This window comes from Francisella sp. Scap27, assembly GCF_013394105.1.
In the GTDB taxonomy this organism is placed as follows: Bacteria; Pseudomonadota; Gammaproteobacteria; order Francisellales; family Francisellaceae; genus Francisella; species Francisella adeliensis.
Genome location: NZ_CP041326.1, coordinates 807,399 through 865,069 on the forward strand (window position 1 = coordinate 807,399; position 57,671 = coordinate 865,069).

Consider the following 57,671-nt stretch of genomic DNA (forward strand, 5'->3'; position numbering starts at 1 on the left):
TCAAGAGCATTTTCTATTAATGTTAATTTATCATACTGTTCAAGGAGTTTGACCTTATAATCTGATAACTTCTCATCAGATAAGTTTTTTTGTTCATAACTATTTTGAACATAGGTCTCTAATTTTGAGCTGGTTCTCATGACTTCAGCTGTTTGTTTTATATATTGTTGTATAGAGAAGTCACTTGCATAAATTGATGTAAATGAACAAAAAATTACCAAGAAACAAAATAGCAGCTTTATTATATAATTATTTTTTTTCATATCAACTCTAGTTAAAATAAGGTGTTTACAAAATTATCTGCAATAAATATTATACAGAAACACTAATTCTCTAAAGTTGTTATTATAACATTTGTGAAAAATAAATTTGAATGAATCATTTTTTGATTACTTAAGGCCTTTTAGCTAAATATCTTTCTTAATAAATATTCCAAAAAATATAGAAACTAATAGAGTTACTAATGTTTTGATAATTATTAAAGATAATACTAGCTCTAGAACTATACCGTATGGAAACATTCCCACGAAAGCTAAGTGTGTAAAAATGATTGAATCTATAAGTATTCCCATTACCGCAGCAAAAAATATTTGAACGGCTAGATTAAGCTTAGTTTTTTTAAAAAGACTTGTACAAAAGCTTGTTGTGTTTTCACTTAACAAATACGACATAAAAGAAGCTAATGCTATTCTAAGCTCTGTAATGCCAAATACTTCTCTGTAGGCTTCTGTAAGAGAGCTGTTAACCTGTATATTAGAGAGCAAACTTAAAAGAGCTGCTACAATCACAAGTGCAACTAGTGTCACAAGAATCAAGCTACGCATAATTTTATAGCCATATCTTTGTGTAATCACTGAGTTTAATGGGAATGTCGATGCCATAAAAAACACCCCACCTGATGCAGTTATGCCAAATATAACAACTGTTTTAGAGGCCATAACTTGCCCACAAATTGATAGCACTCCATAAAGCATAGCTAAAGTTGCGAGCATTATCATTTTAGAATTAATTTCTGAGTTTTGCATATAAATAAATTAAGTTTTTTAAAAATTAGAGTTTATGTTTATATTACGGCTTTAAGCGAATACCTCTGCTTAACAGATACCAAGCAAGATAATAAAGCATTAGTGTAAAGGTAATAATAGCTCCAAATGCTATATAAGGGTTTACTGTTGAAACTCCAATAAAACCAAACCTAACAAAATCAACTATATAAAAAAGTGGGTTACATGATGATATGAAATGCCAAAAACCTGTTAGATTATTTATATCATAAAAAACTCCACCCAAGTATATGAGTGGTGTCAAAATAAATGTTGGAAATATTGTGGTATCATCAAACTTTTGTGAAAATATAGCATTTATCAAACCACCTAAAGAAAACAACGCTCCACAAAACACAAAACCAAACAATACTAATGGTAAGTCATGTATAGTCGAGAAACCTCCTAAAAAGAAAGCTGCGATACTAACTAAAATACCAACAATAAAGCCTCTAAATATACCTCCAGAGATATATCCTAAAATAATTATATGGTTACTAACTGGAGATACTAAAAGCTCTTCAATAGCCTTACTAAATCGCAATCCAAAAAATGAACTTACAACATTACCATAAGAGTTTTGGATCACCGCCATAATTATCAAACCTGGAGTGATATACTGCATATAAGTAATACCCCCCTCCATCGTACCTATTCTTGAGCCAACTACTTTACCAAATATTAAGAAATACAGTATTATAGTTATAACTGATGGTAGTAGTGTTTGTGCCCATATTCTAAATATTCTTTTACTTTCTCGATTAAAAATCGTGGTATACATTATCCAATTATCTTTAAGACTCATTTTTCCACCTATTTATTTTTAGCTATATCTATAAACAGCTTTTCAAGTTTAGCTGCTTTAGTACGCACATCTAAAACTTCTAAATTATACTTCGAAGTCAGTTCCGCAAAGATATCGTTTAATACAATACCACTTTCGACCTCTATTTCTAGAGTATTCTCATCAATTGCTTTAACTAGCCCTGCATTTAAAATAATTTGCTCTTTAATATTATTTTTAAGATCAAAAATATAGGTATGCTTATCTGATGATTTCAAAAATGATTTCATATCTGTATTTACATGAACTTTACCCTTATGTATAAGGGCTATACGATTACACATAGACTCTGCTTCTTCTAAATAGTGAGTAGTCAATATAACTGTTAAACCATCTTTATGGAAACCTGAAATCATCTCCCAAAGAGAGTTTCTCAACTCAACATCTACACCTGCAGTTGGCTCATCTAATATGAGAAGTTTTGGCTTATGTATAAGTGCTCTTATAACCATTAATCTTCTCTTCATTCCTCCAGATAAAAACCTTACCTGTGTGTTTTTTTTATCGTATAGGTCAACTTTTTTTAACAACTCCTCAGCATAAGGTTTTGATTCTTTTTTAGGTATTCCAAAAAAACCTGCTTGAGTTATTAATATATCCATAGGTGTATCAAATATATTAAGATTAATCTCTTGAGCCATAACACCTAAATGTCTTCTAGCCTGATTGAAATCATTATCAATATTATGATCAAAGATCTTAATCTGACCTGAAGTTTTATTAACAAGAGAAGATATCATCCCCAAAATAGTAGATTTACCAGCACCATTAGGCCCAAGCAAAGCAAAGAAATCGCCTTTATTTACTGTGAAACTAATGTCATCAACGGCTTTAAAACCACCTTTGTAGACCTTATTGAGATTATTTATTTCGAGAGCTTTTTGCACTTGCATATACAATAAACCTTTTTTAGAAAAACTTAGATGATTATACCACTTTAGTTGTAATGGTTAAGGATTATTTCTATATGATATAAACTAAAAATCAACCATATTCCAATCAAATCCAACACCGGGGTCTGTCTTTCTTCCAGGAGCAATATTTTCATGTCCTGTAATGTTTTTTATAGATGGATAGTTTTTCTTAATATCTAAAAGAAGTCTATTTAAACTTTTATATTGCTCTGACTGATAAGAATCCCTATCTGTACCCTGCATTTCAATTCCTACTGAAAAATCATTACATCCTTGTCTACCTTGATACTCACTTACACCAGCATGCCAAGCTCTATCATCAACAGAAACAAACTGAACTACCTCACCGTTTCTTTTTATATAAAAATGTGCTGAAACTCTTACATTCTCCAGACTTTCTAAACTATCATCTATAGAAATATCTAACTTATTTTGAAAGAACTGTTCAACATTATCATTTTCATAATCTCCTTCTGGCAAACTGATACAGTGAATAACTACCAAATCAATACCAGATTCTGTAGGCCTTGAATTATGATTGCAACTTTTAATATGTTTTGCTTTTTGATACCAACCATCTTTAAACATTAATATTTCAAATTTCTTTATGCTAAGATATACTTTAACAGCTAACAAAATATATTTGAATAATAATATGAACTGTATAGATTGCAAGCTTGCTAAAAGAACTATTTTTTATGCTGTTTTAACTCTAGTACTAACAGCTTTGTGCTATAACTTTCTCGACAAGAAAGTCACTGATACTATATACAGCAGCGACCTCTTCGGTACAGGTATAAATACTTTTGCTTCTCTTTTCTCAAACCTGTTCTCACCAAAAATCTGGGCTATTATCACGGTACTAGCTACAATTGCATGTATATACAAATATATAAAGAAACAACAGTCTAAAAACCTATATATATTATCCTTATCTCTAATTGTGACATTCTTTGTAGCAGGAACATTAAAAGTACTATTAGCAAGATCTCGACCAGAACTTTGGCTTTTCGACCAACAATTTGGTTTTCATTTCTTCTCTTTTAAAAGTGTTTATAATTCTATGCCATCAGGGCATACTACTTTTACATTTGCTGGACTTTTAGCAATTGCTAATTTTTTCAAAAATAAACGGATTACTGTGATTGCAATAATTATTGCAGCTATAGTGGGTGTTAGTAGAATACTAATACTTGATCATTTTGCTTCAGATATTTTAATATCTGCATATATTGGTACATTTTGTTATCTTTGGTCAAAAGCTTTTGTTGAGCATAGACTAGCTGACTAATACAAATACTAATCTTATAAAAAATCTTTAAAATAAGTTAATGCTTCTCTATAAACTTCTTGTTTAAAATTCACAACATGATTTATAGGGTACCAATAGTTAACCCAGCGCCAATTATCAAACTCTGGTGAATCAGTAGCTTCTAGATCTATATTTCTTTCTACTGTTTTAAGGCGTAACAAAAACCATTTTTGCTTCTGACCTATACATATAGGTTCTTTATTTCTAACCAAGTTATCTGGAATGTTGTACTTAATCCAATTACGTGTAGAACCAATAACTTCAACATCATGAGGCCTTAAACCAATTTCCTCATGTAATTCTCTATACATTGATTGAAGTGGTGATTCACCCTTTGATACTCCTCCTTGAGGGAATTGCCAAGAAGTTCTATTGCGACGCTTAGCCCAAAAAACCCTGTTTTGTTTATTGATTAGGATTATTGCAACATTAGCTCTATAACCATTTTTATCTATCATTATCAAAGAAAAATTTCTTCTACCTAAAATCTATTGTAAACTAATTTCTCTAAGTTTGATATTAATGCGATTAGATAATTTATAAATTAATTATCTTCATTATAGTGACCGATGGCGGCTTCCTTGCCTCCTCCAACAACAGCACCACTTTCCCCTGGGCAGTTTTCGATTGATTCGCATATAATTGTCACTATAGAGGTCATTAAACTTACTATAAAATGACATTTAAATATTAATTAAAGATTACCAATCAATTTTTTCCTTTGACACCCATTTATTTAACAAGCCTTTATACTTTGCCTCTAAAACTTCTTTTGGTGGAAGTTCAGGAAGCTTTGAATAAAGATCCGCTTTTTGGAAAGTCTTTAATAATGGCAATAACAACCAATCTTTTTCGCCAGCTAACTCTTGATAAGCTAAACCACCATTTTGCGGTGTGTGCCATGGATAAAAAGAATGATACCTAAGCAAATACAACCCCTCATAAGGAATATCACTACCTTGCTCAAAAACTTTATAAACATATTCATCATGCCCAAAACTCATTTGTACATCATCAAAGCCACAGTTTTTTTTATATAAGCCGTGGTGAGTAGCTGTAGAACTGTTATAAGCAATATAGTCACTAGCTTCTTTATAAAAACTGCTATCATAAAAGACATTTGCTTCTGCAAATGGACAAGCAACTGGGTATGTATCTCCTACTGTAGACCATTGAGGTAATTCACCATATTGAGGCAAAGTCATAATCTTACCTAAATCATGAATAAAGCCCACTAATGGCAACCATGACCAATCTTTTATATGCGAGTATAGATTAGCCAGAGTTTCTTTCTCTGTATAAAACTTCTGCCACTCTGTTGGAATACTTTGCCATTCATGTTCTCTAAATAAAGTTCTAATCATCGCATTATCTCTAATCTCTGTATCACTTTTTAGAAATTTATTCTGGCAAGCTTCTGCAGTTTGGTAAGCATGCTCTATCTGAGGTAAGTCATTATCTGGATCACTCTCATCATGTACATCTTCTAAAAGCTTAAAAACATCATAGACATCCATATTACCAAGCTCTAGCTTAAAGTACTTTTCTTTCATACTTTTCACATACTCTAAAGACTGATTTATATGCATTTCTCTATAAGTTCTTTCGACTCTGTCTTGAAACTTACTATCTGTATAGTTACGAAATTCTCCAAATGAATTTTCTGCTGATTGAGACATAATTTTACTCCTTTAAATACTTTTCACAATTTGATAATCTTCTACACCCAGGTGCCTAGTTGATACACCTCTATTGAGGTTATTTTCAATAGTTTCAAGATGTACACCCTTTGTTTCTGGCACAAAAAAGTATGTAATAACAAAAGCTAGTGTGGCTACACATGCATATATTCCAAATGTGAATGAAACACCTAGGGTTGTCAATATACTTAAGAAAGTTGCTGCTACTACAAAATTTGCTAACCACTGAATAGATGCTACAAAACTCATAGCAGATCCGCGAACATTTAATGGGAATATCTCTGAAATTATCAACCAGAATAATGAACCCACACTTACGCAGTAACCAATAATATAAACTAACAGACAAATCAAAGCTAAAACTGCTGTAGAACCATTTGAAGTATCTTTTAGTAGATAAATCATAGAAAATAAGCTTATAGCAGCCATTGCTGAACCAATTAATAAGAACCTTCTTCTACCAAGCTTATCTATAAACATAATAGTTACAATAGTTGCCACAAAATTTACAAGTCCTAGAGATAAAGTCATAAGCATGTTCGTCTCATCACCCTCAAAACCAATACTAGACATAATATGAGGGCCATAGTACATAACTGTATTAATACCAAAAAACTGCTGAAATATACCCAAAGCTAAACCAATATAAAGTACAGGTCGTACTTTTTTATTAAAAATAGCAGAAAATTTTGCTTTAGTTGATTTCTCCAAGTTATCTTGAATAGCATTTAACTCTTCTGATACATCTTGCTCTGTTTCACGAATCTTTGTTAATGTCTCACGAGCCTCTACTTTCCTACCTTTAGAAAATAACCATTTAGGTGAATAAGGCATAAAACACATACCTACAAATAACATTACAGCAGGCACAAGACCTGTAGCAATCATCATTCGCCAATCACCACTTGCTGTAAGTGAATAGTTAACTCCAAATGCTATAACCTGCCCCCCAGTAAGGAATGCACCATTCCACAACACTAAAGAACCTCTTTTACTCGCTGGAGCTACTTCTGCTATAAATAACGGTACAGCATAAGATGCTACACCAATTGCAGATCCAAGTAAAAACCTACCAAATGCTAGTATTTCTATATTTGGTGCAAATGCTGCAACTAAGGTACCAACAATAAAAAGCAGACTTGTAGCTATCATTACACGCTTTCTACCGAATCTATCTGTAAAAAATCCGCTTAAAATAGCACCAAAGAACGCTCCTAACACACAGAAACTCACAACCATTTCAATCTGCCAGTTTTGTGCCGTAAACTCTTTTTGGATAAACGGTGTTGCACCAGCTATGATAGATGTATCAAAACCAAACAATAATCCTCCAATTGCAGCAACAGCTACAATCACCAAAACATATAGTTTAGTAGACTTTTTAGTTTGCATTTTTTGTCTCCACCAATCTATCAAAATTAAAAACCTTAATATTTTGTGTATAAGTCAAATCATAAGCTACTTCAAATGCATCTGTTTTTGATAATCTACCTGCTAAAACCATCTCAGCTAAATAAGTAGCATCTACACGACGAGCTATGTCATGCCTTACTGGTATAGAAAGTAATGCCCTAGTATCATCAATAAATCCAGAGCAGTTATAAAAACCTGCAACCTCTGTCACAGCATAACGAAATCTTTTCATACCTTCAGGAGAGTCATTAAACCACCATGGTGGACCTAGAAACACACTAGGATAATGCCCTGCAAGTGGTGCTAACTCACGGGTATACACAGTTTCATCCATTGTAAATAAAACCACTTTAAAATTGCGATTATTACCTACTTTTGTAAGAAGTGGATGTAAACCATTTACATAGTCACATTTCACAGGAATATCACATCCTTTATCATTACCAAACTTACGCTGTATTGACTGATTATGGTTCCTAAACACACCTGCATGAATTTGCATTACAAGACCATCATTTGTTGCCATTTTTGCCATTTCAGTAAGCATTTGACCACTAAAAATTCTTTTCTCAGTATCAGTAGCTGTATTTGAAATTATTTTCTTAAACAAATCTTTACATTCCGATTTATTAAGATCATAAGTCTCTGGCACAGTTACTCCATGATCTGAAGCTGTTGCACCATTTGCTTTAAAGAACTCTCTTCGTTCTGCTAATATTTTTAGAAAATCACTATAAGTATCTATCTTAGTATTTAGTTTTTTTGCTAGTTTTTTTATGTTCTTATGAACTGGGTGTAGCTCAGGATTAGTAACACTATCAGGTCTAAATGTTGGTACAATTTTACAATCAAAATTAGATTTTGCGATATTTTTATGATGCTGTAAATCATCACCAACATCATCTGTTGTAGCAATTGCTTTTATATTAAATTTTTTACAGATCTCTCTAGGCAAAAATTCTTTCTGTTTTAAACAATTATCTATGTGATCATATAACTCATCAGCTGTTACTGGAGTAAATGATTTATCAAAACCAAATACATCTTTTAGTTGGGCATCAAACCATAAGCCAACTTGAGTACCTCGAAACAAATACCAGTTTTCTGCGACTTTTTGCCATATTTTTCTTGGATCAGTTTCTACTTGCTTACCATCTTTGCGATCTATACCGAAATCCTCTAGTCGTAACCCTTGAGAATAAAACATTCTAAAAATATAATGATCAGGCTTAATCAAAAGCTCTACAGGATTTTCAAAAGGCTTATTTTCATCAAACCACGCTGGATCTGTATGTCCATGTGGGCTAATGATTGGCAACTCTTTAATATGATTATATATTTCTAAAGCTAAACCTCTTGTTTGCTTATCTGTAGGCATTAAAACATTTTCATCTAACATTACTCACTCCCTTTAGATTAGTGATGAACTTCCGATTGCTATAATATTCTTTTGATCTAAATATTCTTGTTGGTTAGAAGCAGTAATACCTCCTGTAGCACAAAATTTGATATCAGAAAATACACTGCTATAGTTTTTAAGCAACTTAACACCTCCCATAGCCTCGGCTGGGAAAAATTTAATTATCTTAAAGCGGTACTGTATTGCTGTCATAATTTCAAATGGTGTAACTGCTCCAGGAAGGTAGTCAAGATTATGCTCTCTTGCAAACTCTAAAAGCTCGACATTTGACCCTGGAGATACATAAAAATCAACTTCTAAAAATCTTGCCTTACGAAACTGCTCTATAGTCACAATAGTTCCAATTCCTATTACAAAATCTCTATTTTCTTTTTTAATTTGCTCTATCACATCAAAAGCATTTGGAGTTCGTAATGTGAATTCGACTATTTTTATCTTTTTAGCTCGCAACTTTTCTAAAACTAAATTAGCTTCCTCTATTGTATCTGCTGAAACTACGGGGATTAGTTGATTATCTTCTAAAATTTTTTCTAAATGCATTTTGATAGCTCCTGTAACTTCTGGGTATATTTTATAGTATATTGTTTATCTATAATGGCTCCTCGATGCTGAATAATTTCTGCAGCAAATTCTTGAGCAAATTTAATTGACTCTAGCATACTCATACCATTTTCAATAGATGCTAAAAATGCTGCATTAAAGCTATCGCCTGCAGCTGTTGTATCTGTTGGGTTTGAGATATTTAATGGTGTAAGTTTTGTGACATCATTATCATTTAAAACAATAGTCGGATTACTACCATGTTTTATTATAATAGTACCTACATTGTGCTTGATATATCTCTCTAGAGTTTGAGTATAGTCAATATCATCAAAAAGTAACTGTTCATCATCAAAAGTTGTAATAACTGTAGTTACAAATGGTAATATTTTAGCTAAGTATTCTTTAGCTTGTTGAGTATCACCCCAACATCTAGGACGATAATTTAAATCAAAGATAATTTCTTTATCTTGTGAGTTTTCCCTAAATTGCTTAAGCCAATTACTAAAGACTTCAAGTTGCTTTACATCCCATCGTGATATAGATATCCCAGAGAAATAAATATATTTATATTGATTTGTAAGAGCTACTAAAATATTTTTATCTAAGTAGTTAAACAAATCTTTAATCGGAGCTTCTTCACGCCAGTAATGAAAACTTCTTTCACCTTTCTCATCAGTTTGAATAGCATATAATCCAGGAACTCTATTTTGTAGCTGTAGTACTGTTTTAGTATCAATATTTTCATCATCCCAAGCTTTTATTACTTGATTAGAAAAATCATCTTGCCCCATTGCCGTTAAAAATGATACGCTACCACCAAGCCTTGCATAATAAACTGCTGTATTTAAAACATCTCCACCAAAATTTAGCTTTGTTTGTGAACCTAGTTGCATATTACCACTAAGCTCAAGCATACATTCTCCTATAGCTAAAAGTTTACTATGCATTTTTTAATTCTCTTTTCACAGCATAAGCTACTCCACGCACTTCTGCTAGACCTTTCATCCTACCTATGCATGAATAACCTGGATTAGTTTTTTTATCTAAATCACTAAGCATTTGTTGACCATGATCAGGTCGCATATATACATCTTGTCCTGTTTGCTCAACCTTTAAAATTTCTTTGATAAGTGCATACATATCTGTATTACCACAAAGGTGCTCTGCTTCATAGAAGCTACGGTTATCTGGATCTAAAGCAACATTTCTTAAATGAGTGAAATATATTCTTTTACCAATTTTCTTTGCCATAAGTGGTAGGTTATTATCCCATCTTGAACCTAGAGACCCTGCACAAAATGTAATTCCATTTGCCATAGATGGCATGTTTTCAAACAACCAATCATAGTCTTCTATAGTACTGATAATTCTTGGTAAACCGAATAATTCAAATGGAGGATCATCTGGGTGAATAGCTAATTTAGCTCCAACTTCTTCAGCTACGGGTATTACTTTCTCTAAGAAATAAACCAAATTCTCACGTAAAACTTCTTTTGTGACATTTTCATACTCATCTAAAGCTGCTTGAAATTGCTCTAATGAAAAACTCTCTTCTGCTCCAGGTAAACCCGCGATTATATTAGCTGTCAAACCATCAATCTGCTTTTGACTCATGTTATCAAAATACTCTTTTGCTTGAGATACTACACTAGTCTTATAAGCATTTTTTGCCCCAGCTCTCTTAAGGATGTGAATATCAAATGCTGCAAATGCTACCTCATCAAAAGAAAGTGTTTTTGCACCTGTTGCTGTCTGCTTACCAAGATCTGTACGTGTCCAATCAAGCACTGGCATAAAATTATAAATAACCAGTTTAATACCACATTGAGCAAGATTTCTTATACTTTGACAATAGTTCTCAATTAGCTTATCTCGGCTTGATTTACCTTTTTTTATATCCTCATGAATCGGTACACTTTCAACAACTGACCAAGTCAGATTTGTCTTACCTAACTTAGAAGAGTTCTCAACTTCATGCTGTCGTTTTTTTATATCTTCAATTGGCCAAACTTCACCATTTGGAATATGGTGTAAAGCTGTAACAATATCTGTAACGCCAGTTTGCATAATATCTTCTATACATACAGGATCATTTGGTCCAAACCATCTCCATGACTCTATCATTCTATTCTCCTACTTTTGAAAGAGTTTTTATAACACCATTATTTTTTATTTCTATTATAAAAAATTCTACTTTATCTACAAGATTGCTATCTTTAATAAGTTTTTCAGTAAAGATACTGTCAATAGCTAAAAAGCCTTTTACAATGTCTTTAGTTGAGCTATTTTGAGCATATATTCCTTGATATTTTTCTTGTAACGGGTCACTTACTTGTAGTAAATTATCATTTTCATCACGACCACCACAGAATAAAATCCAACCTGCCAACCCTATAGCTAAGATATCATAATTACGATTATTATCTAAAAGATACTCCAGCGAACCCAACCACCTTTGTGGAACTTTTTTAGATCCATCCATCGCTATTTGTTCAGTCCTATGTTTTAGATGTGGATTTGCAAATCTATGTAAAAGCTTATCCGCATAATCAGTTGTAGAGACTTCTTTAGGTAAACCATCAACTAATGGTGCTGCTATTTCAAGCATATATTTTTTTATAAAGTTATAAAATCCTTTGTTTGTTATTACATCATCAACTGTCTTTAACCCAGCATAAGCACCTAAATAGGCAATCAAACTATGGCTACCGTTTAGCATGGTAAGCTTTAACTTTTCAAAAGGCTCAATATCCTTCACAAATTCGACGCCTACTTTTTCAAGACTAGGTCTACCATTTGCAAAGTCATCTTCTATCACCCACTGACTAAACTCTTCAGTAGATATTGCAGACTTATCTCTCATACCTACAAGTTTTTCGATGTTTTCAAGAGTTTCATCAGTAACTGCAGGAACGATTCTATCTACCATTGAACTAGGAAAAGTACAATTTTTTTCTATCCATGTAGCAAGCTCTTTATCTATTTTATATGCGAAATCTAAAATTGCTTGCTTTAAAATTGCTCCATTATTTGGCATGTTATCACAACTCAAAAGTGTGATTGCCCCAGCATTTTGCTGCTTTCTCGCATGCAAGCCCGCTACTGTTATCCCTATTGCCGTCTTAGGTGAGTTAAAATTCTCGATATCATAAATTATTTCATCATCTAGTAAGTTTAGTTTCTGAGTTGATAAATCAACAAAGTACCCTTTTTCTGTAACAGTATATGTAATAATTTTGATATCAGATGTTGCTATATATTTTATAAGTTCATCGGAGTGGCCTTCACCTGCGAAGTAGACATCTTTTAAAGCTCCAATAACACTATTAGTCGTACCTGACTCTGAATTAGCTGAAAGGATATATTGGCAATCATTCTCTTTTAAATCATTAATCAATTTTTGATTAGTTCGGATAGTCCCACTTATATAACCCCACTTAAGTGCCTCTTTATCACCCAAATTTAAAAGCTTATCAATATAACATACTTGATGAGCTCGATGAAAAGCTCCTATTCCTATGTGTAAAATACCGGCTTTTAATTGCGACTTATCATAACTTGGTAGACTACAATTCTTTAGATTACTCACATCAAACATTGTATTTTAAATCCTTATTCATATTTATAGTTTCTAAATCTAACACCTTAAATTTATCACAACCCTTATAGTGCCATTCTACTTCTAGCATACCATCATTATTAGCAACTTCAATTAGCAAAATACCATTTTCTCCATCAAGATATTCATTAGTTTTACCATCATCTATATAGATGTTATGCGTTGTTATGCTCTCACTTAAACTTGGATAAATTTTGTATGCTATATCTTTTTCAAAGTTATTAAAGCCGGCAGTTAATTTATTAATAGAGATAACGGCTCCTTCTCTGACAAACACGAGGATACTTTCAAGACTTACATCTACTTTTATGGTTTGTCCACCTGCAAAAACCTCTCCAGTATAATAATCATACCAATGAGAATCTTTCGGTAAATAAACTTCTCTGATTTTTGCATCTTTTTCTAGAATGTTTGCAATCAGCAAATCTCCAACCATAAAATCTTGATTAGCTTCGAAAGTTTTCTCATCTTCTTCAAAGTCATAAAAAGTTGGCTTAATAATTGGCTTAGCATTTGCATGAGCTTGGTAACATAACTGATAAATATAAGGTATTATTTCATTACGTAAACTAAAGGCTTTTTGGATTATTGGTAATCCCTTTAAATGCATCCATGGAGTATTCACAGATTCATCATCATTCCAAGAATGTATAGTAAACCTAGGATAAAAAATACCATGTTGGACCCAACGAACAAACAACTCCAAGTCAGGAGCTGGCCCACTAAAACCACCTATATCATGACCAAAATTGTAAATTCCAGATAGTGATAGACCTTTTGCCATCTCAAGGTTATATTTAAGAGTTTTCCACTCAGTGCGGTTATCACCTGTCCATGTTTGTGCATATCTTTGCAAACCTGCACAGCCTGATCTGGTTATAAGATAAGGTCGTTTATTAGGAGTAAATTTCAATTGTGCTTCATAGCTTGCTTTTGTCATAAGTAAAGCTTGAACTGGTTTAATATGCTTTATAGATATTTTATTACCAAAACCATTACAGCTCGCTTCACCGTTATAGACTTCAAACTCATTATTATCGTTCCAAGTTGACTCTATACCTTTTTCTAACAATTGTTTTGTAACATTATCTTGCCACCAATCAATAGTTTTAGGATTCGTAAAATCAAGATAATACCCAAGCTCATCCCAAAACTGTACAAGCTCAGGCTGTTTGTATTGCTCATTATTTATCAGACCATTAAAGCTTTTAATCTCGCCCAATTTAGGGTGATCTTGAAGTAAACATGGTTTAATATTTGCACAGAGCTTTATGCCATTATCACTATAATGTTTAGTGAATTTTGACACATCTGGAAATTTTGTATCATTCCAATTGAAAACATAGCGCTTATCTCCAATCGAAGTGTAACCAGAACTTAGCTGAAATGATCCACATTGGATATTATACTGCTGACAATCATCTATGAAATTTGACATTTGATGTTGTGCATCAGGTAAATCAGTATAAGTCATTGTTGAACCAGAATAATACAAACTCCAATATGGCGGAAGAATTGTCTTACCTGTTATTCGGCTGAATGTTTCTGTTACTTCTGCTATCTTTTCTCCAGCAATAAAATAATAATCTAGATCTCCAGCTTTTGCCTCATAACTGATATATGGCCCATGATAATTATCTATTTCTTTGCCAAAATTAAAAGCACTATCACTTAAATTATCGTAAAAAAGACCAAAGGATGTTTTTTGTTTTGAATTGTGAGTTATAAAAAAAGGAATGTGTTTATACAAGGGATCTGAACTTTCTGCATCATAGCCCATTGGATCGATAGACTTCATTTCGTAGCGTTTTTTATCACGATTAAGCTCACCAGCCTTCTCACCTAAACCAAAAAACCTCCAATCAGGATCTTTCTTTATAGCATGATAAGCTCCTCTATCAGACCAAAAACCTAAGTTATAAGCCTGTGTATTAAGATCTTCAGATATTTTAACCCAGTTTTTCAAATCCTTCTTATACCAAGTAAAATGTAATCCTTGTAGCTTTATTTCTGCTCTTAGTTCATTAGTTTCTATTGTCAGTAACCCATCATCCAAATCAACATTGAAATCCGGACAACTAAAACTAGAAGTATCTAGTCTATCAACACCTTCAAATGGTATATCACCCCTTGTAATTGACCATGTCTTCGCAAGTTCTAGCTTATTTGACTTAGTAAATAATACTCTAAAGATATTTTCCTCTAAAACAAAAACTTTAACAAATATAGCTTTTTCAACCAACTCTAGTTCTACAGAGTTTTCTCTAACTTCCTTGAGCCTAAATGTACAAATATTTAGCATCGACACTCCCCATTTAAAGATTAATTTATAGCTACTGAGTTATTTCCCCAGGTCTGTTTATGCTCCCAGCCTGTAAGTTCTTCGACAACTTTAATTGCATCTAAAGGTGCTTCAGTAAGATTACCGCCAGCTCTCAATCTTTCTAACTCTAACACCAAAATAGTATGCTTAGTTTGATTTAGTCTAAACCTAGATGCTGCAATAGCTCCCACCACACAAAAGAATATAGTTCCTCCTACAAAACATAAATTCACACCCAATAATGCTGTAGATGACTGTACAGTTTGACCAGCTTCAAAACCAAATATGGATAAAGTAAAACCAACTAAAGCAAAAGCTAAAGCTTGGACTAGTTTACGCGAAACTGTCATTGTACTAGCAAAAGTACCTTCACGCCTTTGGGTCGTAAGAGCCTCATCTATATCTGCAATAAAATTATAGATATTCCAGGGAGTAAAATAGCATCCAGCTCGTGCAAATCCTAAAACAAAAACTATCAACACAAATGCAACAAAAGCAACTACTGGACTAAAAGTAGGTATAATTATAAAACTTAACATACTAAAAATTAAACAACAAACAGCTAATCTATAGCTCATCACACTACCCAATCTTATACATAAAAATGCAAATATAGGTACAGAGATAACTTGTATAACTGAAAAGCAAGTATAGATAATTGAAGCAGAACTAATATTATAGTGAAGAATAAAGGTAAAGTAATACGCGAAACTAGCACCAAACACATCTAGAGCAACAAAAGCTCCTATATACATCAATAGAGTAAGCCTAAAAGCTCGCACTTTAAGAGTTGAAAATATATTTTTAAAAATGTTTTTAAACTCACCCAAAAGAGTTGTATCTAGTTTCTTTGAAATCACAACATCTCTTTCCCAAGTATATTTATATACAAAGAACCATGGAAGCATAAACAAAATTGCACAGATTATACCCATAATAGCAAAAGAGGTCTGCTCACTAGCAAAAAAGTACATAATTGCTGCAGGTAAAAATCCAGCCACAATATTTGAGCTTTGTGAGAACAGCATCCTAATACCAGTCATTTTTGAACGAATTTTATAGTCATCACTCATCTCAGCTGCAAGTGTTTCATAAGGTACTTGGATCATTGTGAATATGAAATTAAATGCAATATACCCAAACAAATAATACCAAAAGCTAAGGCCCGGCAACCAAAGTAAAGCAAAAACCAATACTAAAGGGGCTCCTACCACAAAGAAAAATCTTCTTCGACCAATGGGTCCACGCCAGTTATCAGAAACATACCCCATAATAGGGTCAGCAAACACATCAAGTCCACGACCAATAGCTACAATCATTCCAGCCTCTGCAGGAGATAATCCGGCAACATTAGTATAAAAATACATAAGCCATAAACCAAGTATGGTAAATGCTCCTCCACCAAAAAAATCGCCTGATCCATAGGCAATCATATTAGATAACTTAACTTGTTTCTGGGACATTTATAATGATTTACTGAATGAACAACATAATTAAAATATAAACTATTATAAGAGAAATTAGAATAACTAAATAAGCTTAACAAAGGATTAGGGTAACTAATAAAACCTTTAAAATTACTTATTGAATAATAATATCAACAGCTCTCTCAGCAACCATAATAGTCGGAGCGTTTAGATTGGCATTTGGTATAGTTGGAAATACTGAAGAATCTACCACTCGAATATTTTCCAGACCGTGAACCTTTAGATTTTCATCAACTACTGCCATCTCATCAAAACCAATCTTACAAGTACAAGATGGGTGATAAGCACTCTCGACATTTGCTCGTACAAAAGCATCTATCTCTTCTTCAGACTGTACACTACTACCAGGCTGAATCTCATCACCACGATATTCATCAAATGCCTGTTGATTGATGATTTTACGCGTAAGCTTCACACAATCTCTAAAACCGATCACATCATCAGGATGCTGTAAGTAATTAAATCTAATTTCTGGAGCATTGTTTATATCTGCTGATAATGCTCTTATATAACCTGTGCTTTTAGGCTTATTTTGACCCACATGAACTTGGAAACCATGTCCTTTAAAAGCAGCTTTACCATCATATCGCATTGCCGCAGGTAAGAAATGATACTGAATATCAGGCCAACTCTCATCACTCAAACTAGATGGTATAAATGCACACGCTTCAAAATGATTTGTAATACCTAAACCTTTTTTGCGTAATATCCAATTTACACCAATTTTAAACTTTGACCATAAGTCTATCTTGCCATTTAGCGTAATTGGCTTTTTGCATTTAAACTGAAAATAAAACTCTAAATGGTCTTGTAAATTTTTACCTACACCAGGTAAGTTGTGAATAACTTCAATTCCTGCAGCAACTAACTCTCTCTTATCGCCTATACCAGATACTTGCAACAGATGAGGTGAGCCGATTGAGCCTGCACTTAAAATCACTTCTTTTTGAGCTCTGACTACTTCGATATTACCTTTACGATTTATCTCTACTCCAATAGCTTTTTTACCTTCAAAAATAACTTTTTGAGTGGTTGCCTTAGTAAGTATAGTTAAATTTTCTCGATTTTTTATAGGATCTAAATAAGCATGACTTGTAGAGCATCTGACACCATTTTTAACAGTCATTTGCATCGGACTAAAGCCGTATTGTTCTTTAGCGTTATAATCATCAACTTTAGGGTAGCCGGCTTGCACACCAGCATCTATAAACGCTGTGTACAGTGGATTAGTCATATTGTTACCATTAGTGACAGTTATCGGTCCTGTTGCACCACGGTACTCATTACCACCAGCATAGTAACTTTCCATTTTTTTAAAATACGGTAGGCAATTACCATAATTCCAACCATTTGCACCATGCTCTTGCCATTCATCAAAATCTTTTTTATGCCCACGAACAAAAACCATACCATTGATAGATGATGAGCCACCTAAAACCTTACCACGCGGACAATGCATTATACGATTATCAAGATATCTCTCTTTCACAGTATGAAATTGCCAAGCGTATTTTTCGGTATTCATTGGGTATGAAAGAGCTGTCGGCATTTTTATAAATATACTTTTATCACTTCCACCACTTTCTATAAGTAGCACACTTGCATCAGGATTTTCGCTAAGTCTATTTGCTAGTACACAACCCGCTGAGCCTGCCCCTACGATTATATAGTCGTATTTTTTTGACATTTAAAATGGGCCTTCTAATTTCGCCATTCCCACATATATAGATTTAGTTTGAGTATAATGATTTAAGGCTTCTATACCATTCTCACGACCCACACCAGATAACTTATAACCACCCACAGGCATCTCGCTTGGCGAAGCTCCATACGCATTTATCCAGCAGATTCCTGCTTCTATCTGATGAATTACTCTATGAGCTTTGCGAATATCATTTGTAAAGACCCCTGCAGCAAGGCCTAGCTTAGTGTCATTTGCACGAGAAATAACCTCATCTTCACTACTAAATTTTAAGATACTCATCACAGGACCAAATATCTCTTCTTTAACGATAGTCATATCATCCGTACAATCAGCAAATATAGTCGGCTCTACAAAGTAACCGTTTAATGAACTTATTCTTTGACCACCAGTTAGAAGTTTAGCACCTTCTTTTTTACCTGTTTCGATATAGCCAAGTACTAGCTCCATGTGCTTTTTACTAATCAATGCACCAAAATTTGTATTCATATCAAGAGTATCACCAGCAATGATATTCTCTTTTGTGCGTTTAACTAACTTTTCGATAAACTGCTCATAAGCATTCTCATGGACAAATACTCGCGTACAGTTTGTACAAACCTCACCTTGTGTGTAGAAATTCCCAAGCATAGCAGCTGTTACAGCTTCATCGATATTTGCATCATCAAAAACTATCAATGGTGACTTACCACCTAGCTCCATTGTCACTTCTTTTAAGCTTGCTGCTGCCGCTGACATCACTTTTTTACCAGTACCAACCTCACCTGTGAATGAAACCTTTTCTATCTCTGGAACATTTACTAAAGCCTTACCAACCTCAGCTGCACCTTGTACTACATTAAATACACCTGCAGGCATACCCGCTTCGATGAAAACTTCTGCAAGCTTTATAGCTCCTAACGGAGTCTCTTCTGATGGCTTAAATATCATCACATTACCACTAGCTAATGCAGGTGCCGCTTTCCAACAAGCAATCTGTAGTGGATAATTCCATGCCCCTATACCTAAAGCTATGCCTAATGGTTCACGACGAGTATAGAAAAAATCATCTCCTACTTGTTGTTGAGTACCTGTAGTACTATGAGCAAGGTTAGCAAAGTACTCAATAGCATCTGCACCTGTTTGAATATCTACTTCTATAGCTTCTTGTAAAGGCTTACCTGTATCTAAAACCTCAACTTTTGCTAATTCATCATTTTTTTTACGCAAATGATTTGCCACTTTTTGTAGCAGCCTTGTTCTTTCTATCTGGGGTAAGGATGACCATTTTTTAAATGCTTCTTGAGATGACTTTATTGCCAAATCAATTACAAAATCATCAGCTTCTTGCATCTTGTAAATCACGTCACCAGTAGCAGGATTTACTACATCAAACGTGTTTCCTGATTTATTATCAATAAATTTACCATTTATGAAACTTTTATAAGTCTTCATCTTTAACCCTTAATAAACATTATTATTATCACTATAACCAACCTTTGATTATCATTAATCTAAATATAAAAATCAATATTATATCCACCTATATATATTTATTGTTATATAAGCTTGTAAACTACTATTATATGCTCTATCGTTACTAATTAAAATTATTTACTACAATCAGTTAAAGATATATGCAATGTAAAAAGCGAGCTTTCATATTTGGGACAATGTCAGGAGTATTTTGGGGATTAGACTATACACTAGCCGGACAAATCCATACACTTCTAGCCATGACTTTTTTAGTATCAATGTGGCTCACATCAATTCATGACTTAGGCGTAGCTGCCACTGTTAGCGTAGTATCAAAATCATCAGTAAAAAAAGCTAAAGACCTAAAACTATGGCAGTTTATAAGCATCTGCTGTATTCCCCTCTTAGGTGGCTTAGCCATGACGATGTATATGCTTTCAACTAGAGACATCTCAACAGGAACGGCAATAATTATCTCATCTTGTTACCCAGCAGTTGGAATGATTGGGGCTAGGATTTTCCTCAAAGAAAGTCTCAGCTCACTTAAAATCACTGGGTTTTTAATCGTTGTAGTTGGTATTACACTTACAGCTTACAATGGTCTTTTTGATCATGCAAATGGTCTTCTAGGCTTAACCTTTGCAATACTTGCAGCTATATTTTGGGGATTAGAAGGTGTAATTTATAAAATGGTTTTAAATGCTGACGTCTCACCAAACACCCTTTTATTCTTACGTAAGTTATCGACTATTGTGATTTTCTTACCCTTTACCCTGATAATAATTCCTACTGTTAGCGTTAATGTCTTACTACTAATGGCAGCTGTTGGTATTATTGGCTATGTTGCTGACCTTGCGTATATGCAAGCATTTAAATTTTCAGATGTTACTCTAGCAATGTCACTAAACATTACATATATTATATGGGGACCACTTTTTGCATTTATACTATTTGATCAAAGCATTAGCATAATACTACTAATCATTTGTGCCATACTAATATTCTTAGGTAACTTCTTAATATTTAAATCAAAATCGGTTTATTAATGACTTTAAGAGCTGCTTTCATCTTTTGGACCAAATTCCTTAAAGTTTCCAAAAATAATCGCTCCTTTTAAATAAAATAGAAAATATCTATATCTAAATAACTAAAATGCCTAATTGTTCAGCCATTGCCAACTCATTTCTTTCAACTATTTCCTCTATAATAAATCCATCATTATCAAATTTAAAATAAGTAAGACTAGTCCATTGAACATCTTTCCCACTAACTTCATGGCCTTTCCAAGTGTTTGATCCTGTTGCAAAATGAGTTAATGCTACAACAACTTCATTACCAGAAACAATTTCTTTTTGAAATGTAGTATTTATAGTTTCATAACGATCTGTTACACATCCTCTTAATGATTTCTCAAAAATATCTAAACCTATTAAAGGTGCACTACAGTCTGGGCGATGTATCACTACATTTTCATGAAAATATTTTGGTATTAGATTAGTCTGCTTACCATCAACACAATATTTAAAATACTCTTTAACTTTACTCAAATTATCACTCATTTATATTTCCTCATGTTCTTGTTTGTTTACATGAGAAATATTAACATGTACTTTTATGTAAACAATGCCCCGTATTGTTGATACAATGTATACATTTATGAAACAATAATGATTATGATAGATATACTAACATGCATTAAAGCATTTAGAGCCGTGGTAGAAGAGAAAAGCTTTACTGCCGCAGCAAAAAGATTAAACTTGTCAAAAGTTCTAGTCAGTCGCTACATTGCAAACCTAGAAAAACATTTAAACTCTCAGCTACTAAATAGAACAACAAGATCTATTAGTCTAACATCAGTTGGGCAAACGTATTATAGTCGTTGTGTTCCGCTAGCTGATGAGATTTTGAATATCAATAATTCAATTTATGAAGATAAAGAAAACCTAACAGGTACATTAAATGTACTAGCACCTAGCTCACTTACTGAAATGTATTTAATGCCTAGCATATGTAGTTTTAGAGATAAACATCCAGATATAAGCATCAACTTATGCCTAAACAATAAAGTTATGGATTTGTTTACAGAAGGTTTTGATGTTGCAATTAGATCTGGGAACTTTGTGAATCGCGACTTAAACCTCATATCTGTAAAACTCATGGATAACGATGTGATTACTTGTGCATCAGCTAAATATTTAAAAACCAATAAAATCATAAAAATACCAGCAGATCTTTTGGATCAATCATTAATTGTTGATAACAATCTACACAACCAAGACTTTTGGGAATTTAAAAAAGATAATAAGGTAGAATCAATCAAAGTGAATAGTAAACTATCTATTGACAGTATACAAGCAATTAAAAAAGCTCTACTTTTAGATCAAGGAATAGCAATGATGCCTAAATTTGCTGTTGAGGAAGAACTTAAGCAAGGAAGTTTAATTCACATCTTAAATGATTATAGTATTGAGAAAAGAAGTGTTTATGCATTGTACCCAAGTAAAAGATATGTACCATCAAAGGTCAAGCTTTTCATTAAAGAACTAAAACTGAATAGTCAGCAATCAACAAAAACCGACTTATTACCATAAAGATAATTTGTCAATTCGCAAGTGTATTTTGTAAATCCACCTATTAAGTCTGAAGGCTGATCACCTACAGATATCAATATCTTAAACCCCAAAGATTCAATATAAGCTCGTCGTTCTGATTTGAAATTTGTAAACTGATCAGGGTTGTAATTAGTAATTTCTTTTGGAAACACAAACACATCTTCAAACTGGGTATAGCCTGCATCTTTTAGAGCTAATTTAGTAACATCAATACTATCAGCAACCCTCGCACTTACAAAAAAAACTTTCAGCCCTTTGTCTAAACAAAATTTATAGAAATCTAAAGTAGCTTGAATTGGCGTACCCGTATCTGCAAATATACATTCATTCCAAACTTTATGATTATCACCTTGAGGGAAATCATATTCTTTTAAAGCCTTATAATGATTCAAAGATGTCTCATCAATATCTAAAACTAAAGCAGTTTTCTCTAATATATCCACAGAATTCACAATATCCCGAGCTTGTTCTAGGATACAAGATATCTCTTGTTCATGAGCACCACCCTCATAATAATCAATAACTTCAAGCTTAGTCATATCTTTTTATTTTAACCCCAACTCTTTAAGTCTTTCATTTAAAAATAATTCTGCAGTTGAGTATTTTTCTGACAAATAAGTTTCAGACTTTGCATGAATAAAACATGGTGTAGATACTCTATCAATATTTTTTGTTTCGCTCTCTGGCTTAACAACCCTATGCTTAGTCGCTATATATTCACCATTAGTCATTTCCTGTAGCATATCACCGATATTTACAATTATAGACTCACTATCGCATGGCACATCATACCATTGATCTGTTACTGGAGATAAAACCTGCAAACCTGGTGAAGATGCTATAGGTAACAGCGTGATAAGGTTTATATCCTCATGTGCTGCAGCTCTTACAGCACCAACTTCCTCATCACCTTCTAGAGCAGGATAATGAAGTATTCTTAACAGTGTATTTTCTGGAGATAAAGTATCTTTAAGCCTTTGTGATAGTTTACTAGCAACCTCTGGATTCATATGCTTATCAATCCACTCAAGTAGCGTTTCACCAAGTGCTATCATTGCTTGATACATTTCTCTAGCGGCATTACTAACTTCATTAGGGTATCTACCATTAGGAAAGTACAAATGGTAAAAGTGTTTAATATCTTTAACCTTTTCACCCTTAGCAACTTCCGATACATCTTTAGGAAAATATCCATCTTGATTCTCTTTATCAAAAAGATATTTATCAGCTTCACCAGACTTTAGAAAATCCTGCCATTCTTTGTAAACAGTTTGAATAAGATTCCAGTCAATTGGATGCGTTTTTAAAACAGCAAAACCCGTTTCTTTTAATGATGTTGTAAAATCTTTAGCTGCATTTTCTGCATAGTAATCTACACTTAGGATATTCATTTTTACTCCAATTTTTTATAAGAAAAGATATGTGAAATTCATAGGTATTATATCAACAATAATTTTCTGATGCATTAGTTTAAACTTTTCAGACATAAAATTCCTAGAAAAGATTATTTACTACGCTTTTTCTTATCTACTTTATATTTTTCAAACTTTTTCCTAAAAGCAATTTCTACTTTATCTAGCAGCTTAGCAAAGCGATTACTTATTGCTATAAATGGTAGGAGAGATAAACAGATAAAAAATAATCCAGGTCCTGGCATAAATAACATAATTAACCCAAGTATAAACGCTACACAAGAAAATATTATTGATACTAATGAAAGCAAAGGACTTGATAACTTTCTTCGAGAATACCTATGTAGCAAATAGAACCTTTTTCCTGCCTTTAATTTAACTATCCTCTTAGAAAAAGCATAAAACTTACCCATATTCATATTTTCTTATTAGCCTCGTGGATGATGCTTTTGATAAATCTTTTGGAGCCTATTTTGTGAGATATGTGTATAGATTGTCGTTGTAGATACACTACTATGCCCCAACAACATTTGCACAGAACGCAAATCTGCACCATGATTTAAAAGATGTGTAGCGAAAGCATGACGAAGTGTATGTGGCGATATATCTGTACTTATTCCAGCAGATAAAGCATAATTTTTTATCCGATGCCAAAAAGATTGTCGTGTAATCCTCTTAAAGTGTTTACTTATAAATACTGCTTGCTCTTTAAATCCAGTTACAAGATTTGGGCGAACTTCAACTAAATATTTATCTAAATACTCATGTGCATATTCACCAATAGGTACTATGCGCTCTTTTGAGCCTTTGCCTATAACTTGAATCACACCTATATTAGTATCCATATCATCAAGATTAAGACCTACCAACTCACTAACCCGTAGACCTGTTGCGTACATCAGTTCTAGCATTGCTTTATCTCTAATACCCACATCTACAGTCAAGTCAGGAGCTTGAAGAAGCTTTTCTATATCATCTTCTGTCATATCTTTTGGTAAACTTTTCGCAAGTTTTGGCAATGTAAGTTTAATAGTTGGATCTTGAGAAATCTCTTTAGAAGCAAGTAGCCATCCATAGAATTTTCTCATTGTTGATATCATACGAGCATTAGAGCGAGCACTATAACCTTTACGAGAACGATAAGATATAAACGCATACAACTGATCAAATCCAAGATTAGATACTTCTAACTTGGTGTAATATTTTTGTAAAAATTTAAGATCAGTTCGATAAGATGAGATAGTGTTTTGACTAAGACCGTGCTCAAGCCAAAGATTGTCTAGAAAAGTATCTATATGAGCAGACACTCTCTAAGATCCTAGAATTATACTTTTTCTTTAATTCTAGCAGCCTTACCAGTAAGACCACGCATGTAGTAAAGCTTAGCTCTACGCACATCAGCTCTTTTCTCTACAGTGATGCTATCGATCAATGGAGAATGAGTTTGGAATGTTCTTTCAACACCCATACCTGAAGACATCTTTCTTACAGTAAATGCAGAATGAAGACCACGATTTCTTTTTCTTAATACAAAACCTTTAAAAGCCTGTACTCTTTGCTTATCGCCTTCTCTAATCCAAAGATTTACAGTGATAGAGTCACCAGGATTAAATTCTGGAAGATCTGTTCTATACTGCTCTTTTTCTACTAATTCTACAAATTTGTTTTTCATTTTTTTGCTCCTTTTGTGCTTACCTTATCTTTATTATTATCTTCCAATAATTGCTTATCTTCTGGTGATAGGCATAGGCACTTCATTAAATCTTTACGACGTTCATAAGTTCTTATTAACTTTTGTTTACGCCTCCATTTTGCTATATTTTTATGGTTGCCCGATAACAAAACTTCTGGTGCTGATTTACCATTAGGTAATACCGCAGGTTTTGTATAATGCGGATAATCTAAAAGACCATCATAAAAAGAATCTTCTATCAAAGAATCTTTGTTACCCAGCACATCTGGCAATAGCCTTATTAAGCTATCCATTACTAACATAGCAGGGAATTCACCACCACTTAATACAAAATCACCGATAGAAATTTCTTCATCGACATAATCTTCTATTAAGCGTTCATCAACCCCTTCATACCTACCACAAAGAAGTATCAAAGAATCATTTTTCAAAAGCTCTAAAGCCTTAGTATGATTAAAGACACCACCTTGAGGTGACAAGTATACTACTTTTGCATTACAACCTAAAGTCTTTTTTGCATCTGTAATTGCATCGGCTAATGGCTGATACTTCATAACCATTCCAGCACCACCGCCAAAGCTAGTATCATCGACAGTTGAGTGCTTATCTGTAGTATAACTACGAGGATTAAAAAAACTCATCGAAACTTTAGATCGCTTAAATGCTCTAGATGTGATGCCAAAATCACCTAAAGCCTTAAACATTTCAGGAAAAATAGATACTATACCGAATTTCATTATATCACCTATGATCAGCTACAGTTCTTTAGCAGCAGATAAAGCACTAATCATCTCAGTTGACAGATTATTAAAGCCCTTCGGCGAATTTGGTGTAAATATAACATTAGATTTACCATTCTTAGTCATATTTTCAAGAGTATCAAGGTACTGATACATCATCACAAGAGAAGATACATACTCATTAGACATACCATCTTCGGCACCCTCTTTCACATCCTCTATAGATTTACGCAGACCACGAGCTATTGCTTTTCTCTGCTCAGCAATACCCTCACCTAAAAGCTTCATAGATTCTTTTTGACCTTCAGCTTCTTTGATTTTTACAATCTTATCAGCTTCAGCTTTTGCCTTTGTAGCTTCTAGTTGGCGTTGAGCTGCGTTAATTTCATTCATCGAGCGTTTTACATTTTCTTCAGGGTTTATATCTACAACCAATGATTTGATAATCGTATAACCATAGTTACTCATCTCTTCTGAAAGCTCTTTTTTTATGTCCATCGCAATACTATCTTTATTTTCAAAAGAATCATCTAAACTCATGCGTGGCAATGATGATCTAATAACATCAAAAACATATGATTCCATTTGAGCTCTTGCATTAGTAAGCTTATAAAAAGCATCTGTAGCTTTCGCTTCTTCGACTAGAAACTGTACAGAAACTTTCATATGCACAAAAACATTATCTCGAGTTTTTGTTTCAGCAACTATATCTAACTGCTGTATTCTTAAACTCACACGACCAGCAACTCTTTCAATAAAAGGAATCTTAAAATTAAGGCCAGCCTTTTGGATACGAACGAATTTACCAAATCGCTCAACTATATTCACAGACTGGGTTTCAACCAAATTGACTGAAAAAGCTAGTAAAAATATAGTTACAAAAACCACAAACATTAAAAAAATCATAAACATTTAAGCTCCAAATTTGATTATTAAAGTAAAAACTACTTATTGTTGAGGAAAATCTACAATAATTTTATTACCATTTTTTTTATCTTTCTCCCAAATGAGTAAGTCATGCCCCTTAACAACCTTGCCACTTGGACTATTCCATACAAACTCTAAGACCACTAATTGATGCTTTTCATCAATTTCACGACAATACTGATAGTTAAGTTTTATTTTACCCATATCTTTTTTACCATCAGCGGCAGTAGAAAAACCATCAACATAATGTTTTAGAACATCTTGTTTATCTGTATATAGTTTGCCATCTCCCATATAAATAAAATCATTATCATAAAAAGATACTACTTTTTTTAAGTCTGCAGCATCCCAAGCTTTTTCCATTTGTACAGCCTTAGACTTAATATCATCAAACTTCTTGTCTGAGCAATTACCTGTTGCAAATACACTTGAAAAAACACTTAAACTTAAGATCAATATCCAGATTTTTTTCATAACACACATATACTCCCTGTTAAATTTAGTTTGACAATATTACCACTTTCTTTACAAGAGGCTTCACGTTCTTCTTAAAAGGCTGAAAACATTCAAATCTCAAAACTATCTTCTGAGGTACATCTTCAAATTCCGGCTTTGTTTTAAATTTAAAACGATCAACCCCACCCCATTTTGAGTTTTCAACATCAAGACTATCATGCTTAAAGCTTATTGCATTTACATAACCATATTCAGGAGATACTAAGAACCACTTATACCCTTCCGTTGAATCAACAGGTAAATCAATATTGAAAGTATGCTGTTTTTCACTTAGAACTATTGGATCAGCATATACACCTTTAAAATCTTTTTGAGTCATACTCGCATATCCAAACAATGGCAAAATAACGAACATCAACAAAAGCTTACGCATATTTTAACAATACAAACTTATCATCTTGATAAATTTATTATACAATTAGTGTTGTTACAAATATACACATTAATTGAGCTAATATGGCAATAGAAAGATTTGAATTAGAATTAGTATCTTTTAAAGATATTACAGATACCGTAAGACACCTAGTATTTAAAAGAACTGATGGGAAACCATTAAACTTTATTGCAGGACAATTTATCACTTTCACATTTGATGGCGAAGATGGCAAAGTTAAGCGAAGAAGCTATAGCTTAGGGTCTCTTCCTACTGATAACGAATTACTTGAAATAGCAATAACATATGTAAAAGGTGGTATTGCTTCTGAAGCTTTCTTCAACATGCAAGTAGGTGATATAACTCCAGCAATGGGCCCTGCTGGTAGACTTATCTTAAAAGATGAGGATGTCAAAAAAATTGTTCTTGTTGGAACTGGTACCGGTATTGTCCCTTATAAATCAATGTTTCCAGAACTTTTAGAAAGGGCTGATAATACAGAGGTTCATATATTGCTTGGTGTGCAATATCGTAAAGACGGTTTATACCAAAATGATTTTATCGAGTTTGCAAATAAACACCCAAATATAAGTTTCAAACTTTGTTTAAGCCGTGAAATCGAAAATCTTAAGGATTATGAAATATCAGGATATGTTCAGCACCAATTTGAAAGCTTAAATCTAAATCCTGAAACAGACGTTGTATATATCTGCGGCAACCCTAACATGATTGACCAATCCTTTGAAATGCTTACAAATGCTGGGTTTGGTATTAAAAGTGTGCGTAGAGAAAAGTATATTTCTTCCAATTAGACCAGATTTTGGCTTGCAGGATAGGCAAATATAAACTATAATCTTTGGGCTATTCTATTTATTAGAAAATAAAGGGATATGGTGCTTAAATGAGATAGTTTAAGTGGCGATGTCAAATTATAAATATCAAGGAAATAAAAAAATGAAAAACGAAATTCATCCTAAATATAACGAAGTTGCTGTAACTTGCAGCTGTGGTAACAAATTCACTACAAAATCTACTATTGGTAAAGAAGCTATGAACGTAGATATATGTTCACAGTGTCATCCTTTCTACACAGGTAAGCAAAGAGTTGTAGATACTGCAGGCCGTGTTGATAGATTCAACAAGCGTTTTGGTGGCATGAAGAAAGTATAATTTACTTTTAGAAAAACCAAATAATTAAAACCAGCCTTGTGTTGGTTTTTTTATGCCTATAGAAAACTTACCTTTTGAATGAAGTTACGCACTAAACATACATTTGTACGATTATGCAACCTTGTCTTAAGAGTTTTACAAGATATTGATTATATCAGCAACAATCTCCAGACTCATAATACCTTCTAATATATTCATCAAGAGAAATACTATCGTCTGCTCTAAGAATCTCTTCTGCTTTAAATGAATCTTTAACTTGATTCTTTAATTTATCACTTGTCTCAGTAGAAAGCTTATTATTTCTAAATTTAGTTGTTATAACTTCAGAAAGACCTAATACAGCTTTTTTGTAACCATGTTCTTTAGCTAAGCCGATTAGTTTAGCTGATGGTGTTTTAGTACTATCTAAAACCTTCTCTTTTTCAAAGGATACAGCTCTTACAAATTCATCTCCCATTTGCTCAGCTACCTCTTCAATTTTTACAAATAGCTCTAAAGCATAATCTTTAAGTTTAACTTCTTTACCCAATAAATTTTGAAGTTTTAAACTAGGGTTTCTACCATCAATGGCTACTTTATTTAGGTTTTGTTTAGCTCTAGAAACATGTTCTTTAGAATAATTGTTAAACTTACTATCAAAACAAGTCATAAGCATTGCTTCTATAAAAAGAGAAGTGTTTTTACTAACCCCATTAGCATCAAAAGGATCAACATCAAGAACACGAACTTCAATATACTCAACTCCTCTGTTTATTAAAGCACAAGCAGGTCTTTCACATCTTTTAGCTATTTGTTTTGGTCTTATAGGACTATAGTATTCATTTTCAATCTGCAGAATACTTTCGTTGAGCTGAATTCTTTGCCCACTATCGTCATATAAACCAATTTGCTTATAATCTTCAAATACTTCTGCTGTCGCACCTATTAAATCTGTCACGTAGGGTTTAACACCTTCATATGAGATATGTAAATCTTTTTGGGCTGGACTAGTATAACCTAAATCACTCATTCTCAAACTAGTAGCATGTTCACCAATATAAAATTCATCATCTAAACTTTTCAAATAGTCCGGTTTATCTTGAACTGAAGTCTTTGCACAGATAGGGCTAGCTCCAAATAAATATGGTAACAACCACATATACTCAAAATAATTATTTATAACTCCAAAATATACTGCTGACTTAGAAACACCCAAATCTTTAGATTTTTGTAACATTAAGGATTCATCAATTGAGAAGTTATAGTGTATTCCTGATATTATTTGCATAACTTTACCATAGCGTGCAGATAAGCCCTTACGGTAAGTTTGCTTCATCATACCGGAGTTTGAGCTACCAAAATTAGCCTCAGATATTTCGTTCTCTTCTGCTGATAATGGCATACTAGTATTTAAAATAATCTCATCTTGAGAAATATTTTGTAGAGTAAAAGCAGTTAAACTATTAAGTTCTTCAAGTGTAGCATCAACAGTAGTATGAGGACTAGTAATAAGTTCTAATAAGTCCTCTGAAAAATCCACAGTGACACTATCGTTAGTAAGCTTATGCCCTAAATTAATACTATGAGGGGTTTTAGCTAAACTACCATCTCTTTTAATTCGTAAAGTTTCTCTCTCTACACCTCGAAGATTCGTGATCTTTTTATAATCATACATATTTCAAACCTTAAAATTAAATTTAAGCTTTAAGTTTTAATGAGCTTTTAACACCCAACAACCACAAAACTCCAATAAAGCTTATAATTCCAGATAGTATCACTATCACTATATGCTCTACTCTACCAAAGAATGACAAACTTATCCAATAACTATCACTAAGATCAAACATTTTTAATACAACAAACATACAGATACAGCCTATTAGTATTTTACATAAGAACCTAAACGGTAAATAGGCTTCTACAAACTTATTAAAATTAAACTCTACCATAAGTAACATTTGTGATAATAAATTCACTAAAGCAATAAATGAACTAGAGTATGCTAAGTATAGAAAGGCATTTTTATCACCCGCAAATACTTTAATAATATAAATATCAACCAACACACTGATTACCAAACAAGTAACACCTATATAAAACACCTTATGAGCCTGATTTTGCACATATAAGCCAGAAACTATAACTCTTACTACTACAAAACAAAATAATGCCAACAAATAGCCTAACAGTGCTAACTGAGTCGCATTAACATCTGTGACACTAAATTTACCATAATAAAAAAGTGTTATGACAATAGGCTTTGATAATACACATAGCCCAACAATAGCAGGTATTGTTATAAGCATAGTTACCTTCAAGATCCATGCTAAATTCTTATAGAAGGTTTTAGCATCTGTTTTACATTTAACTAGGTAAGGTATCATTACAGTAGCAATCGCTGTACCAAACACACCATATAAGAACTGATTCACCCTATCTGCATAATAAAGCCATGCTAAACTTCCTGAAACCAAAAATGAAGCAAAAAATGTTTCTACTAGACCATTAATCTGTAAAATAGCACTACCAAAAAATGCCATCGGCATTTTCCTGAGAAAAGACTTCGCTTCAATATTTTTTAATAAAAATATATCTCTTGATAAAGACAACTTTCCCGCCAACCTATATAATGCCCACAAAGCCACAATCAGCTGAATTACACCAGCAACCAAGACACTATAAGCTACAGCATATATAGCAACATTAAAGTATTTAGAGCATACTATGCCAGCAATCATAACCAAGTTTAGAATAATTGGTAACATTGATGAAACAAAATATTTCCGGTGACTATTAAGTACCGCTGATATAAGTCCAACCATGAAATTAAATAATACATAAGGTATCATAATAACAAACATTATTTGGATAAGGCTTTGTAGACTAGTATCTTTTGAAAAACCATATGCATATAAATCAACAATAAAATCACTAAAAGCAATCATTAATATAACTATTAGCAATAACACTACAGCTATAAAGTATAATACCGTAGCAATAAACTCTCTTTGCTTAGTCGAGATACTATCCTCTAGATGAGGATTCATGATCTGCGTAATAATTCCTGAAGATGTTACTTTACGAATAAACTCAGGAAATCTGAATGCAATTAAAAAAGCTTGCATTGCTCCACTACTGCCAAAGAACATTGCCAATAGCATATCTCTTAAAAAGCCAAGTATTTTTGATAGCAAAAGAAAACTAGAGACTAGAAGACTTTTAGAGAAGAATTTTTTCATAATAAAGCTCAACTAAGAGTGAAGGAAAAACTATTTAATAATTTTTAATAACAATAAACATTGATTATTTTTTATTAGTTTGTGGCCTATGCCATTGATCTATAATTTGTCTAGTTAGCTCGTTTCCTTTAACTTTTTCTTCATTAGTCAGCTCAATCTGCTTAATATTTTTCTTAGCATAGTTAATGCCTTTCTCTGATAGGTCTGGGAGACAATATTCATTAAATTGTTCCCAATATTTTATGTCAGGTCTTTCAAACAAAGATATAGCAACAGATAAATATGCATATTGTTTAACTTTATCATTCTTCTCTAATTCATACATTTCAACAAAAGCTGGGGCATAAGGCTGAGTAATGGCCTCTTTCGTATACATCATAGCCTTTTCCATGTCACCCCTTTCTAAATATACTTTAGCAAGCCCAACTTCAACTGGAGATATATGATCTACTTCATAAGCCTTAGTATACCACTCTAGAGCTTTGTCATGATTTTTACGCAACCCACCAAATCCTTCAAAGTATGCATCACCTATATATGTTCTGCCTTGGGATATACAATATGGATACTCTCCAATGAACTTCTCTTCATTGTTTAAAATAAAAGCTTTTCTTGCATCTAAAGAACCATTAGCTATAGCTAACTTATACCATCTGTAAGCTTTTGCAAAGTTTGTAGCAGGGACATCACCAACTCTGACATAAAGATTTGCTAATTGATTTTGTGCAATATCATATCCTAAATGTGCAGCTTCACGAATATACAGATACCCTTTATCTTGATCAACAGGAATATCATCACTACCAAAATAGTATAATTCCCCAATTAAGTAAATGAGATAAACATACGCCTTCATCCCTTCAACAGTATTAGGAGTTCCATTCTTTTTATAAAAATCGACAGCCCATTCAGCGTCATCAAGTGCTAACTTATCATCTTCATCAAGTTGGACATTAGCTTCTGCGATAAGTCCTGTTGCTCGTGCGTCTTTCTTTTGATAAGGCTTACATGTATCAAGTACTTTTTCGTACTCTTCATCAGCTCCGTCTTTATAACACTGCTCAAGTGTAGCAAAAGATGAGTTATAAAATAATACTCCAAGCAAAGCAAATAAAATTTTAACTCTCATTAATACTCCAATAGTTTTTAAGATTTCTTATGTAGAAAAGATGGTAATAGTATATGTTTAATAATAACTTTTTTATAGTACTTTTCCACTGAAAACTATGAAAATATTAATTCTCTACCATCATGTAAATAATTAATATAAATATTACTACTTGGCTGAGATAAAAAACCTTTTCCTTTTTCAGGCCACTCAATAAAACAAATACTATTTTCATTAAAATAATCTCTAAGACCAATCCACTCCAACTCTTCTGGATCTGCTAGCCTATAAAGGTCAAAATGATGAATTGTCACACTTTCAAACTCATAACTCTCAACCAAAGTGTAGGTTGGACTTTTAACATTACCATTATAACCTAAGGAGCGTAATACACCTTTCACAAAAGTAGTTTTACCTGCACCTAGATTACCATGTAAAAAAACCACATCACTAGTTTTTAGTCTACCAGCATATTCAGTAGCAAGTTCTAGCATTTGCTGTTCATTATTAGCTATTTTTATTATATTCTTCAAGAAACTTACCTGCCATTACAAACGATCCAAACACGACTGTTACCGTATTTTTTTTCGCTAAATATAAACTAGTTAAATCCTGATGATAATCAGCCATAACTATATTTTGCTTTTCAAATTCAGCCCTAATATCATCAATATCAAGTGCACGAGCATCTACACACTTAAGATTGACAACATTCCACTTATTCACATACTGTTTTGAAATATCCAAAACCTTTTCAATATCTTTAGACCCCAATATCCCAAACACAGCTTCATATTTAAGATTATGAAATTCTGCCTTTTTCTCTAAAAGAGAAAACAAATGTTTAACTGAAGCAGGATTATGTGCGACATCAACTATAACATAGCTTTTAGAAGCACTGTCACTTTTAAGCTGATAAAATCTTGCTGGGGCTTTAATATGCTCTAACCTTGGTGCGTAATTAATTGCTAAACTATGAAGTAAGTATTCAGCTATTGCCATTGCTATATTGTGACTATGAGTAAAACATTCTACCGACTCATATTCATAGTTTTTCTCATAAATAATAGCTCCAACTTCTTTTGCATATAAATATACACTCTCAGGCATTTTAGAACCTAAAAACAATGGTATTTGTGACCTGCAAATACCAACCTTTTCACGACCAATTTTATCAAGAGTATCTCCTAGTATTTCACAATGATCAAAATCTATATTTGTAATTGCTGTAATATCAGGCTCTAAAAGATTAGCCGCATCTAATCTACCACCTATGCCAACCTCTAAAATTAAATAATCAACATGAATCTTTTGACTATACATACAAGCTGATAAAAAAGCTATTTGATAGTAAGAAAGCTTATATTCATGACTAATTTCCGCAAGTCGTTCTAAAATCTCCAGTAAAACAACCTCATCAATAGGTTTTTTATTTAATGAAATTCTTTCATTGAATTTAAAGACATGAGGTGATGTATGAGATAAAACGGATTTATTATTAGCTACCAATAACTCTTCAAGCATTGTTACCGCTGTGCCTTTACCATTTGTGCCAGCAACAGTTATTATTTTGAATTTTTTATGAAAATTAAATTCTTGAAGAAGATCTTTTAACTCATGCAAAGCACAAATTTGAGCATCATTAGCCATTATATTAGCTATCTTGAGATCGACGCTCATTTTAGTATTATGCTTCTGCTTGTGCAGATTTATGTTCTAAAGCTTGATTATGGTTAATTTTAGTAAGATTAGGCATTAATTTATCTATCAATTTAGAAATTTCTGATCTTAAATTTCTACGATCAACAATCATATCAACCATACCTTTCTCAACCAAGAACTCACTTCTTTGGAACCCTTCTGGTAGCTGCTCTCTAACAGTTTGTTCAATTACTCTAGGACCTGCAAAGCCAATTAACGCTTTAGGTTCAGCAATATGAACATCACCAAGCATAGCTAATGATGCTGATACACCACCCGTAGTTGGATCTGTAAGAACCACTAAGTATGGAAGCTTGGCTTCTGCTAATTTTTGTAATGCTGCACTAGTTTTAGACATCTGCATTAATGAGAATAATGATTCTTGCATTCTTGCTCCACCACTTGCTGTAAAACAAATGAAAGGAACTTTCTTTTCCATAGCAAGTTTAACGCCACGAATAAACTTTTCACCAACAACAGAACCCATTGAGCCACCCAAAAACATAAAGTTAAATGCAGCAGCTACTACTGGAAAACCTTCAACAGTTCCCTCCATAACAACTAATGCATCTTGCTCTTCTGTTTTCTTTTGAGCTTGAGATAGTCTATCTTTATATGCTTTAGTATCTTTAAACTTTAACATATCTACCGGAGAGATATTTTCAAAGTGTTCAGTCATAGAATTTTCATCAAAAAATATGCTTAATCTATGTCTAGCTGAGATTCTGTAATGATAGTTACAACTTGGGCATACAGAATTATTATTTGCTAGCTCTTCTGAGTATACAGTTATCTGACACTGTGGGCATTGACTCCATACACCTGAAGGTAAATCTTTCTTTTGGGCACTCATACCCAAACTCTTTCCAATTACTCTAGTTAACCAACTCATTTACTAATCTCCTATAAATATATAGTTTAAGCACAAAGCTTATATCTTATGCGAATATCTCTATATCACTAAAGAAATATCCGATCTCTCTAGCAGCTGATTTTTCAGCATCTGAACCATGTACAGCATTAGCATCAATACTATCAGCAAAATCTGCACGAATAGTACCTGCGTCAGCTTCTTTAGGGTTTGTAGCACCCATTAAATCACGATTCTTAAGGATTGCGTTTTCACCTTCAAGGACTTGTATCATTACAGGGCCTGAACTCATAAACTCTACTAAAGCACTAAAAAATGGTCTTTCACTATGTTCAGCATAAAAACCTTCTGCTTCAACTCTAGACAAATGCTTCATTTTTGCAGCAACTACTTTAAGGCCTGCTTTCTCAAAACGACTATAAATATCACCAATTACATTTTTAGCTACAGCATCTGGCTTTATTATTGATAACGTACTTTGTTTACCCATTTTATTTTATTCTCCTGTATTTAGTTAAATCAAATTATAGCATTATTATTTATGAAATATCAAAACAACAAGCTTATAATTCATTATTTTTGCATTGCAGCCTCTATATAAGACTCAAATAATTTATGTCCATATCTAGGTGTTGATGTGAATTCTGGGTGAGCTTGACAAGCTACAAACCACTTATGTTCTGGCAACTCCACTATTTCCATTAGACTTTTATCCTCTGATTTGCCTGAGAAAATCAAACCAGCTTGTTCTAAAGCTTCGACATACTTATTATTCACCTCATAGCGATGACGATGTCTTTCCACCACTTCCGCTTTTTTATAAATATCTCTCACTCTTGAACCTTCATCCAATACAGCTTTATAACCACCTAAACGCATTGTGCCACCAAGATCTGAATTTACAGTTCTTTGATGAATCTCACCAAACTCATCCTGCCACTCTGTTATAAGGGCTATAACAGGATTCATAGTTTTTGAATCAAGTTCACTAGAATGCGCATCTTTTATGTTAAGGACATTTCGAGCATACTCGATAACAGCTAGCTGCATACCTAAACAAATACCCATAAATGGTACATTATTCTCTCTAGCATATTTAATAGCAATTATTTTACCCTCAACACCTCTATGTCCAAAGCCACCAGGAACAAGTATTGCGTTTATATTTAAAAACTGTTTTTTTACATTTTCAGTTGTAAGTTTTTCAGAGTCAACAAATTTTATTTTTACTTTAACACCTTTTTTATAGCCAGCGTTATAAAGAGCTTCATTTAGAGATTTGTACGCTTCTGTTAAAGACACATATTTACCAACCATCGCAATAGTAACTTCACCTTTAGTCTCTTTTATTGCTTCAACTACACCTTGCCATTCAGATAAATCTGCATCCTGTGCACCTAGGTTCAAAAGCTCAACTAATTTAGAATCAAAACCTTGCTCATGGTATCTAAGAGGCACTTCGTAGATAGTTTTCACATCTTCAGCAGTAAATATAGAATCTTGACTTACATTTGTGAAAAGTGCTATTTTACGCTTCTCGTCTTCACTAAATATTTTTTCACACCTACATACTAATATATCTGCCTGAATTCCTATACCTCTAAGTTCTTTTACTGAATGCTGAGTAGGTTTAGTTTTCATCTCACCTGCAACTCTAATATAAGGTAGAAGCGTTAGGTGAACAAACAAGGTTCTATTTCTTCCTAGCTCAATTCGTAGCTGTCGAATAGCTTCAAGAAATGGTAAAGACTCTATATCACCAACTGTACCGCCAATTTCTACTATTGCAACATCAATATCATCGGCAATGCCAGAACAAACTCGGTTTTTTATCTCATCAGTGATATGTGGAATAACTTGGATCGTTGCTCCTAGATAGTCACCTTTCCTTTCTTTTTTAAGCACACTTTGATAAACCTTACCTGTAGTAAAATTACTAGCTTGAGTCATTTTATTACGAATAAATCTTTCGTAATGCCCCAAATCAAGATCAGTTTCCGCACCATCTTCTGTTACATAGACCTCTCCATGTTGTAGAGGACTCATAGTACCAGGGTCAACATTTATATAAGGGTCTAGTTTCATCATCGTTACATTTAAACCTCTGCTTTCCAGCAAAGTTGCTAATGATGCAGCTGTTACACCTTTACCAAGCGAAGATACAACCCCACCTGTAACAAAAATAATTTTAGTCTTTGGATTCATTTTGAACACATGAAAATATAGAAAATCATGGAGTCTAAGTATAACATACTTAACTAATATTTCTATTGAAAATAAGTAAACATCTAGGTCTAAATGCTCAATATTAAGACTTTATCTTACCACTGCCTTTAACTTTGGCCAGAAACTTCTTCTTATAATCTCTTAATGTGTATTTTCTTAATTCAGAAGGTACTTTAACGATATACTCTTGGTAATCACTATAAGGAACTGGCATCCTCCATGGCTTACCTGGCTTGCCTGCATAATGCACTATAGCAGGGTTTTCTTTAGCATATAAAAGCTCTTCATCAGTGTATACATTTTTTATATACTCGTACTCTTCAGATTCAGACAAATTGTCTAAGTAATAGACACTCTGCAAAGTACAGTAATCAAAAGGTACATCCTTAATCTTACTCGAAACAAGATTTAATGTATCTAAGTCAAAAAACTTTAATCTATCATTATATGTATTAATAACATCAAAACATCTATCAACAAATTCATTTTCACGCATTAATTTTGTGTTCATGACAATAAAACCAGACCAATAGATAAATTCATTATCATTTTCTTTGAAGTACTTATGACCAATCATTTCAGATGAATTTCTTTCAGCTCTTACTGCTGCAAATTCATACCCACATAGATTTAACTCATAAACTTCTCTCATATCTTTCATAAACAGCACATCAACATCTGAATATATAACACAATCATATTGAGGTAATAGTTCAGCTATCAAAAGTCGATAATAAACAATCTCCGTCCAACTTCCACCTTTATTTATTGGTGCATGCTTAAATCTTGATTTATCTATAAATTCAAACGATATTTTATGCTGGGTATTAGCTAACATTTTCTCAAAGCATAAAATAGTCTTATCATCTATATCAGGATGAAAAACATAAATATCATAAACAGTATCATCATTAGCTGTTTCAATTAAACTTTTTATCGCTACTGCAGCACCTAGAACTATTCTTTTATCAAATGTAAAAACTATTGGAATATTTTTATTCATTATTTTAATACCTTTAAATCACTTCTTAGCTATTAATTTCTGTAAATTGTCTTTTGATGATAGAAAAAGTTGTGAAGCATATTCATCAAGTTTGTTTTGCATATTTCTATAATTTTCTTGAGTCATCTCAATAGCCTTTATCATTTCTAATGAATACTCGCTATCGTCACTGTATATAAGACTGTTTTGATCATCAAAACCGTTAATTTCAGCAAATTCAGTCCGAATAATAATAGGCTTTAAAAAACCATAAACTAGCTGAAATGTTCCACTAGTTTTTACTGTTATATATTTTCTGTGAATATCAGTGTTTTCATATGCTGAAAGAATAAAATCAGCCTTTTCTATTTGATCATACATCTCATCAAAGTTCAGTCTACCTTTAATATCAAAATATTGTCGCAAACTTTGAGGTAAACTAGAAAGTTTACCTTTACCAATAACCGTAACTTTAAAGTTAGTAAACCCTTTAGTAACCATATCACTTACTGCATCAACAAGAATCTTAGTATTCTTTCTTTTTTCAGAGAGCTCGCCAATTGTGACAAAATTAGTTAGTTTATTTTTTGGATTTGACTTTATAACTCCAAAATAATGAGGATTTACAACAGTCGTCTTAGCGCCTTTATAGTCGATTTCACGCAGTGTAATTATTGATTCCTTTAACTTTCCATTATCGACTAACTTATCAATCTCATGCTCAACAAAAAATATTTTTGATTTATCTACATTAGGATGAAAACTTTTGTATGCTGATTCAATATCTTGAGTGCTAAGTTTACCAAGAGTAGTAACTAAAATGCCTTTAACATTACTAATCTCATTATTTAAGAAAAATTTTCTGATCTGTTTTTGAGTCATCACATTATATGAAATATTCTCATTTTCAAAGCGACAAAAAAGTCCTTCATCATATCTTTCCGGGGTTACTAATATAGAGACATGGAAGCCTAACTCAAGCAAATACTTTGCAAATCCAGGAACAATTTCAGCATGGCTACTTGAGCATGGTTCCCAAACTATAAAAGTATTTTCTTTTATTTCAGGCTCTTTCTTTTGACAAAATAGGTTTTTCAAAGTTTTCAAACAATTCATACAAAAAGTTTTTATAAGGAATATAATATTCATTATCGCATACATATATATATGATACATAATAAATTTTTAAACTTAAGTGCTCAATATTTACATAATTAAACTTAAACCCGAGTAAGTCTTGATACAGATGATTAATGGTAGTATAAATACTAGAATGAATATAGATTGAATCAAAATAAATGAGCAAATCAAAAACCATAAAAATGCCAGATACATTGCTAATACTCTTTTGTATAGCAATATTAGTTTCCATCACCAGTTATTTTGTTCCTGTCGGAAAATTTGATACTCAAACCATCAAATATCAGTCTAATGAACAGACACTCTCAAAGGAAGTCTTGTTAGCAAATAGTTTCCAATTCAAAGTCGATTCAAGTAATAATCCTAAAACGTCTCCAGTAAAAGTATTTTCAGCTAATGAGTCAGAAAAAGGATTTACAAATTTCGTATATGAAGGATTAACCTCAGGATCTAGAGATGGTGGTGCTATTTCAATTATTGCATTCCTGTTGATCATAGGAGGCTCATTTGGCGTACTATTAAAAACAAAAGTAATCGATCAATCAATCTTGAGAGTAGTCAGTAAATTTCAAAATAACAAAATCTTTTTACTTCCTGCTTTATGCTTTATTTTTTCATTAGGTGGTGCTGTTTTTGGCATGGGTGAAGAAACTATCCCTTTCATTATGCTTTTAGTTCCGATATTTGTTCTTATTGGCTTTGATGCAATAACCTGTACACTAGCAATTTATCTGGCTACTCAGATTGGTTTTGCAACATCGTGGATGAATCCTTTCTCTGTGAGTATTGCCCAAGGTATAGCGCAAATACCAATTCTATCAGGAAGCTTATTTAGAATAATTCTTTGGCTTATTTTTACTCTTTCAATATCAATTTTTACTGTATTTTATGCTTTGAGAATACAAAAAAAACCATCATTATCTCCAATGTATCAGCATGATAATGTCTATAGAGATTCTAGTGATTATAGTTTAGAACAAACTCAAAAAATATGCACTTACTCATGGCTGATATTATTAAGTCTCTTTATAACAATTATATGGCTAGTCTATGGTGTAGTAGAACTAGGTTACTACATCCCACAAATAGCTACTTTATTTACTATTCTTGGTCTAGTCACAGGCTTTCTAGCTGTGGTTGGTAAAGTAAATGGTATGACACTATCAACAGCCATAAACGCCTTTAAAGAAGGTGCCAAAGATTTATTACCGGTTTGCTTAATTATCTCGTTTGCTTACGGTCTTATATATCTAATGGGTGGATCAAACCCAAAAGATTATACTATGCTAAATACACTGCTAGAATATGCAAGTAAAAGCATTTCCGGTACAAATGAATATGTTTCTGCTCTTGGAATGTTTTACTTCCAATCAATATTTAATTTCTTTATAACTTCAGGCTCTGGTCAAGCAGCCTTAACAATGCCTATTATGTCACCTCTAGCAGATTTAACTGGTATAAGTCGACAAATTGCTGTTTTAGCATTTCAATTAGGTGATGGTTGGACTCATTGTCTAATGCCAACATCAGCAACCTTAATGGCTGTACTTGGTGTTGCAAGGATACCTTACGGTGTATGGTTAAAATTTATCTTTAAATTCTACTTATACCTTATGGCACTAAGCTCTTTTATGATTATAGTAGCCGTATACATAGGCTATAACTAAGCTATTCAATTAAACTTGCATCTCAAACTTATAGTGCTTATCGAAATATTTACCTCTGAACATAATAAACTAAAACTTCAATCTCATGGTTATTAAATGTAATCGAATGTATTCACTCATTTTATTTACTAAGTATAAATAATATAGATATAAACCATCAGAAACAAAAAAACCCAGAAAACTGGGCTTTTAATAATTATTTAAAGAAAATAAAAGATTTTAAGATTTAGAAATCTAATGATTCAAGAGCATTTCTTAATGATTCTTCAATATCTTCATTGATGTCTTTCTCTTCTTCTACTTGAGCTTCTTCAGCAGAATTTTCACTAACACCAAATGAAGAAGACACATCAGAAAGTAGTAGATTATCATCTACCCCAAGTTCTTCACGCATTTTCTCAATTTTGTCAGTTTCTTTTCTTACTGCAAGACCTGTACCAGTAGGTATTAATCTACCTATAAGTACATTCTCTTTAAGGCCTCTTAAGTTATCCACTTGAGAGTGAATAGAAGCTTCTGTAAGAACTCTAGTAGTTTCTTGGAAAGATGCTGCTGACAAGAATGATTCTGTAGATAGAGAAGATCTTGTAATACCCATTAACATAGGCTCAAAAATTACTTCTTTCTTATCTTCACTACGAAGCTTATCATTCTCTTCGAAAATTCTAACAAGCTCAGCAACTTCATTCTTAACAAACTTACTATCACCTTGATCAAGAACCCTAGCTTTTCTCATCATCTGTCTAACAATAGTTTCAATATGCTTGTCATTAATTACAACGCCTTGCATACGATAAACTGATTGTGCTTCAAACATTATATAATCAGCAAATGCTTTCAAACCACGGTACTTAAGTAAGTCATGTGGATCAGTAGGGCCATCAGCCAATACATCACCTTTAACAACTTTCTCGCCATCAAACACAACTAAATGTCTTGATTTATGCATTAAGATTTCATCAATAAGATGACCATCTTTATCTAAAAGCTCAATTCTTTGCTTCTCTTTAGTATCTCTATTACCAAGTCTTACTGTACCATCACAAGGTGAAAGTACTGCAGCTTCTTTAGGTCTTCTAGCTTCAAAAAGTTCAGCAACTCGTGGAAGACCACCAGTAATATCTTTGTTTTTTGAGCCTTCTAAAGGAATCTTAGCAATTACATCACCTATATCAACCATTGCATCATCAGCAACACTTAATACTGCTCCAATAGCTAGAGATATAGACTTAATAACCTCACCTTTTTCATCAACAATATTAACTACTGGCTTTAAGTTTTTAGCTGTAGTTCTTTGTGAAATAGAAGTTATCTCAATAGTTAGCTGACCAGTTAAATCATCATAAGTATGCTTAGAAGTAATACCATCGATAATATCTTCCATTGCAATTTTACCTGCAACATCAGTAATTAACGGCTGAGCATGTGGATCCCAAGTAGCAATTACATCACCTATCTCTACTGCTTTACCTGATTTTAATGGTAAAGACGCACCCATAGGGATCTTATGTTGCTCACGAATACGACCCATACTGTCAGATACAATAATTTCACCAGCACGAGATATAACAATCTCATTGCCTTCTCTATTTGTAACTGTACGGATGTTTTTATGCTTAATCTTACCTGCAGTTTTAACCTTGATGTCAGAAACTGTAACACCAAGTGATGCAGCACCACCTGTATGGAAAGTACGCATTGTAAGCTGTGTACCTGGCTCACCAATTGATTGGGCAGCGATTACACCTACAGATTCACCAACGTTTACTTTTCTCTCACGAGCCAAGTCACGACCATAACAAGTAGCACATAGTCCACGACGAGTATTACAGCTAATTGGCGATCTAAGTTTGATCATATCAATAGCATTATCATCAAGTAACTCAACAAGATTTTCATCAAGTAAAGTACCTGCTTCTAATAAAACATCGCCTTTTTCAGTGATAACATCAGCAGCTAAAGTTCTACCTAACGCTCTTTCAGCTAGAGGTACTTTAACTTCACCGTCTTCAACAATAGCTGAGAACATAAGTCCGTCTTCTGTACCACAATCTTCTTCGATGATAACTAAATCTTGAGCTACATCTACTAGTCTACGCGTTAAGTAACCTGCGTTAGCAGTCTTAAGAGCTGTATCGGCAAGACCTTTACGAGCACCATGCGTAGATGTAAAGTATTGAAGTACTGACAAGCCTTCTCTAAAGTTTGCAGTAATAGCAGTCTCGATCATCGTACCATCTGGTTTAGCCATCAATCCACGCATACCTGCTAACTGACGCATTTGGTTATAAGAACCCCTTGCACCAGAATTAGCCATCATATACACAGAGTTAAATGACTCAATGTCTTTTTTCTCACCATTTACTGTAATAGTATCTTTAGAAATCTCATCCATCATCAAAGCACCAACCTCATCAGAGACTTTGCTCCAGATGTTAATGATGTTGTTATATCTTTCATTTTCAGTAATTAATGAAGACTGATATTGTTCAGTTACTTGTTTAATCTCTTCTTCAGCAGCTTCTACTTTAGCTTCTTTAATATCTGGAATAGTCATATCGTTGACACCCACAGAAATACCTGAAATAGTAGAGTATTTGAAACCAGCATACATAAGTTTATCAGCAAGAACTACAGTAGCTTTACCACCTAATACTCTAAATGCTTGGTTAATTACTTTAGAAATTTCTTTCTTAGCTAAAACTTTGTTTATAAATGAGAAAGATATACCATCTGGTAAGATGTTTATTAGTAAAGCTCTACCAACAGTAGTATTTACCACACCCTTTTCATTATAAGTATTACCTTTAGTATCAAAAACTTGTCTATCAATTCTTAGCTTAATTTTTGTATGAATTTCAATAGTACCAGAATTATACGCTCTTGCTACATCATCATAACTAGCAAATAACTTGCCTTCGCCTTTAGCACCCTCTTTTTCACGAGTGATATAGTACAATCCTAGTACGATATCCTGTGTAGGAGTGATAATCGGCTGACCAGATGCTGGAGAAAGGATGTTATTTGTAGACATCATCAACACACGAGACTCTAACTGAGATTCTACAGTTAAAGGTACATGCACAGCCATTTGGTCACCATCGAAATCGGCGTTAAATGCCGCACAAACTAATGGATGAAGCTGGATAGCTTTACCTTCAATCAGCTTAGGTTCAAATGCTTGAATACCTAATCTATGAAGTGTAGGAGCACGGTTAAGAAGTACTGGATGTTCATTGATCACAACTTCTAAAATATCCCATACTACAGCTTCTTCAAGCTCAACCATACGCTTAGCTTGTTTGATAGTAGTAGCATAGCCACCTAATCTTAACTTAGAGTATACAAATGGTTTAAACAATTCTAGTGCCATCTTCTTAGGTAAGCCACACTCATGTAACCTAAGTGAAGGTCCTACCGTAATTACCGAACGACCAGAATAGTCAACACGCTTACCTAAAAGGTTTTGACGGAAACGACCTTGCTTACCTTTAATCATATCTGCTAAAGATTTAAGTGGGCGCTTGTTAGAACCTGTTACAGCTCTACCGCGTCTACCATTATCTAGTAAGGCATCTACAGATTCTTGTAGCATTCTCTTTTCATTTCGCACAATAATATCTGGTGCATTAAGATCAACTAGCTTTCTAAGTCTGTTATTTCTGTTGATAACTCTTCTATAAAGATCATTAAGATCAGAAGTAGCAAAACGACCACCTTCAATTGGTACAAGTGGTCTTAAATCAGGTGGTAGTACAGGCAACACTGTCATTACCATCCACTCAGGTTTATTACCAGATGCTAAGAAAGTCTCAAGAAGTCTAATTCTTTTAATTGCTTTTTCTCTTTTAGCAGTGGATTTACTTCCTTCATATTCTGCTTGTAAAGTTTCAATTTCAGTTTCAATGTCAGTTTCTGACAACAGCTCACGGATTGCTTCAGCACCCATTGCTGCTTCAAATTCATAACCATAGTTTTCTAAAGCTTCAGCATACTCATCATCTGTAAGAAGTTGTTTCTTTTCTAATGGAGTCATACCAGGATCTGTAACTATATATGACTCAAAATATAGAACTTTCTCTACATTTTTAAGAGGCATATCTAAAAACAGACCTATTCTTGATGGTAAGGATTTTAAGTACCAAATATGTACAACAGGACAAACTAGATCAATATGACCCATTCTCTCTCTACGCACTTTAGCTTGCTCGACTTCTACGCCACAACGCTCACAAACTACACCACGGTGCTTAAGTCTTTTATACTTACCACAAAGACATTCATAATCTTTTACTGGGCCAAAAATTTTAGCACAGAATAAACCATCTCTTTCAGGCTTAAATGTTCTATAGTTAATAGTTTCAGGTTTTTTAACTTCACCATGTGACCATGATCTTACGACCTCAGGTGATGCTAAAGATATTTTGATTATATCAAACTTTTTACCATTGTAATCTTGCTGTAGGATACCGTTATTCACAGGTAATTCTCCTATACTTTATATTTATAATAACAAAATAAGTAGCTTTAATAGATGCTTATTCTTCCTCTGACGAATGATCGAAGTCCATATCAATACCTAATGCTCTAACTTCATTTCTTAGTACATTAAATGATTCTGGAACATCAACATTCATAGTCAACTTACCATCAACGATATTCTTATACATCTTAGACCTACCTGTAATATCATCTGACTTCACAGTTAACATCTCTCTTAATGTATAAGCAGCACCGTATGCTTGTAATGCCCAAACCTCCATTTCACCGAATCTTTGGCCACCAAACTGTGCTTTACCACCTAATGGTTGCTGTGTCACAAGACTATATGAACCTGTTGATCTAGCATGCATCTTATCATCAACCAAATGGTCAAGTTTAAGCATATACATATAACCAACAGTCACAGCTCTATCAAATGCTTTACCAGTACGACCATCAAATAATTTCATCTGACCATTACTAGCAAATCCACCAATTTTTAGAAGCTCTTTAATATCTTCTTCTTTTGCACCATCAAATACTGGTGTTGCAATTGGCACACCATCAGTTAAGTTTTCAGCCATAGCTATAACTTCACTGTCACTTAATGATTTAATATCTGCTTTCTTATCGCCTACAGTGTTGTAAACTTCTTCTAATGTTTTTCTTAGATCATCAGCTTTTTTAGTTTGTTCTAAAGTTTTCTCAATCTTTTTACCAAGGCCATAAGACGCTAGTCCCATATGAGCCTCAAGTATCTGACCGATGTTCATACGCGAAGGAATACCTAATGGGTTCAGACACACATCTACAGGTGTACCATCTTCCATATAAGGCATATCTTCAATTGGTAATACACGTGAAACCACACCTTTGTTACCATGACGACCAGCCATTTTATCACCTGGCTGAATACGCTTCTTGATAGCTACAAAAACTTTTACAGTTTGTAACACACCAGGAGAAAGCTCACTTGACTGCATAATAGAACGGCGCTTAGTTTCAAACTTACCATCTACAGCAATTTTTGCTTCATCATAGTATTCTTGAGCTTTACGAACTTTTTCATCAAGCTTTTCATCTTCAAAAGAGATTTCCAACCATTTTGAAAACGGTAATGTTTCTAAAAATTCTTTAGTTAAAATAGCGCCTTTTTTAAGCCCTTTTGCTTTAGAAATCTTAGAACCAACTATATCTTTTTCTACAGAAGATCTTACAACAGATTCTACTACTGCAAATTCTTCATCAAAGTCTTTACGAGCCTTATCAATAAGTTGTTTTTCAATCTCTAATGCTCTTTGACTCTTGCCGCCTTTATCGTTTTCAAATACTTGAACTCCGATAACAGTACCACCAGTACTACTTGGCATTCTTAATGAACTATCAGCAACGTTTGAAGCTTTTTCATTAAAAATTGCTCTTAGAAGTCTTTCTTCTGGAGTTAACTGTTGTTCAGCTTTAGGAGTAATCTTAGCAACTAAGATATCACCAGCTTCTACATTTGCACCTATATGAACAATACCAGACTCATCTAATTTAGATAATCCAGATTCACTCACATTCGGAATATCTGAAGTTATTTCTTCAGGGCCAAGCTTAGTATCACGAGCTACACAAGTAAACTCTTCGATATGGATACTTGTATACTTATCATCTTTTACAATTCTTTCAGATAATAAAATTGAATCCTCAAAGTTATAACCATTCCATGGCATAAATGCAACCATCAGGTTATGACCAAGTGACAACTCACCAAAGTCAGTAGCAAAACCATCAGCTAATATATCACCAGCTTCAATCTTATCACCAATATTTACGATTGGGCGTTGATTGATACAAGTGTTTTTGTTTGATCTTTTGAACTTAGTTAAGCTATAAATATCTACTAAGTTATTGTTCTTAGATTTTTTAGTATTTACCTTAACTACAATTCTATTTGAATCAACTTCTGCAATAGTACCAGGGTTTCTAGCAACAATACAGTTACCTGAATCTCTAGCAACAATCTTCTCCATACCAGTACCAACCATTGGCTTCTCTGATTTTAGAGTAGGTACAGCTTGTCGTTGCATGTTTGCACCCATTAGTACCCTGTTAGCATCATCATGCTCAAGGAACGGGATTAATGCTGCAGCAGCTGAAACCATTTGTTTTGCAGATACATCCATGTACTGAACACGACTTGATTCTGTAAATATAGCTTCACCACCAGAACGACACTGAATTAGCTCATCAACAAAATGGTTTTTATCATCAAGCCTAGTTGAAGCTTGTGCAATTACGAAATTACCTTCATCAATTGCTGATAAATATTCTATTTTATCTGTAACTTTTCCGTTTATAACTTTTCTATAAGGTGCTTCTAAGAAACCATAATCATTTACACGAGCATAACTTGCCAATGAGTTGATTAGACCAATATTTGGACCCTCTGGAGTTTCAATCGGACATAATCTACCATAGTGAGTAGCATGTACATCACGTACTTCAAAGCCTGCTCTATCTCTAGATAAACCACCTGGGCCTAAAGCTGAAATTCTACGCTTATGCGTAACTTCTGACAATGGATTATCTTGATCCATAAATTGTGACAATGCACCAGAAGTAAAGAATTCTTTGATAGCTGCTGTAATTGGTTTAGAGTTTACGATATCTTTAGGCATAAGCTTTTCTTTATTAACTAAAGTCATGCTTTCACGAATACCTTTTTCAACTCTATATAAACCAACTCTAAATTGGTTCTCAACCATTTCACCAACAGATCTTACTCTTCTGTTGCCTAAGTGATCGATATCATCAACACTGCCCTTACCATCACGAATCTTCATCAATTCTTCAAGAACGCCCATAATGTCGCTGTTTTCAAGCGTATACACATCTTTAGCTACTGAATCATTTCCAAGTCTTGCATTTAGTTTCATTCTACCGATATCAGATAAACTATATCTACTTTCAATAAAGAACAAACCTTCAAATAAAGCCTTCACAGAAGCTGCTGCTGGAGGATCACCAGGTCTTAATACCTTATATATTTCAACCAAAGCTTCATCAGTGTTTTTTGTCAAATCATGCTTAAGCGTATCAGATATATATCTACCTCTTTCAGTAGTAATAAAATCTATAACATCTATTTCAAGCATACCGTTAGTAACACAGTTCTCTAATAAAGACTCTGTCACATCATCGTTTGCATATGCAATAACTTCACCCGTTGCTTCATTTACCATGTCTTTAGCAATACGGAGCGTACTTACCAGATCAAGATCAATAGCAGCTGAATCAACACCTGCATCTGTAATCTTTTTAATATCTCTAGTAGTTAGTTTTTTATTTTTCTTAACTAAAATCTTGTCATCTTTATCAAAGATGTCAAATTTAAGAACTTCACCTTTCATTTGTGAAAGATTATCAAGCTTAAGACCAAAACCTTTTGAATCAATCTTGATAGTTTTAGTATCAGAATAATACTTAAGTATATCTTCTTGTGTTAAACCTAAAGCTTTTAACACAACTGTAGCACATATCTTTCTCTTTCTATCTATACGCGCCCATACAATACCTTTTGAGTCAAATTCAAAGTCTAACCATGAACCTCTGTATGGAATTATGCGAGCAGAAAAAGCTCCTTCTTCTGAATCATCTTTACTAAAGAATACACCAGGAGATCTATGTAATTGTGATACCACAACTCTTTCAGTACCATTAATAATAAAAGTACCATTTGTTGTCATTAATGGGATATCACCCATATAAACATATTCTTCGCGAATATCTTCGACAACCTTTTCATTTGGAAGTGCCTCTTTATTATATACAACCAATCTCAGCTTCACATTAAGAGGCGCATCATAAGTAGCTCCACGAATCTGACATTCATCTCCGTCAAATGTTGGTAAACCTACTTGATAGTCAACATAATGAAGTTCATACTGACCATTTTTGCTCTCAACAGGAAAAGACTGTTTTAGCACTGTTTCTAAACCGGAATGCACTTTACCTTTAGCTTCATCAGCATTAAGGAACTTTTTATAAGACTCTGTCTGTATAGAAAGTAAATAAGGAACATCCAAAATATGAGGTAAAACCCCAAACTCTTTACGAATTCTTTTTTTCTCAGCGTATGAGTAAGACATCAAAAAACCCTTAAGATTTTGTTTACAAAAAACAAAAAGCAAATACGACTATATTTGCACCAATTTATATTTAAATCACTAAAAACATCTTCTTAATTCGACATTATCTAGCGACTTAAATACATGTATCTTTCAATACTAGAAAGACTAGGGGCCAAACTAATGACCACTAGCCTATATTTCTAAAAACTAATTTTTAGAATATTCTTATTTAAGCTCAACAGTTGCGCCAGCTTCTTCAAGTTGCTTTTTAAGCTCTTCAGCTTCTTCTTTAGCAGCACCTTCTTTTACTGTGAAAGGAGTACCTTCTACAGCAGCTTTAGCTTCTTTAAGACCTAAGCCAGTTGCAGCTCTTACTGCTTTAATAGCAGCAATTTTGTTTGATCCAGCACCAGTTAAAACAACGTCAAAGTCAGTTTTCTCTTCTACAGCTTCAGCAGCCGCAGGTCCAGCAACTGCAACAGCAGCCGCTGCAGATACACCAAACTTCTCTTCCATCATTGAAACTAAGTCACATACATCCATTACACTCATGTCTGCAACAGCGTTTAAAATATCTTCTTTTGTTATAGCCATTTTATAAGCTCCTTTATTTATTTATCAACTAATATTATTTACCATCTTCAACAGTAGCAAGCCGTTATTCAGCCTGTATTGAAACCTCTTTAAGAGTTCTAGCAAGCTTAGTAACTGGCGCCTGCATAACATTAAGCAATATTGCAAGAGCCTCATCCTTAGTAGGAATTTTAGCAAAGTCATCCAATTTCTCTGGACCATATAGTTCACCTTCCATTACTAAATTCTTAACTTCGAAAGACTTGTGGTCTTTTTGGAAGTTTTTGAATAGCTTGGCTGATGCACCTGGCGATTCCATAGAAAGAGCAAGAACAAGAGGACCTACCAAAGCATCATCAAGACACTCTAGTTCAGTTCCCTTAATTGCTAAACGTGCTAAGTTGTTGCGTACAACTCTTAAATAAACTCCAGATTTACGCGCTTCAACTCTTAATGAAGTCATTTCATTAACTGTTAAACCACGATAATCTGCTACTGCTGCAGACAATGCTGAGGATACTTTTTCAGCAACTTCAGCAACAATCGCTTTTTTGTCCTCTATTCTAAGTGCCATAATCGACTCCTTATTTTATTGTCTACACACTTTATTTACTTATTAACACGATATTTAAAAAACCAAATTGGTTGATTCAACATCGTCTGCGTAGGATAACTATTAAGCCAAGCAAGCTCAGCTCCTACGGTCTCTGAACGCTGTATTTTCATACAACCCAAAGAAATGCAAAGCACTATTCTATATAGTTAAATCCGAAAAGTCAAGAGATATTCCTGGACCCATAGTACTAGATACAGAAACTTTTTTCAGATAAACACCCTTAGAAACAGCTGGCTTCGCTTTTTTTAAATCAACTAACAAATGCTCTAGGTTTTGAACTAGCGCCTCTGTGCTGAAATTAACTTTACCAATAGTAGTATGTACGATACCCGCCTTGTCAACACGATATCTAACTTGGCCAGCTTTAGCATCTTTAACAGCCTTAGCTACATCCATAGTTACCGTACCAACTTTAGGGTTAGGCATAAGACCTTTAGGACCAAGAATTTGACCTAATTGACCCACAACTCTCATCGCATCTGGAGATGCTACTACAACATCAAAATCCATATTACCTTTTTTAACTTCATCAGCTAAATCTTCCATGCCAACAACTTCAGCACCAGCTTCTTTAGCTGCTTCTGCTGCAGGGCCTTTAGCAAATACAGCAACTCTTACTGATTTACCAGTACCATTAGGAAGAACAGAAGCTCCTCTAACAACTTGATCAGATTTACGTGGATCTACACCCAAAGCAACTGAAACATCTACTGCTTCAACAAACTTCACAGAAGTAAGTTCTTTTAGAATACCAAAAGCTTCATTAGCAGAGTATTTCTTTTCAGCTTCAACTTTAGCTGCAATATTTTTCATTCTTTTAGATAGCTTAGACATTATTCAACTCCCTCAACTTTTACACCCATACTACGAGCAGAACCTGCAATAATTCTTACAGCAGCATCTACATCAGCAGCTGTTAAATCAGGATCTTTTACTTTAGCAATTTCTTCTAATTGCTCACGAGTAATAGTACCAACCCATTCTTTTGAAGGTGTTGAAGAACCAGACTTCACATTGATCGCTTTTTTGATCAAGAAAGAAGCAGGTGGAGTTTTCATCTCAAATGTAAAACTGCGATCACTGTATACAGAGATCTCTACTGGTACTGGCGCGCCTGGCTCCATACCTTGAGTTTTAGCATTGAACTCTTTACAGAATCCCATGATATTAACACCATGTTGCCCTAAAGCAGGACCAATCGGTGGGCTAGGGTTCGCTTTACCAGCTGCAACCTGTAATTTAATAATAGCTTCTATTTTTTTCTTAGCCATTTTTTTCTCCATTTAGTAGGTTAATAGCGCTTATGTCAATGCATAAGCTCCCTGTGCCTTAGTCAATAAAACTAAGACTCTTTTTCAACTTGTGAAAACTCAAGCTCTACTGGCGTAGATCTACCAAAGATAGACACTGCAACCCTCAACCTTGACTTCTCGTAGTTAACTTCCTCTACCACACCTGTAAAGTCATTAAATGGCCCCTCAAGAACCCTAACAACCTCACCGACTTGGTAAGATTTTCTTAGACGCGGCTCCGCATCTTCAACATTTGCTTGCATGAAACCAAATATTCTTTCAACCTCTGGCTTACTCAAAGGAATAGGCTTCCCTCTAGAACCAATAACAGTTAAAACTCTAGGAACAGCCTTCACAACATCCCAGGCTTCCGTAGTTAGCTTAGCTTCAATCAAAACATACCCTGGAAAGTATTTCCTTTCAGACTTACGCTTTTGACCACCACGCATCTCTACCACATGCTCTGTTGGCACTAAAATACGGCCAAAACTATGCTGCAACTCATTTATCTCTATGTTTTCTTCAAGCTGAGTTTTAACTCTTTTCTCATAACCTGAATGAACTTGAACAACATACCACAACATACCTGGCTTTGTCATCGGTTCAGAATTATCTTCATTTTGAGCAGAATCCACTACAATATTTTTATTATTTTCTTCAGACATTATATAAAACCCTTAATTAACCTAAGAAATATTGGATGAAGTTTTCAAAAATCATACCAAATATAGATATCAATATTGCAAAAATGATAACTACCACAATCACCATTGCACTAATTGTCATAGTCTCCCTTCTTGTAGGCCAAACAACTTTTGCCAACTCTAACTTAGAAGCATTAAAGAACGACCAAAAACGACGTCCTTGATTAGTAAACCTAGCAACAACCAACGAAACTAAAACAACCACTACAGCTATAGATGTATTATATGTACCAAGATTAAGACCTAATACCTCAGAATACATTGTTATAGCAACACCAAAAACTACTATTGCCATAGTTATTAACCAAAGAAACGTATTAGCTCCCTTTGAAATAGTAGAGAGCTCAGTAGGCTTAGTTGCACCACTAACCCACACCTTATCATTAATGTTTTGACTTTTTTTCACTAAATAAATCCTTTATAGAGAGTTTTGTAAATTTAGATTATTAAAATTTGTAGCCTATAAAATACCATAATGAGAATATAATAGCAAGAAAATAAAAAAGGCGGTGTACAAATAAATGCACACCGCCTTAATTATTTGGCAGGCCAGGAGGGACTCGAACCCCCAACTTGCGGTTTTGGAGACCGCTGCTCTACCAATTGAACTACTGACCTTATGTTTTTTAAATCCCAGCGATTAAGCAAGAATTTTAGCAACAACACCAGCACCAACTGTTCTTCCGCCTTCACGGATTGCGAAACGAAGACCTTCTTCCATCGCGATAGAGTTGATTAGTGTTACTTCCATTTTAATGTTATCACCAGGCATAACCATTTCAACACCTTCTGGAAGCTCACAAGCACCAGTTACATCCGTAGTACGGAAGTAGAATTGAGGTCTATAACCTTTAAAGAATGGAGTATGTCTACCACCTTCTTCTTTTGACAACACATATACTTCAGCTTCGAACTTAGTATGTGGAGTGATTGAACCTGGCTTACATAAAACTTGACCACGCTCAACATCATCTCTCTTAAGACCACGAACTAGTACACCAACGTTATCACCAGCTTCTCCACGATCAAGAAGCTTACGGAACATTTCAACACCAGTTACAGTAGTTTTTTGAGTTGGACGAATACCAACAACTTCTACTTCGTCACCAACGTTTACAACACCACGCTCAACACGGCCAGTAACAACAGTACCACGACCTGAAATTGAGAACACATCTTCTATTGGAAGAATGAATGGCTTATCTGTATCACGCTCTGGAGCTGGGAAGTAGTCATCCATCGCTGCTACAAGATCAACGATTTTGTTTACATACTCTTCTTCGCCTTCTAATGCTTTAAGCGCAGAACCCATTACGATTGGAGTATCGTCACCAGGGAACTCATATTGATCAAGAAGTTCACGAACTTCCATTTCAACTAACTCTAAAAGCTCTTCATCATCAACCATGTCACATTTGTTTAAGAAAACAACGATATATGGTACACCAACCTGACGAGATAAAAGGATATGCTCACGAGTTTGTGGCATAGGTCCATCTGCAGCAGAACATACTAAGATAGCGCCATCCATTTGAGCAGCACCAGTAATCATGTTTTTTACGTAATCCGCGTGACCAGGACAGTCAACGTGAGCGTAGTGTCTGTTTGGAGACTCATACTCTACGTGAGATGTATTAATTGTTATACCACGCGCTTTTTCTTCCGGTGCGTTATCGATTTCAGCAAAATCTCTAACTTCTGAACCGTTTTTCTCAGCCATTACTTTAGTAATCGCGGCAGTAAGAGTAGTTTTACCATGGTCAACGTGACCAATTGTACCTACGTTTACATGCGGCTTTAGACGTTCAAACTTAGCTTTAGCCATTTTTATTTACTCCATTTTTTTTCAACAAAAAATAAAAATCAAAAAAGTGGTGCTCACAACCAGACTCGAACTGGTGACCTCTCCCTTACCAAGGGAGTGCTCTACCGCTGAGCCATGCAAGCACAATCTCAAGCTTTTTTGATCTACAAATTATACAATATATGTTTAGGTGGAGCGGGTGATGGGAATCGAACCCACACTATCGGCTTGGAAGGCCGAAGTTCTACCATTGAACTACACCCGCATGGTGGAGGGAGCAGGATTCGAACCTGCGAAGGCGGAGCCGTCAGATTTACAGTCTGATCCCTTTGGCCACTCGGGAATCCCTCCCCTAAACTTTGTAATACTATAAGCGTTATTAAATTAAAAATCAAGTATTTTATACACGATTTTTATTTAAAAGCCATAGGATAGTTTCTAGGGTGCTTTTATAAAAAAAGTAACCATATAATAGCTTTAGTTTCTGCAAATGTAAAGAGGTTCATTAAAAATAAAACATAAAAAATAATTTCATAAAGAATTCTAGTGCCTTTGTGAAATTACACTAACACTATAGCTGTTTTCTTAGGGCGTGTTAATGCCACATAAAACATTTGATTTCTTTCTTTGTGGTTTCGATTAATCTTAAAATCTTTAGTTAAAATAAATACATGATCATATGTTGATCCTTGAACCTTATGACAAGTTACAGCATACCCATAATCCAAATCTTTTGCAATTTGCTTATCTTTTGTACGAGGGTGACCTTCTCGATATGTATACACACTTTGCATCATCAGATTATCTCTACGGAAATTGTAGTACGCTGCCCACTGTTTTTTATCTCCACGAGCAACTTCAACTAAACTGTCATGCAACTCAGCATAATCATGCAAGTTTTTATGATCTTTATAATCTACTACAAATATTTTTTTCTCATCAAAGCCTTTTAAAAACTTTGATTTTTCTAATATTTTAATAGTGTAACCATAAATACCATGCTTGTTTTTTTGGCGACGCGATACAGCAGAAACACGATAATCCGTACAGTTATTTACATAAAAAGGAACCGTTCGAGTACCTTTAACTGTCCGATATCCTGTTAGAATATCTCCTTTTTGTAGTATTTTTTTAGATTCACCAAAAACAATATTCCTAATGATAATATTTGATTGATTGACAGTTTTATTTCGCCAAGCAATAAGTTTTGCATGATTAATATCGTCAAGATACTCTTTAGAAGTAAAAATCTCTACAAGCTTTGCCCTAAAGTCTTCATTTGATGAAAGAGCTAAAACACCTTCTTCAGCATGATTTAAATCAGTTGATAGATCTAATTCAAAGCTTTCATTATCAATATTATCACGAAGATTGTCATAGATTGAAATTAAAGGATTTGTCTCAGCCTGTCTAACTAAGGTGGTTAGCTCTCGATGATAAATAGTATCAAACGCAAAAACCATACTAGATTCTTGAGAGATTGGAGGTAATTGCGCCTTATCTCCCATAAATATAACCTTAACCCTTGAAAGATTATTTAGTTCTGACTCTATCAATTCAAACAATGCATCATTAATCATACTAGCTTCATCTATTACGATAAGGTTATAATCCTGTATTGTAGATGGCTTGATTTGACCAAACTGCGGTTCATTAGGGTTAAAATCTTCTAGACTCACATCAGGCTGTAAACCCAGCAAAGCATGAATTGTTACACCCTCATACATTGCTGAGCTTGATATAACCTGAAGAGCCTTATTAGTAGGTGCTGAAACAACAGCTCTACCAGCATAATTATCTAAGATTTTTTTTATAACAGTAGTTTTACCAGTGCCTGCATGACCAGATAAAACAAATATTTTTGAAGTGCTTTTTAGAAATTGATGAATATGCTTAATCGCATCTAGCTGCTGGGAGTTTAAGTCAATCTTAGTTCCATTAGCCAGATACAGAA

53 protein-coding genes and 4 tRNA genes (2 of these 57 cut by a window edge) are annotated in these 57,671 nt (G+C 33.8%); 6 read left to right on the forward strand and 51 right to left on the reverse strand.

Translation table 11 applies throughout. From position 1 onward, the window contains the following. The 5 genes from FLM55_RS03835 to ampD form a co-directional block, all read right to left on the reverse strand. Positions 1-263 carry the 5' end (the start) of a mechanosensitive ion channel domain-containing protein gene (locus FLM55_RS03835; protein ID WP_178948124.1) on the reverse strand. Its footprint begins 2,110 nt before the window's first position, so the window shows 263 of its 2,373 coding nt (coding positions 1-263); its start codon is at positions 261-263; the stop codon falls past the left edge of the window. A 144-nt stretch (positions 264-407) separates the two neighbouring features. Further along, the gene (locus FLM55_RS03840; RefSeq protein ID WP_178948125.1) at positions 408-1,025 is read right to left on the reverse strand and encodes a queuosine precursor transporter; all 618 of its coding nucleotides are present in this window, start codon (positions 1,023-1,025) and stop codon (positions 408-410) included. A 43-nt stretch (positions 1,026-1,068) separates the two neighbouring features. After that, positions 1,069-1,848 (reverse strand): ABC transporter permease, encoded by a 780-nt coding sequence (locus tag FLM55_RS03845; RefSeq protein ID WP_178948126.1) that lies wholly within the window; start codon positions 1,846-1,848, stop codon positions 1,069-1,071. Positions 1,849-1,856: 8 nt separating this feature from the next. Next, complete coding sequence (locus FLM55_RS03850; RefSeq protein WP_178948127.1) at positions 1,857-2,780, reverse strand: ABC transporter ATP-binding protein; 924 nt, start codon at positions 2,778-2,780, stop codon at positions 1,857-1,859. A gap of 84 nt (positions 2,781-2,864) precedes the next feature. After that, the gene (ampD, locus tag FLM55_RS03855; protein ID WP_178948128.1) at positions 2,865-3,389 is read right to left on the reverse strand and encodes a 1,6-anhydro-N-acetylmuramyl-L-alanine amidase AmpD; all 525 of its coding nucleotides are present in this window, start codon (positions 3,387-3,389) and stop codon (positions 2,865-2,867) included. 67 nt (positions 3,390-3,456) lie between these two features. Between ampD and FLM55_RS03860 the strand changes: the two genes are divergently transcribed. After that, on the forward strand, positions 3,457-4,092 hold the full coding sequence (locus tag FLM55_RS03860) for a phosphatase PAP2 family protein (RefSeq protein WP_178948129.1): 636 nt from the start codon (positions 3,457-3,459) through the stop codon (positions 4,090-4,092). Between the two features lie 14 nt (positions 4,093-4,106). Here the strand turns inward: FLM55_RS03860 and FLM55_RS03865 are convergent, their stop codons facing one another. From FLM55_RS03865 to betB, 12 genes are all read right to left on the reverse strand, one after another. Then, entirely contained in the window at positions 4,107-4,571 is a 465-nt protein-coding gene (locus FLM55_RS03865) for an RNA pyrophosphohydrolase (RefSeq protein ID WP_178948130.1), read from the reverse strand. Positions 4,572-4,814: 243 nt separating this feature from the next. After that, positions 4,815-5,792, reverse strand: coding sequence for an inositol oxygenase family protein (locus FLM55_RS03870; protein ID WP_178948131.1), 978 nt, complete (start codon positions 5,790-5,792; stop codon positions 4,815-4,817). Between the two features lie 12 nt (positions 5,793-5,804). Then, positions 5,805-7,205 carry a sugar porter family MFS transporter gene (locus FLM55_RS03875; protein ID WP_178948132.1) on the reverse strand — a complete coding sequence of 467 codons (1,401 nt, stop codon included), beginning with the start codon at positions 7,203-7,205 and terminating at the stop codon, positions 5,805-5,807. Further along, positions 7,195-8,625 carry a glucuronate isomerase gene (gene uxaC, locus FLM55_RS03880; protein ID WP_178948133.1) on the reverse strand — a complete coding sequence of 477 codons (1,431 nt, stop codon included), beginning with the start codon at positions 8,623-8,625 and terminating at the stop codon, positions 7,195-7,197. Before uxaC ends, FLM55_RS03875 begins: the two co-directional genes overlap by 11 nt. A gap of 12 nt (positions 8,626-8,637) precedes the next feature. Further along, positions 8,638-9,186, reverse strand: a complete 549-nt coding sequence (gene eda, locus FLM55_RS03885) for a bifunctional 4-hydroxy-2-oxoglutarate aldolase/2-dehydro-3-deoxy-phosphogluconate aldolase (RefSeq protein ID WP_178948134.1) — start codon at positions 9,184-9,186, stop codon at positions 8,638-8,640. Then, entirely contained in the window at positions 9,177-10,136 is a 960-nt protein-coding gene (locus FLM55_RS03890; RefSeq protein ID WP_178948135.1) for a sugar kinase, read from the reverse strand. The genes eda and FLM55_RS03890 overlap by 10 nt, the downstream gene beginning before the upstream one ends. Beyond that, positions 10,129-11,313, reverse strand: coding sequence for a mannonate dehydratase (uxuA, locus tag FLM55_RS03895; protein ID WP_178948136.1), 1,185 nt, complete (start codon positions 11,311-11,313; stop codon positions 10,129-10,131). Before uxuA ends, FLM55_RS03890 begins: the two co-directional genes overlap by 8 nt. Before the next feature lies 1 nt (position 11,314). After that, on the reverse strand, positions 11,315-12,787 hold the full coding sequence (locus FLM55_RS03900) for a mannitol dehydrogenase family protein (protein WP_178948137.1): 1,473 nt from the start codon (positions 12,785-12,787) through the stop codon (positions 11,315-11,317). Then, on the reverse strand, positions 12,780-15,110 hold the full coding sequence (locus FLM55_RS03905; protein WP_178948138.1) for a TIM-barrel domain-containing protein: 2,331 nt from the start codon (positions 15,108-15,110) through the stop codon (positions 12,780-12,782). The genes FLM55_RS03900 and FLM55_RS03905 overlap by 8 nt, the downstream gene beginning before the upstream one ends. A 20-nt stretch (positions 15,111-15,130) precedes the next feature. After that, positions 15,131-16,594, reverse strand: a complete 1,464-nt coding sequence (locus FLM55_RS03910) for an MFS transporter (RefSeq protein ID WP_178948139.1) — start codon at positions 16,592-16,594, stop codon at positions 15,131-15,133. 118 nt (positions 16,595-16,712) lie between these two features. Then, entirely contained in the window at positions 16,713-18,305 is a 1,593-nt protein-coding gene (gene betA / locus FLM55_RS03915) for a choline dehydrogenase (protein ID WP_178948140.1), read from the reverse strand. After that, complete coding sequence (betB, locus tag FLM55_RS03920; RefSeq protein ID WP_178948141.1) at positions 18,306-19,754, reverse strand: betaine-aldehyde dehydrogenase; 1,449 nt, start codon at positions 19,752-19,754, stop codon at positions 18,306-18,308. It lies immediately after the preceding gene. Positions 19,755-19,936: 182 nt separating this feature from the next. Between betB and FLM55_RS03925 the strand changes: the two genes are divergently transcribed. Beyond that, positions 19,937-20,821 (forward strand): DMT family transporter, encoded by an 885-nt coding sequence (locus FLM55_RS03925; protein WP_112869455.1) that lies wholly within the window; start codon positions 19,937-19,939, stop codon positions 20,819-20,821. A 93-nt stretch (positions 20,822-20,914) separates the two neighbouring features. Here the strand turns inward: FLM55_RS03925 and FLM55_RS03930 are convergent, their stop codons facing one another. Next, positions 20,915-21,334 (reverse strand): ester cyclase, encoded by a 420-nt coding sequence (locus tag FLM55_RS03930; protein ID WP_178948142.1) that lies wholly within the window; start codon positions 21,332-21,334, stop codon positions 20,915-20,917. 114 nt (positions 21,335-21,448) lie between these two features. On the opposite strand from FLM55_RS03930, the gene FLM55_RS03935 reads away from it, so the two are divergent. Further along, entirely contained in the window at positions 21,449-22,366 is a 918-nt protein-coding gene (locus tag FLM55_RS03935; protein WP_178948143.1) for a LysR family transcriptional regulator, read from the forward strand. Here the strand turns inward: FLM55_RS03935 and FLM55_RS03940 are convergent. The 9 genes from FLM55_RS03940 to FLM55_RS03980 all read right to left on the reverse strand — a co-directional run bounded on the left by FLM55_RS03940 (position 22,333) and on the right by FLM55_RS03980 (position 27,994). After that, complete coding sequence (locus FLM55_RS03940) at positions 22,333-22,926, reverse strand: HAD family acid phosphatase (RefSeq protein WP_178948144.1); 594 nt, start codon at positions 22,924-22,926, stop codon at positions 22,333-22,335. The genes FLM55_RS03935 and FLM55_RS03940 overlap by 34 nt on opposite strands. A 6-nt stretch (positions 22,927-22,932) precedes the next feature. Further along, entirely contained in the window at positions 22,933-23,778 is an 846-nt protein-coding gene (locus FLM55_RS03945) for an isopenicillin N synthase family oxygenase (protein WP_178948145.1), read from the reverse strand. Between the two features lie 113 nt (positions 23,779-23,891). Beyond that, a complete protein-coding gene (locus FLM55_RS03950) occupies positions 23,892-24,218 on the reverse strand; it encodes a hypothetical protein (RefSeq protein ID WP_256868920.1) in 327 nt (108 codons plus the stop codon). 9 nt (positions 24,219-24,227) lie between these two features. Next, complete coding sequence (xerD, locus tag FLM55_RS03955; protein WP_178948146.1) at positions 24,228-25,106, reverse strand: site-specific tyrosine recombinase XerD; 879 nt, start codon at positions 25,104-25,106, stop codon at positions 24,228-24,230. A 17-nt stretch (positions 25,107-25,123) separates the two neighbouring features. Continuing rightward, complete coding sequence (gene rplS / locus FLM55_RS03960) at positions 25,124-25,471, reverse strand: 50S ribosomal protein L19 (RefSeq protein ID WP_112869448.1); 348 nt, start codon at positions 25,469-25,471, stop codon at positions 25,124-25,126. Further along, positions 25,468-26,229, reverse strand: coding sequence for a tRNA (guanosine(37)-N1)-methyltransferase TrmD (gene trmD, locus FLM55_RS03965; protein WP_178948147.1), 762 nt, complete (start codon positions 26,227-26,229; stop codon positions 25,468-25,470). Before trmD ends, rplS begins: the two co-directional genes overlap by 4 nt. Before the next feature lie 18 nt (positions 26,230-26,247). After that, complete coding sequence (locus FLM55_RS03970; RefSeq protein ID WP_373193972.1) at positions 26,248-27,138, reverse strand: SPFH domain-containing protein; 891 nt, start codon at positions 27,136-27,138, stop codon at positions 26,248-26,250. Positions 27,139-27,180: 42 nt separating this feature from the next. Beyond that, positions 27,181-27,633: a nuclear transport factor 2 family protein gene (locus FLM55_RS03975; RefSeq protein ID WP_178948149.1), complete on the reverse strand. Its 453-nt coding sequence runs from the start codon at positions 27,631-27,633 to the stop codon at positions 27,181-27,183. A 25-nt stretch (positions 27,634-27,658) separates the two neighbouring features. After that, on the reverse strand, positions 27,659-27,994 hold the full coding sequence (locus tag FLM55_RS03980; RefSeq protein ID WP_256868921.1) for a hypothetical protein: 336 nt from the start codon (positions 27,992-27,994) through the stop codon (positions 27,659-27,661). A 137-nt stretch (positions 27,995-28,131) separates the two neighbouring features. On the opposite strand from FLM55_RS03980, the gene FLM55_RS03985 reads away from it, so the two are divergent. Both FLM55_RS03985 and rpmE read left to right on the forward strand, forming a co-directional pair. Continuing rightward, on the forward strand, positions 28,132-28,860 hold the full coding sequence (locus FLM55_RS03985; protein WP_178948151.1) for a ferredoxin--NADP reductase: 729 nt from the start codon (positions 28,132-28,134) through the stop codon (positions 28,858-28,860). Between the two features lie 142 nt (positions 28,861-29,002). After that, complete coding sequence (gene rpmE, locus FLM55_RS03990; protein WP_112870862.1) at positions 29,003-29,218, forward strand: 50S ribosomal protein L31; 216 nt, start codon at positions 29,003-29,005, stop codon at positions 29,216-29,218. A gap of 154 nt (positions 29,219-29,372) precedes the next feature. Here rpmE and gshA read toward each other — a convergent pair whose 3' ends face one another. From gshA to FLM55_RS04040, 10 genes are all read right to left on the reverse strand, one after another. Then, positions 29,373-30,872: a glutamate--cysteine ligase gene (gshA, locus tag FLM55_RS03995; RefSeq protein WP_178948152.1), complete on the reverse strand. Its 1,500-nt coding sequence runs from the start codon at positions 30,870-30,872 to the stop codon at positions 29,373-29,375. A gap of 22 nt (positions 30,873-30,894) precedes the next feature. Beyond that, positions 30,895-32,436 (reverse strand): murein biosynthesis integral membrane protein MurJ, encoded by a 1,542-nt coding sequence (gene murJ, locus FLM55_RS04000; RefSeq protein ID WP_178948153.1) that lies wholly within the window; start codon positions 32,434-32,436, stop codon positions 30,895-30,897. A gap of 64 nt (positions 32,437-32,500) precedes the next feature. After that, positions 32,501-33,565, reverse strand: coding sequence for a tetratricopeptide repeat protein (locus FLM55_RS04005; RefSeq protein WP_178948154.1), 1,065 nt, complete (start codon positions 33,563-33,565; stop codon positions 32,501-32,503). Between the two features lie 95 nt (positions 33,566-33,660). Continuing rightward, positions 33,661-34,077, reverse strand: coding sequence for a tRNA (adenosine(37)-N6)-threonylcarbamoyltransferase complex ATPase subunit type 1 TsaE (gene tsaE, locus FLM55_RS04010; protein WP_178948155.1), 417 nt, complete (start codon positions 34,075-34,077; stop codon positions 33,661-33,663). Then, positions 34,052-35,224, reverse strand: coding sequence for a folylpolyglutamate synthase/dihydrofolate synthase family protein (locus tag FLM55_RS04015; RefSeq protein ID WP_178948156.1), 1,173 nt, complete (start codon positions 35,222-35,224; stop codon positions 34,052-34,054). Before FLM55_RS04015 ends, tsaE begins: the two co-directional genes overlap by 26 nt. Positions 35,225-35,231: 7 nt before the next feature. Next, complete coding sequence (gene accD, locus FLM55_RS04020) at positions 35,232-36,137, reverse strand: acetyl-CoA carboxylase, carboxyltransferase subunit beta (RefSeq protein ID WP_178948157.1); 906 nt, start codon at positions 36,135-36,137, stop codon at positions 35,232-35,234. 46 nt (positions 36,138-36,183) lie between these two features. Then, positions 36,184-36,606, reverse strand: a complete 423-nt coding sequence (gene ndk, locus FLM55_RS04025) for a nucleoside-diphosphate kinase (protein ID WP_112869439.1) — start codon at positions 36,604-36,606, stop codon at positions 36,184-36,186. Between the two features lie 83 nt (positions 36,607-36,689). Next, entirely contained in the window at positions 36,690-38,321 is a 1,632-nt protein-coding gene (locus FLM55_RS04030) for a CTP synthase (RefSeq protein ID WP_178948158.1), read from the reverse strand. Positions 38,322-38,424: 103 nt separating this feature from the next. Further along, positions 38,425-39,345: a glycosyltransferase family 8 protein gene (locus FLM55_RS04035; RefSeq protein ID WP_178948159.1), complete on the reverse strand. Its 921-nt coding sequence runs from the start codon at positions 39,343-39,345 to the stop codon at positions 38,425-38,427. A gap of 18 nt (positions 39,346-39,363) precedes the next feature. Further along, positions 39,364-40,440 carry a hypothetical protein gene (locus tag FLM55_RS04040; RefSeq protein WP_178948160.1) on the reverse strand — a complete coding sequence of 359 codons (1,077 nt, stop codon included), beginning with the start codon at positions 40,438-40,440 and terminating at the stop codon, positions 39,364-39,366. A 206-nt stretch (positions 40,441-40,646) separates the two neighbouring features. On the opposite strand from FLM55_RS04040, the gene yfcC reads away from it, so the two are divergent. Continuing rightward, the gene (gene yfcC, locus FLM55_RS04045; protein ID WP_218644486.1) at positions 40,647-42,131 is read left to right on the forward strand and encodes a putative basic amino acid antiporter YfcC; all 1,485 of its coding nucleotides are present in this window, start codon (positions 40,647-40,649) and stop codon (positions 42,129-42,131) included. Positions 42,132-42,357: 226 nt separating this feature from the next. Here the strand turns inward: yfcC and rpoC are convergent, their stop codons facing one another. The 14 genes from rpoC to FLM55_RS04115 all read right to left on the reverse strand — a co-directional run. Then, positions 42,358-46,611, reverse strand: coding sequence for a DNA-directed RNA polymerase subunit beta' (gene rpoC, locus FLM55_RS04050; protein ID WP_178948162.1), 4,254 nt, complete (start codon positions 46,609-46,611; stop codon positions 42,358-42,360). 58 nt (positions 46,612-46,669) lie between these two features. Continuing rightward, positions 46,670-50,746: a DNA-directed RNA polymerase subunit beta gene (gene rpoB, locus FLM55_RS04055; RefSeq protein ID WP_178948163.1), complete on the reverse strand. Its 4,077-nt coding sequence runs from the start codon at positions 50,744-50,746 to the stop codon at positions 46,670-46,672. Positions 50,747-50,953: 207 nt separating this feature from the next. Further along, entirely contained in the window at positions 50,954-51,322 is a 369-nt protein-coding gene (gene rplL / locus FLM55_RS04060) for a 50S ribosomal protein L7/L12 (protein ID WP_178948164.1), read from the reverse strand. A gap of 64 nt (positions 51,323-51,386) precedes the next feature. Then, the gene (gene rplJ, locus FLM55_RS04065; protein ID WP_178948165.1) at positions 51,387-51,875 is read right to left on the reverse strand and encodes a 50S ribosomal protein L10; all 489 of its coding nucleotides are present in this window, start codon (positions 51,873-51,875) and stop codon (positions 51,387-51,389) included. 180 nt (positions 51,876-52,055) lie between these two features. Continuing rightward, positions 52,056-52,751 carry a 50S ribosomal protein L1 gene (rplA, locus tag FLM55_RS04070; RefSeq protein WP_178948166.1) on the reverse strand — a complete coding sequence of 232 codons (696 nt, stop codon included), beginning with the start codon at positions 52,749-52,751 and terminating at the stop codon, positions 52,056-52,058. Beyond that, complete coding sequence (gene rplK / locus FLM55_RS04075; RefSeq protein WP_178948167.1) at positions 52,751-53,188, reverse strand: 50S ribosomal protein L11; 438 nt, start codon at positions 53,186-53,188, stop codon at positions 52,751-52,753. Before rplK ends, rplA begins: the two co-directional genes overlap by 1 nt. Before the next feature lie 71 nt (positions 53,189-53,259). Next, positions 53,260-53,793: a transcription termination/antitermination protein NusG gene (nusG, locus tag FLM55_RS04080; protein WP_112870859.1), complete on the reverse strand. Its 534-nt coding sequence runs from the start codon at positions 53,791-53,793 to the stop codon at positions 53,260-53,262. A 97-nt stretch (positions 53,794-53,890) separates the two neighbouring features. After that, positions 53,891-54,319: a preprotein translocase subunit SecE gene (gene secE / locus FLM55_RS04085; protein WP_178948168.1), complete on the reverse strand. Its 429-nt coding sequence runs from the start codon at positions 54,317-54,319 to the stop codon at positions 53,891-53,893. A 136-nt stretch (positions 54,320-54,455) separates the two neighbouring features. Further along, positions 54,456-54,531: transfer RNA gene (locus FLM55_RS04090), tRNA-Trp, on the reverse strand. A gap of 22 nt (positions 54,532-54,553) precedes the next feature. After that, positions 54,554-55,738 (reverse strand): elongation factor Tu, encoded by a 1,185-nt coding sequence (gene tuf, locus FLM55_RS04095; protein WP_178948169.1) that lies wholly within the window; start codon positions 55,736-55,738, stop codon positions 54,554-54,556. Between the two features lie 47 nt (positions 55,739-55,785). Continuing rightward, a tRNA-Thr gene (locus FLM55_RS04100) sits at positions 55,786-55,860 on the reverse strand. 48 nt (positions 55,861-55,908) lie between these two features. Further along, a tRNA-Gly gene (locus tag FLM55_RS04105) sits at positions 55,909-55,982 on the reverse strand. 1 nt (position 55,983) lies between these two features. Then, positions 55,984-56,068, reverse strand: a tRNA-Tyr gene (locus FLM55_RS04110). Between the two features lie 209 nt (positions 56,069-56,277). Then, on the reverse strand, positions 56,278-57,671 hold the 3' portion of the coding sequence (locus FLM55_RS04115) for an ATP-dependent RecD-like DNA helicase (RefSeq protein WP_178948170.1). It continues 31 nt past the right edge of the window; 1,394 of the gene's 1,425 nt are visible here — the last part of the coding sequence; its start codon lies off the right edge, out of view; the stop codon is at positions 56,278-56,280.

Bases quoted from the DNA above. Each gene is read 5' to 3' on its own strand.
- rplA (WP_178948166.1), bottom strand. From the start codon at position 52,751: ATGTCTAAGCTATCTAAAAGAATGAAAAATATTGCAGCTAAAGTTGAA.
- rplK (WP_178948167.1), bottom strand. From the start codon at position 53,188: ATGGCTAAGAAAAAAATAGAAGCTATTATTAAATTACAGGTTGCAGCT.
- uxuA (WP_178948136.1), bottom strand. From the start codon at position 11,313: ATGATAGAGTCATGGAGATGGTTTGGACCAAATGATCCTGTATGTATA.
- FLM55_RS03850 (WP_178948127.1), bottom strand. From the start codon at position 2,780: ATGCAAGTGCAAAAAGCTCTCGAAATAAATAATCTCAATAAGGTCTAC.
- ampD (WP_178948128.1), bottom strand. From the start codon at position 3,389: ATGTTTAAAGATGGTTGGTATCAAAAAGCAAAACATATTAAAAGTTGC.
- rplL (WP_178948164.1), bottom strand. From the start codon at position 51,322: ATGGCTATAACAAAAGAAGATATTTTAAACGCTGTTGCAGACATGAGT.
- FLM55_RS03840 (WP_178948125.1), bottom strand. From the start codon at position 1,025: ATGCAAAACTCAGAAATTAATTCTAAAATGATAATGCTCGCAACTTTA.
- yfcC (WP_218644486.1), top strand. From the start codon at position 40,647: ATGCCAGATACATTGCTAATACTCTTTTGTATAGCAATATTAGTTTCC.
- FLM55_RS03940 (WP_178948144.1), bottom strand. From the start codon at position 22,926: ATGACTAAGCTTGAAGTTATTGATTATTATGAGGGTGGTGCTCATGAA.
- FLM55_RS03875 (WP_178948132.1), bottom strand. From the start codon at position 7,205: ATGCAAACTAAAAAGTCTACTAAACTATATGTTTTGGTGATTGTAGCT.
- trmD (WP_178948147.1), bottom strand. From the start codon at position 26,229: ATGAAATTCGGTATAGTATCTATTTTTCCTGAAATGTTTAAGGCTTTA.
- FLM55_RS03925 (WP_112869455.1), top strand. From the start codon at position 19,937: ATGCAATGTAAAAAGCGAGCTTTCATATTTGGGACAATGTCAGGAGTA.
- murJ (WP_178948153.1), bottom strand. From the start codon at position 32,436: ATGAAAAAATTCTTCTCTAAAAGTCTTCTAGTCTCTAGTTTTCTTTTG.
- FLM55_RS03980 (WP_256868921.1), bottom strand. From the start codon at position 27,994: ATGACTCAAAAAGATTTTAAAGGTGTATATGCTGATCCAATAGTTCTA.
- eda (WP_178948134.1), bottom strand. From the start codon at position 9,186: ATGCATTTAGAAAAAATTTTAGAAGATAATCAACTAATCCCCGTAGTT.
- FLM55_RS04035 (WP_178948159.1), bottom strand. From the start codon at position 39,345: ATGAATAAAAATATTCCAATAGTTTTTACATTTGATAAAAGAATAGTT.
- rplJ (WP_178948165.1), bottom strand. From the start codon at position 51,875: ATGGCACTTAGAATAGAGGACAAAAAAGCGATTGTTGCTGAAGTTGCT.
- FLM55_RS03905 (WP_178948138.1), bottom strand. From the start codon at position 15,110: ATGCTAAATATTTGTACATTTAGGCTCAAGGAAGTTAGAGAAAACTCT.
- nusG (WP_112870859.1), bottom strand. From the start codon at position 53,793: ATGTTGTGGTATGTTGTTCAAGTTCATTCAGGTTATGAGAAAAGAGTT.
- rplS (WP_112869448.1), bottom strand. From the start codon at position 25,471: ATGAAAAACAAATTTGTAGAATTAGTAGAAAAAGAGCAGTATAGAACA.
- uxaC (WP_178948133.1), bottom strand. From the start codon at position 8,625: ATGTTAGATGAAAATGTTTTAATGCCTACAGATAAGCAAACAAGAGGT.
- FLM55_RS03950 (WP_256868920.1), bottom strand. From the start codon at position 24,218: ATGAATATGGGTAAGTTTTATGCTTTTTCTAAGAGGATAGTTAAATTA.
- rpoB (WP_178948163.1), bottom strand. From the start codon at position 50,746: ATGTCTTACTCATACGCTGAGAAAAAAAGAATTCGTAAAGAGTTTGGG.
- tuf (WP_178948169.1), bottom strand. From the start codon at position 55,738: ATGGCTAAAGCTAAGTTTGAACGTCTAAAGCCGCATGTAAACGTAGGT.
- FLM55_RS03985 (WP_178948151.1), top strand. From the start codon at position 28,132: ATGGCAATAGAAAGATTTGAATTAGAATTAGTATCTTTTAAAGATATT.
- FLM55_RS03910 (WP_178948139.1), bottom strand. From the start codon at position 16,594: ATGTCCCAGAAACAAGTTAAGTTATCTAATATGATTGCCTATGGATCA.
- FLM55_RS03865 (WP_178948130.1), bottom strand. From the start codon at position 4,571: ATGATAGATAAAAATGGTTATAGAGCTAATGTTGCAATAATCCTAATC.
- FLM55_RS03930 (WP_178948142.1), bottom strand. From the start codon at position 21,334: ATGAGTGATAATTTGAGTAAAGTTAAAGAGTATTTTAAATATTGTGTT.
- FLM55_RS04005 (WP_178948154.1), bottom strand. From the start codon at position 33,565: ATGAGAGTTAAAATTTTATTTGCTTTGCTTGGAGTATTATTTTATAAC.
- FLM55_RS04030 (WP_178948158.1), bottom strand. From the start codon at position 38,321: ATGAATCCAAAGACTAAAATTATTTTTGTTACAGGTGGGGTTGTATCT.
- accD (WP_178948157.1), bottom strand. From the start codon at position 36,137: ATGAGTTGGTTAACTAGAGTAATTGGAAAGAGTTTGGGTATGAGTGCC.
- FLM55_RS03975 (WP_178948149.1), bottom strand. From the start codon at position 27,633: ATGAAAAAAATCTGGATATTGATCTTAAGTTTAAGTGTTTTTTCAAGT.
- gshA (WP_178948152.1), bottom strand. From the start codon at position 30,872: ATGTATGATTATAAAAAGATCACGAATCTTCGAGGTGTAGAGAGAGAA.
- betB (WP_178948141.1), bottom strand. From the start codon at position 19,754: ATGAAGACTTATAAAAGTTTCATAAATGGTAAATTTATTGATAATAAA.
- FLM55_RS03945 (WP_178948145.1), bottom strand. From the start codon at position 23,778: ATGAATATCCTAAGTGTAGATTACTATGCAGAAAATGCAGCTAAAGAT.
- FLM55_RS03845 (WP_178948126.1), bottom strand. From the start codon at position 1,848: ATGAGTCTTAAAGATAATTGGATAATGTATACCACGATTTTTAATCGA.
- FLM55_RS03890 (WP_178948135.1), bottom strand. From the start codon at position 10,136: ATGCATAGTAAACTTTTAGCTATAGGAGAATGTATGCTTGAGCTTAGT.
- FLM55_RS03900 (WP_178948137.1), bottom strand. From the start codon at position 12,787: ATGTTTGATGTGAGTAATCTAAAGAATTGTAGTCTACCAAGTTATGAT.
- FLM55_RS03860 (WP_178948129.1), top strand. From the start codon at position 3,457: ATGAACTGTATAGATTGCAAGCTTGCTAAAAGAACTATTTTTTATGCT.
- FLM55_RS04015 (WP_178948156.1), bottom strand. From the start codon at position 35,224: ATGAGCGTCGATCTCAAGATAGCTAATATAATGGCTAATGATGCTCAA.
- FLM55_RS03935 (WP_178948143.1), top strand. From the start codon at position 21,449: ATGATAGATATACTAACATGCATTAAAGCATTTAGAGCCGTGGTAGAA.
- ndk (WP_112869439.1), bottom strand. From the start codon at position 36,606: ATGGGTAAACAAAGTACGTTATCAATAATAAAGCCAGATGCTGTAGCT.
- FLM55_RS03870 (WP_178948131.1), bottom strand. From the start codon at position 5,792: ATGTCTCAATCAGCAGAAAATTCATTTGGAGAATTTCGTAACTATACA.
- FLM55_RS04040 (WP_178948160.1), bottom strand. From the start codon at position 40,440: ATGAATTGTTTGAAAACTTTGAAAAACCTATTTTGTCAAAAGAAAGAG.
- rpmE (WP_112870862.1), top strand. From the start codon at position 29,003: ATGAAAAACGAAATTCATCCTAAATATAACGAAGTTGCTGTAACTTGC.
- FLM55_RS03970 (WP_373193972.1), bottom strand. From the start codon at position 27,138: ATGATTTTTTTAATGTTTGTGGTTTTTGTAACTATATTTTTACTAGCT.
- betA (WP_178948140.1), bottom strand. From the start codon at position 18,305: ATGTCAAAAAAATACGACTATATAATCGTAGGGGCAGGCTCAGCGGGT.